Origin of the sequence: Nonomuraea sp. MTCD27, from assembly GCF_041950495.1 — a bacterium.
GTDB lineage: Bacteria > Actinomycetota > Actinomycetes > Streptosporangiales > Streptosporangiaceae > Nonomuraea.
Genome location: NZ_JBGNUW010000028.1, coordinates 1 through 55,566, shown reverse-complemented (window position 1 = coordinate 55,566; position 55,566 = coordinate 1). Strand labels below are relative to the sequence as shown.

Sequence of the window (55,566 nt, the reverse complement as noted above, 5' to 3'; positions counted from 1 at the left end):
GCACGCGGATCTTCATCGACCGCTCCCGGGGCGGCAATCGCCAGTGGTGCGGCATGGAGGAATGCGGTAACCGCGTCAAGGTGGCGAACTACCGCTCCCGCAGAAGCGGGACCACCCGCGGCTGAAGCGGCGTCAGGGGTTCCCCACGGTCACCGGCTGCCGTGGCGCGGACGTCCGTGGAGGCTTCCAGTAGGTCGGTGGAGTCCCCTGTAGCTCAGCGTCGTGCCGGACGGCGCGCACGCGGCCGGCAGGAGCGGTGCGGGGCCCGGGTCACAGGCCATAGGGGGCCAGGGTGCCGCCGGCGTACGCGGCGATCGGCGCGGTGACGTGCCGGGCGTCGCGGTGGACGCCGCGCAGGGTGTTGGAGGCGAACGAACGCTGGAACTCCACCCCGACGTAACCGAGCCCGAGGTGAGTGGTGGAGACGCCGCCGTCGTGCAGCGGCAGGCCGTCCTCGCCGAGCGCGCCGAGCGGATGGAGGTAGCCCAGGTCGGGGCGGTAGCCGGTGGCGAAGATGACGGTGTCGACATGCTCGCGCTCGCCGTCTGACCACAGGATCCGGTCGCCCTCGAAGGCGGTGAACAGGGGGCGGCGGTCCATCCGGCCGTCGGCCAGGGCGGCGGCGTGGTCGCCGGTGTCCAGGACCAGGGTGCCGCCGCCCGCGCGGGCGGCGATCTGGGCCAGCCAGTACGGCGGCAGGTCGTCGAAGCCGGTGGTGGTGTGCCAGTGGTGGACGTCCTGGCCGGCGATGAACTGGGGCATGAAGGCGATCGGGTGGCGGGTGGCCAGGGTGACCGTGGCCACCTCGGCGAGCTCGTAGCCGACCTGGACGGCGGAGTTGCCGCCGCCGCCGACGACGACGCGCCGGCCCGCGTAGTGCTTGGGGTTGCGGTAGTCGGCCACGTGCAGCAGCTGGCCGGCGAAGGTGTCCTGGCCGGGCAGCTGCGGGAGGTACGGGTTGCCGAACGAGCCGCTGGCCGCCACCACCCCCTTCGTGCGCAGGGTGTCGCCGTCGGCGGTGTGGACGAGGAAGCCGCCCGCGCCGTCGCCCTCGACGGCGCTCACCCGGGTGCGGGTGCGGATGTCGACGTCGAGGCTGTCGGCGTAGCGCCGCAGGTATGCCACGACCTCGTCACGGGTGGGGTAGTGGTCGGGGTCGCCAGGGAACTGCTGGCCGCCGAGGGTGCTGTGGCGGGCGGGGGAGAAGAGGGTGAGGCTGTCGTAGTAGTCGGCCCAGGAGCCGGTGGGGTGCTCGCCGGCTTCGAGGACGACGGGGCGGAGTCCGGCGGTGCGCAGGCAGTGTGCGGCGGCGAGGCCGGACTGGCCGCCGCCGATGACGATGGTGTCCATGCCGCCAGATCATATCGTCACATCCAGAAAACACAATATGATGGTGGTGGGGTGATGCTATGACCATGACGTCCACTTCCATCGAGCTGAGCGACGAGGCGCGCGGCTTCCTCAAGGCGATGGCCAGCGAGACCCGCCAGCGGATCATGGAGCTGTTCGCCGGCGGGATCGAGCTGACCGTCAACGAGGTGGCCGAGCGCATGTCCCTCGCCCAGTCCGCCACCTCGACTCATCTGGCCACGCTGCGCGACGGCGGCGTGCTGAGCTCGCGGCGCGAGTGGAAGACCGTCTACTACCGCGCCGACTCCGCGCGGATCGGCAAGGCGCTGTCCGACCTGCAGGCGACCCTCCAGGCCTGCTGCCCGCCCGACGACTGCGCACCCGGCGCCTCCTGTAGCTGATCCACGCCGGCAGTGCCTGCCACCTGGCCGTCACACGGCTGTACCGTCCTGGGTGGCCGGGCGAGCCAGCCGGCTGACGGTGGCGAGGAGCAGGCGGGCCGCTGTCATGAGCGTGCCTGCTTCGACGCGGTCGGGGGTCTCGGCCGGGGTTTGGTAGCCGGGCATGCCCATGCCGATGCCGATCGCGGCGAGGCCGGCGGCGGCGTAACGGCGGTTGTCCGAGGCCATCGCGCCCGCCCGTAGGGGCACGCCGGTCAGGCGGGCCGCCTGGTCCAGGGATGCGAGAAGGGCATGGGCGGGACCGCCCGCCTCGACCGAGGCGGCCTGGTGCAGTTGCGCCGCCCCGTCCATGTTGATCACCAGCGTGTCCGCCGGCACGGTCGCGGCGTGGTGCGCGGATCCCCATGCGCCGGCCTCCTCGCCGTCCAGCAGGGCGACGCGCACCTCGAGCGCGTCCGGGATGCCGGCCGCCACCAGCACGCGGGCCACCTCCAGGACGACGGCCACGCCCGAGGCGTTGTCGGCGGCCGCCGGCAGGCGGCGCTCCGGATCGTCGCCGACGCCGTCGAAGTGCGCGGTCAGCAACACTCGCGTCAGCGCTGCGCCGGTGTCGGCGCGGGGACGGGCGGCCGGCAGGCGCCCCTCGACGTTGACGCCGTCGGCGGCGACCACCCGCATGGGCATGGACGCCGTCACGTGCGCCGGGCCCCGGCCGAGCGCCTCGGCGAGGTGCTGGTGCAGCTCGGTGCGCAACGCCAGGATCGGCACGGGTCGAACGGGTGGCCCGGCGATCATCTTGGGCATCCAGCCGTCGGCGTCCGTGCCGCGCGCGGTGATGACCCCGGCCGCCTGGCGGGCTGCGGCTCGTTCACATGCCTGCGTCAGGTCCCCGGCCGTGGCCAGCACCCACCGGCCGCGCAGGTCCGCATCTCCGGCCGCAGCCACGGGCGCGGTGCGTGCCACGGACAGCTCGGCCGAAGCGAGGTGCTCGACGAAGTCGCGGCGATGCTCCAGGGGGCGCACCTTCCCCTCGACGTTCCATCGCATGACCGGTGTCCCGTACAGCTCACGCACGCCGGAGACGGGAAAGCCGGTCAGCTCGACTTCGGCGCCCAGCTCGCGCAGCTCGCCGGCGAGCCAGGTGGCGGCGGCTCGGCCGCCGGGCGTGCCCACCCGCCGCCCGCTGTAGCGATCGGCGGCGAGCTCCCGCACGGTGGCCAGCATGCGCCCGGTGGACAGCTGCTCCAGGGCCGCCGCCGGCACCGGCGCGGTGCGCGCCGGTGCCGGGTCGGTGGACGTCATCCGCAGCATCCCCCGGCACCGGCGGTCACCGGCTCCTGGCCGGGGCTCGGCGCCTCGCCGCAGCAGCCGCCCTGGCTCGTCGGCGCGGCGGGTGCCGGGCTGCTGCCGCAGCAGGCCGTGGCCACCGTGGTGGCACCGGCTTCCGCGGGTGTGGCAGCCTGCGTGGCAGGAGCGCCGCAACAGCCTCCGGCGGCGGCCGGGGCGAACGCCTCGTCAGGGCTGCCGATGAATCCGCCGGGCGTCTCGTTCGTCATCGTGATCCTCCACCTCGATGATTAGATGAATATCTAAACAGGGGTCATGTTCCCATGCTGCTTTGAAGTTCGTCAAGATAGAGGCTGATCTAATTAACGTGCGGATCGGCTACGGGGTTGCCGCCAGGATCTCGGTGACGGCGTTCCTGGCGGTACGGCTCGCGCCGATCAGGGTGGCGGAGGCCGGGCCGGTCCAGTCGCCGTAGCCGAGCAGGTGCAGGCGGGGTTCGCCGGCGGCGCGGGTGCCCTCGACCGGGATGAGCCCGCCCGGGCCGCGCAGCCGTAGTGGCGCCAGGTGGCCCAGGGCGGGGCGGAAGCCGGTGCACCAGATGATCGCGTCGCAGTCGAGGCTGGTGCCGTCCGCCCAGGTGACGCCGGTGGTGGTGATGTGGTCGAACATCGGCTGGGCCTTGAGGACGCCGCGGTCGCGGGCCTCGCGCACGGACGGGACGGCCACGATGTCCCCCAGGGAGCCGACGCCGCCGGCGGTCCGGGCCAGGGCGAACAGGGCCCGCCCGTCGATCTCGTCGGGCAGCAGGCGGGGCGGGCGCAGGGTGACCCAGGTGGTGTCGGCGACGGTGGAGGCCTCGGCCAGGATCTGCGCCGCGGAGTTCGCACCGCCGACGACCACGACCCGCCGGCCGTGGAAGGGCTCGGGGCCGCGGTAGTTCACGGTGTGCAGCTGCTGTCCGCGGAAGTCCGCGAGGCCGGGGTAGTGCGGGACGTAGGGGCGCGACCAGGTGCCGGTGGCGCTGATCACGTGGCGGGCCTGCCAGGTGCCGGCGTCGGTGTCGACCAGCAGCCGCTCCTCGCCGCGGCGTACGGCACGCGCGGTCGCCGGCCGGACGATCGGCAGCTGGTAGCGCTGTTCGTAGTCGGCGAGGTAGGCCACCGTGTCGGCGGCGCCGGGGTAGCCGCCGCCGGGCGGCACGGGCATCATCCGGCCGGGCAGGGAGCTGTACTGGGCGGGGGAGAACAGCCGTAGCGACGGCCAGGCGTGCCGCCACGCCCCACCGGGCTCATCCTGGGCGTCGAGGACGGCGAAGTCGGCGCGGGCGCGGCGCAGGTGGTAGCCGGCGGCCAGGCCCGCCTGGCCGCCCCCGATCACCAGGACATCGACAGCACGTGGACCTTCGGTCATACGCCGATGAGCTCGACGTCCACCGGCTGGGCGGGCGCGGGGTCGGTGAGCGGAGCGAACAGGGCGCCCAGCTTGTTCACCGCCTCGGGGATGATGCGGTAGTAGACCCAGGTGCCGCGCCGCTCGCCGTCGATCAGCCCGGCGGTGCGCAGCACCTTGAGGTGGTGGGAGATCGTGGGCGCGGTCAGGTCGAAGGCGTCGGTCAGGTCGCACACGCACGCCTCGCCGCCGGCATGGGAGCCGATCATCGACAGCAGCCGCAACCGGACCGGGTCGGCGACCGCCTTGAGCATGCTGGCGAGCTCGGTGGCGGCGCCTTCGGTCAGCGGCTCACGCGCGATCGGCGCGCAACACTGGATGGTGACGGCGGTCATCCGAAACCCCTTACTTCGACAAGGGTCTAAATTATATGCGGTGGTAGGCCACCAGCGCGCACGCCGCGATCACGCAGGCGGCGGCCACCGCGCCCATCACCCAGCCGTAGCCGGCCGCCTGCGCGAGCGCGACCGCGCCGAGCGGGGCCAGGGCCTTGTCGGCGACGGAGAAGACGGCGACGCGGCCGGCCAGGCTGGCGTAGGCGGCGGTGCCGTAGCGTTCGACCAGCAGGTGCGGCAGGGTGATGGAGGCGATGCCGAAGCCGAGCCCGAACAGCAGCACCGCGCCGATCGCGCCCGCCACGCTGCGACCGGTCAGCGGCAGCAGCAGCACGGCCACCCCTTGCAGGGCGAAGATCGCGGCGGCGATGAGGGCGGCGGGCAACCGGGTCTGCAGGCCGGTGGTGATCAGCCTTCCGGTCACCGACAACACCCCCAGCAGCCCGGCCAGGGTGGCGGCCAGGACGGGCGAGTGGCCGAGGTGAACCAGGTAGGTGATGAGCAGCACCGCCATCACGGCGACCGCGCCGCCGTTGGCGGTGAAGGCGACCACCAGCAGCCAGAACGGCCGCCTGCGGGTGGCCGCCTTGACGATCCCGGCCCGCTCCTCGGCCGCGGCGGACGCCCGCGCCCTGCCCTTGGCCGGGTGGCGCCGTACGGCGAGGGCGTGCAGCGGGATCGCCGCCACCCCGTAGATCAGCGCGAGGACCACCAGCGCCGTGCGCCAGCCGTGGTGGTCGACGAGCAGACCGGTGAGAGGCAGGAAGATCGAGGAGGCGAACCCGGCCACGATGGTGAGCGCCAGCAGCCCGTTCGCCCGGCCGCGCTCGTTGCCGGCGTGGATCGCGACGATGACGGCGAAGGCGGCCTCGTACAGCACCATCGAGCAGGCGATGCCGATGGCGGCGAACACCGCGTACAGCTGCGGCAGGCTCTCCACCCGCGACCAGGCCAGCACCGCCGCGGTGCCCAGCAGCGACCCGGCCGTCATCAGAGCGCGCCCGCCATGGGCGTCCAGCCGGCGGCCGACCAGCGGCGCGCACACCGCGGCGATCAGGACGGACAACGTGAGCGCGGCGGCGATCTGCGCGTCGGTGGCGTGCAGGTCGCGGGCCATGGGGGCGAGGAAGACGGAGAAGGCGTAGTAGAGCACGCCGTAGCCGATGGTCTGGGTGACGGCCAGCGCGGCCACGATCCGCCAGCCACGGACGGAATGCGGCGAACCGCCACCCTCGAGTTCGGGGGCGGCGGTCTCGGTGCTGGAACTCATGCCGGACACGCGATGAGTGCACGGCCCTCAGCCGTGGTCGCCCATCCGCCCGCACGGGTCTCGGCGATGAAGCCCTGGGCCCGCAGCCGCCGGGCGAGCGTTCCCGCCATCCGGGCGATCGCACGCGGGTGGCCGGGGTTGGTGCCGGGCCTGCGGGCCGCGACCAGCTCGTCGGCCGGCCGGAGGGCGGGCATCGGCTCATGGTCGCGGATGAGGCGCGGCGCCTCCTTCTGCGCGGCGGTGGGGTGGCCGTCGGACATCAGGGGCGTTCCTTTCAGCCGCAGCAGCCGCCGGTCCCGGTGGTGGCACCGACGGTGGCGAGGGGGAGCGGGGTGGACAGCAGGCCGCCGCTGATGCCGGTGGCCAGGCCGACGCGCTGCTCCTGGGCCTCGGCGAGGTTGGAGGAGCACACGCCGGTCTCGGGCAGGTCGAGCTGCACGTCCCGGGCCGCATCCCAGTCCCCGGCCAGCGCCGCCACGACCGAGCGGACCTGCTCGTAGCCGGTGGCCATGAGGAACGTGGGGGCGCGGCCGTAGCTCTTGACGCCGACCGCGTAGTAGCCGGGTTCGGGGTGGGCCAGCTCGTCCACGCCGTGCGCGGGGACGGTCCCGCAGGAGTGCTGGTTGGGGTCGATCAGCGGGGCGAGCGCGCGGGTGGAGCCGAGCACGGGGTCCAGATCCAGGCGCAGCTCGGAAGCGATGGAGTGGTCGGGCCGGTAGCCGGTCGCCGACACGATCTGATCCACCGTGACCGCCTGCTCGTGGCCGGACGGGTCACGGCTGACCACCTCGACGCCCTGGCCGGTGGCGTTCACCCGGTGGGTGAAGAAGCCGGTCAGCAGCCGGATCCGGCCGGAATCGACGTGGGCGCGCAGCCGGGTGCCGAGCGCGCCGCGGGCCGGGAGCGCGTCCGCCGCCCCGCCGCCATAGGTGCGGGTGGCGTTGCCGGCGCGGATCGCCCACGTGATCGGGGTGTTCTCCAGCTGGGCCAGGGCGAGCAGGGTGGTGGCGGCCGAGTGGCCCGCGCCGACCACCAGGACGTGCTTGCCCTCGTAGCGGTCGCGGTCGGCGCCGAACACGTCGGGCAGCGCGTGGTCGACGACCACCTCGTTCTCGCCGTGGGCGGGCAGACCGCCGGCACCCAGCACGTTCGGGCTGGTGTAGCTGCCGGAGGCGTCGATGACCGCGCGGGCCCGCAGCTCGGTGCCGTCGTCGAGACGGATCAGGAACGGGGCGTGCTCGCGACCGCCGGTGCGGACCCGGTCGTAGCCGAGCCGGCTGATCGCGCTGACGCGGGCACCGAGGCGCACCTTGTCGGCGAACAGCTTGGCCAGCGGGGCCAGGTAGTCGTCGATGAGCTCGGCACCGGTGGGCAGCCACTCGGGGTCCGGGGCACTCCAGCCGTCGGCCTCCAGCAGGCGGCGGGCGGTGGCGTCGATGTTGTACTTCCACGGGCTGAACACCCGCACGTGGCCCCACTGCGCGACCGACGCGCCGGCCTGCGCTCCGGCCTCCAGGACCAGGAAGTCCAGGCCCCGCTCGGCCAGGTGGGCGGCGGCGGCCAGCCCGGCCGGGCCGGCGCCGATCACGACGACCGGCAGAGCGCCGGCTTCGATCGCGGGCTGCTCCACCTGAAGGGAGGTGGCCTCAAGGGAAGTGGTGGTGCCGCAGCATCCGTCACTCATGATTACCTCGCTCGTATTCGGGTCGTCAGTGGTCGGTCGGTGGTCAGCGGAACATCAGGTACGTGGTGCGGGCGCGGTCGATGCGCACGCTCGCCCGGCAGGCGGAGTCGCAGACCTCGCCGTGGATCTCGTCGAAGGTGACGGTGTCGTCCCGGCGCAACCGGCGCAGTAGAGCGCGCATCGCGACCCCTCTTGTTTAGACGCTTTTCGAAGTAGTTGGAAGCATGCCCGACTGATTAGAGATTTGTCAAATTAGATGTCCGCCTAATCTGGGAGGAGGCGGGTGGGGCGTGATTCGGTGCCTCAGACTCCGCTGGCGCGGCTCCGCCGTTCGATGAGGACCACGTCGCGCCAGGTGCCGTGGTGGCGGCCGATGCGCTCGCGGGTGCCGACCACGCGGAAGCCGAGCGCCTGGTGCAGGGAGAGGCTGGCGGTGTTCTCCGGGAAGACGCCGGACTGGATGGTCCAGACGCCGGCGTCGTCGGCGGCGGCGATGAACGCGGTCAGCAGGGCCCGTCCGATGCCGTGGGCCTGGCAGCCGGGGTGGACGTAGACGCTGTGCTCCACGACCCCGGCGTAGACGGGCCGGGTGGACACGGCCGAGGCGGCGATCCAGCCGACGACCTCGCCGGTCTCGCTGTCGACGGCCACGTAGCGCAGGTGCGGCAGCTTGCCCGCGGCGAAGCCCTCCCAGCTCGGTGCGGTGGTCTCGAAGCTGGCCTGGCCGGTGTCGAGGCCGGCCTGGTAGATGGCCAGGACCTGGGCGGCGTCGGCGTCGCGCATGGGGCGGATCTCCAGGCCCGGGCCGACGGCGGGCTTGGTGGCCCGGACGATGGCGGAGTGCACCCCGTCTCCGTGGTCGGCGGTGAGCGTGATGCGCAGGCCGGTGAACCCGGCCGCCCGCAGCAGCGAGCGGTAGTCGGCCACGGACAGGGCTCCGGCCGCGCACCCCACGCGCTGCTCGACCGCCGCCCGCCGCTCGGGCGCGACCTCGCCGTCCGTGACGACGTCGCTGACGCCGAACCGGCCGCCCGGCCGCAGCACCCGGAACGCCTCCGCCAGCGCTGCGGCCTTGTCGTCCGACAGGTTGATCACGCAGTTGGAGATGACCGCGTCCACCGCGTGCGCGGGCAGGGGGATGCGCTCGATGCTGCCGTGCAGGAACCGGACGTTGGTGACGCCGGCCTCCCGGGCGTTGCGTCGCGCGAGGCGCAGCATGTCGTCACTGGCGTCCAGCCCGTACGCGGTGCCGTACGGACCCACCCGGCGGGCCGACAGCAGCACGTCGATGCCGCCGCCCGAGCCCAGATCGAGCACCGTCTCGCCGGGCCGCAGCTCCGCCACGGCGACCGGGTTCCCGCAGCCCAGGCTGGCCCGGACCGCCCCCTCGGGCAGCGCGGAGGTGTCGTCGTACCCCGCCGCGCCGAAGCCTCCCTGCTCGAAGGCGTCGGCTCCGCAGTCCGTGATGCGTTCGCCGCCGGCGGCGGCCCGTGCCAGGCCGGAGTACAGATCGATGATCTCGTCGTGTGCCATGGCGGGTCTCCTCAGTCGCATTTCGGTGCGGGTACGGGCTTGCCCATGACCACGTCGGCCGCGGTTGGGAACGAGCTCACGCAGTTGTCGTTGATCCGGTACAGGCTGGAGGTGCCCTGCCGTTCCACCAGGACGAACCGCACCTCGGCGAGGATCTTCAAGTGGTGTGACACGGTCGACTGGCCCACGCCCGAGGCGGCGACGATCTCGCCGACGGTCATCGGGGAGCGCTGCCTGGCCAGCAACGACACGATCTGGATGCGGGTGGCGTCGGCGAGCGCCTTGAACCAGCTCGCGTACTCCTCGGCCTCGGCCCGGTCCAGCGGGGTAGCTGAGATATCCATCGACAATCGACGATAATAGATGAATCGGGCGTGGCGCAATGCCCTCCGGCTCGGGGGCTTCGGGCAACCCGTCCTTATTGACCTGGTGCCCGGTCATCGCACAGACTACAGCGCAACCGGACATACCTGTCCGGTTGCGGAAGAGGTCCGGGCCGAAGGGGACTGCGATGACCGATCCATGGGACAGCACCGTCGACGTGCTCGTCGCGGGCTCCGGCGCGGCGGGACTGAGCGCCGCCATCGCCGCCGCCGACGGCGGGCTGGACGTCCTGGTGGTGGAGAGCACCTCGAAATGGGGCGGCACCACCTCCGTCTCCGGAGGCGGGCTCTGGATGCCGGCCAACCCCCTCATGCTGCGGGACGGCGTCCCCGACTCGGCCGAGGAGGCCCTGCGGTACATGGACGAGGTCATAGCCGAAGCCGGGCCCGCCTCCTCGCCCGAGCGCAGGAAGGCCTTCGTGCGTACGGCCCCCGAGGTCGTGGCCTTCCTCGGCCGCCACGGTGTCCGGTGGCGCCGATCCCCCGACTATCCCGACTACTATCCCGACCGGCCGGGCGGCAAGGTGGGCCGCGCGATCGAGGCCGCCCCGTTCGACACCAGGCTCCTCGGCGACTGGTATGACAAGGCCCGCTCCAAGGAGAGCGGCATCCCGCTGCCGCTCATGACCGACGACGTGTGGCTGCTGTCGCGCGCCTGGTCCACCCCGAGCGGCTTCGTCCGCGGCGCACGCTTCGTCTTCCGCTCGCTCGGCCAGCTCGCCGGCGGCAAGCGCCCGGCGGGCATCGGCGGGGCGCTCGCCGCTTCGCTCATGCACATCGTGCGCAACCAGCAGACCCCGGTCTGGCTGTCGGCGCCGATCGTCGACCTGGTCATCGAGGACGGCGCCGTGGTGGGAGCGGTGGTCGAGCGGGACGGCCGGCCGCGCAGGGTCCGCGCCCGGCGCGGGGTCGTCCTGGCCGCCGGCGGGTTCGCCGGCAACGCCGAGTGGCGCAGCAAGCACCACGGCATCCCCGGCTACTCCTCGGCCCCCGAGGGCGACCTGGGCACGGCCATCGAGGTGGGCGTCCGGGCGGGCGGCGCCCTGGCGCTCATGGACGACGCCTGGTGGGGCGCGTCCCTGGTCGGCCCCGACGGCAAGGCCCGCTTCCTCGTCTCGGAGCGGTCCTTCCCCTTCTCGATCATGGTGGACGCGAACGGCGAGCGCTTCACCAACGAGTCGGCGTCCTACATCGACGTCGGGCACGACATGCTGGCCCACCACGTGCCGGGCCCGATGTGGCTGATCAGCGACGTTCGGCACACGCGGCGCTACCTGAACACCGCCCTGCTCGGGCAGGCCAGGAAGTGGAGCAGGGCCGGGCTCCTCGTCCAGGCTCCCACCCTGGAGTCGCTCGCGGCGAAGATCGGCGTCGACGCCGTACGGCTCGGCGCGGCCGTCAAGCGCTTCAACGGCTTCGCCCGCACCGGCGTCGACGAGGACTTCGGGCGGGGCCGGACCGTCTACGACAACTACTACGGCGACCCCCGGGTCAAGCCCAACCCCAACCTCGCCCCGCTGGAGAAGGGCCCCTTCCGCGCGGTCCGCGTCTATCCGGGTGACCTGGGCACCAAGGGCGGCCTGCTCACCGACGAGCACGCCCGCGTGCTGCGGGAGGACGGCACGGCCATCCCCGGCCTGTACGCCGCGGGCAACACCACCGCCTCGGTCATGGGCCGGACCTACCCGGGCCCCGGCTCCACCATCGGCCCCGCCGTCGTCTTCGGCTACCGCGCCGCCCGGCACGTCGCATCGCGATGACCGCCGGAAGGATCCCCGACCTGGGCCGGGCCACTCATGACACCACCACCGCCCTCCGTCGTCTCCTCCAGATCGGCGGGGCGATCGTTCCGACCGAAAGGACGAACTCTTGACCACGACCTTCGACGACTCCGTCGCCCTCATCACGGGTGCGGGCTCCGGGATCGGCAGGGCGATGGCCGTCGCCTTCGCCAAGGCCGGCGCCCGCGTCGTGACCTGCGACGTCAACGAGGCCAGTGCCCGGGAGACCGCCGCGGCCATCGGGGACGCGGCCCTGCCCCTGGCCGCCGACATCAGCGACGAGGCCTCGGTGTCGGCCCTGGTGGAGGCGGCGATCAGCGCGTACGGGCGGATCGACGTGCTGTGCAACAACGCCGGCATCATGGACACCATGGCCCTGCCCGCCGACATCCCGGTCGAGCAGTGGGAGCGGGTCCTGCGGGTCAACCTGACCGGCACCTTCCTGGTCACCCACGCGGTGCTGCCGCACATGCTGGCCCAGGGCCGGGGCGCGATCGTCAACACCGCCTCCGAGGCCGGCATCCGGGGCGGGGCCGCCGGCGCCGCCTACACCGCCTCCAAGCACGGCGTGGTCGGCCTGACCCGCAGCGTGGCCTGGGCGTACGCCAAGGACGGCATCCGCTGCAACGCCATCCTGCCCGGCCCCACCATGACCAACATCGCCACCGGCGCCTCCTTCGACCCGACCGGCGCCGCCCGCCTCGGCCCCGTCCTCGCCCTCGGCGAGCGCCTGGCCCAGCCCGAGCAGATGGCCGACGCCGCACTCTTCCTCGCCTCCGACGCCGCCTCCTTCATCAACGGCGCGCTCGTGCCCGTGGACGGCGGCTGGTCGGCGGCCTGAAGGCGCGGGGCTCAGGTCCAGTGCGTGCGGACCTCCTCCAGCCGCCTCGCCAGGAAAGCGCGTTCCACCTGGTTGTCGGTCATGGCCAGGGCCTCTTCGTAGGCCGCGGCCGCCTCCTGCCGGCGCCGCAGCCGGCGCAGGAAGTCGGCGCGGGTGGCGCTGAGGTAGCCGTAGGTGGCCAGCGCCGGTTCGTCGAGCAGCGGAGCGAGGGCGGCGAGGCCGGCCTGCGGGCCGTCGCGGAAACCGATCGCGACGGCCCGGTTCAGCTCGACCACCGGGGACGGCCACAGGCGCCGCAGCACGTCGTACAGCCCGACGATCTCCGTCCAGTCGGTGTCTTCCCAGGTCGCGGCCTCGGCGTGGACGGCGGCGATGGCGGCCTGCACGCCGTACCCCGTCTGCGCCTGCCCCAGTGATCGCGCCACCAGCGCGGTGCCCTCGGCGATCAGCCGGGTGTCCCACCGCGTCCGGTCCTGGTCGGCGAGCAGGACGAGTTGCCCGGTGCCGGACAGCCGGGTGTTCCGGCGCGCGTCGGTGAGCAGCATCAGGGCGAGCAGACCGGCGACCTGGCCGTCGCCCGGCAACAGCTGGTACAAGGTGCGGGCGAGGTGGATGGCGCCGTCCACCAGGTCCTGGCGTACGAGCTGGGCGCCGGCCGGTGCGGTGTAGCCGGTGGTGAACACCAGATGCACCACGTCCAGCACCGCGCTGACCCGCTCGGGCAGATCGGTCCGCGCGGGCACCCGGTACGGGATCCGGGCGGCGCTGATCTTCTTCTTGGCCCGCGTGATGCGCGCGGCCATGGCGGACTCCTGGACCAGGAACGCCCGGGCCACCTCGGCCGTGGACAGCCCGCAGACCAACCTCAAGGTCAGCGCCACCTGCGCGTCGCGGGACAACGCCGGGTGGCAGCAGGTGAAGATGAGCCGCAGCCGGTCGTCGTCGACCACCGGCGGGTCTGCATGGTCGTCCGGGCCGGCCACGACGTCGTCCACGACGAGCGAGGGCAGCGCCGACCGGAGCACGGACTCCCGGCGCAGGAGGTCCTTCGCGCGGTTGCGCGCGACCGTGGTCAGCCAGGCGCCCGGCCGGTCCGGAACGCCGGTGGTGGACCAGGTGCGCAGCGCCCGCGCGTACGCGTCCTGCGCGCACTCCTCGGCCACGTCGAGATCGCGCACGACGCGCACCGTCGCGGCGAGCACCCTGGCCCACTCGCGACGGTGCGCCTGCGCGACCGCCTCGTTGACGTCAAGGTCAGCGGCGGGACCGCGCTCGTGTCCGGTCACGCGGTCAGCTCGCCTCTCGGACGGGCCGGATCTCGACCCCGCTGTGCGCTGCGGACACCTCCGGCAACCGCTCCGCCAGCGCGATAGCGGCGTCCAGGTCCGGCGCCTCCACCAGGTAGTAGCCGCCCAGCACCTCCTTGGTCTCCAGGAACGTCCCGTCGGTCGGAGTCGGCCGGCCGCTGACGGTCCCGCGCAGGGAGGTCGCGGTGGTGGACGGCTCCAGCTCGTGGCCGCCGAGGACCGCGTCGCCGGCCGCCGCGACGAAGGCGGCGTGACCCGCGTTCAGGTCCTTGATCTCCTCCGGGGTCCGCGCCTGCCAGAGCTGCTCGTCTCCGTAGATGAGGAGCAGGTATTTCGCCATCTCAGACATCCCATCGCTGTGGGCCCGGTCGGCCCGACTACCCATACGACGAACGAGGCGGTCGCGAATCGATGCGCCTCACCGTATCTCCGCCACCTTTTGTGGCCGCTGACCGGGTCGGGAGTCCTCGGCCGCGGCGATCGACTGCGCGCGGCGACGGCGGCCACCGGGTCAGGCGTCGGCGAGCAGGATCGCGGGGTTCTCCACGCAGTCGGCCACGTGGCGCAGGAATCCGCCGGCGGCGGCGCCGTCGCAGACCCGGTGGTCGAAGGTGAAGGAGAGTTGGGTGATCTTGCGGGCGGTGACGGCGCCGCCGCTCACCCAGGGCCGGTCGATGATGCGGCCGATGCCCAGGAGCGCGGCCTCGGGGTGGTTGATGATCGGGGTGGAGCCGTCCACGCCGAAGACGCCGTAGTTGTTGAGCGTGAACGTGCCCCCGGTCAGCGCCTCGGGCGGCAGCTTGCCCGCCCGGGCCAGGCCGGTGAGCCGGGTCAGCTCGGCGGCGAGCCGGGCGGTCGTCATCAGGTGCGCGTCGTGGACCACCGGGACGACGAGCCCGCGGTCGGTCTGGGCGGCGAAGCCGAGGTTGATGTGCCCGTACCGGACGATCTCGGACCGGTCGGTGTCCACCGTGGAGTTCAGCTCCGGGAAGCGGCGCAGGCCGTCCACGCAGATGCGGGCCAGCAGGGCGAGCAGCCCGATGCCGAGCTCGGGGCGGGACCTGCGCAGGGCGTCCTTGGCCGCGAGCAGGTCGGTGGCGTCCACGTCCACCCAGGTCGTGGCGTCGGGGATCTCGGCGCGGCTGCGGCTCAGCTTCTCGGCCACGGCCCGGCGCAGGCCGCGCAGCGGGATGCGCTCCGCCACCAGCCCCTTCTCCCTCTCCTTCACCACAGGGGGAGAGGTGGCTGGGGTCAGGGTGGCGATGGCCTGTTCGACGTCGCGGCGCAGGATCACGGCGTGGGGGCCGGTGGGGGTGATGTCGGCGAGGTCGATCCCGTGTTCGCGGGCGAGCCTGCGGACCAGCGGGGAGATCACCCGCGGTGCCTGCGGCGCGCTCGCAGGCGCGCTCTTCTTGAGCGGCCGCGAGTCCGCCGTGCGGTCGTCGGCGGGACGGGGGCCGCGGCGGCGGCGCCGGGTGCCCGGAGCGTGGCCGGTTCCGTAACCGATGAGGACGTTCCCGGAGCCGGCCTGCTCCTCCTCCCGGTACCGGGCCGCCGCCGGGTCCTCGGCGTCGTTGCCGTCACCGTTCGGGTCCGCTGCGTTCGGGTCCGCTGCGTTCGGGTCCACGGCATTCGGGTCCGGTGGGCCGACCTCGATGAGGGGCTCGCCCACCGACAGGACGGCGCCGGCCGGGGCGTGCAGCGCCAGCACGGTGCCCGCGTACGGGACCGGCACCTCCACCGCCGCCTTGGCGGTCTCGACCTCCACCACGATCTGGTCGATCTCGACCGTGTCGCCGACGGCGACCTTCCAGTCGACGATCTCGGCCTCGGCCAGTCCCTCGCCGAGGTCGGGCAGGCGGAACACCTGCCGCGCGGCCGTGGCCGTCATGACGCCTCCCCGCTCAGGTGCAGCACGTCGGGCCGGTCGTCGAACTGCAGCCGGTCGACCGCGTCGAGGACCCGGTCGGCGTCCGGCAGGTGCGAGTGCTCGAGTTTCGGCGGCGGGTAGGGGATGTCGAACCCCGTCACGCGCAGCACGGGCGCGGCCAGCGAGTGGAAGCAGCGCTCCTGGACGCGGGCCGCGATCTCGGCGCCCACCCCGGCGAACCCCTGGGCCTCCTGGATCACCACGCACCGTCCCGTCCTGCGTACGGAGGACACGACGGTCTCGTCGTCGAACGGCACGATCGTCCGCAGGTCCACCACCTCCAGGGAGACGCCGTCGGCGGCGGCCGTCCCGGCGGCCTGGAGCGCCACCGGCACGCCGGGGCCGTAGGCGACGAGCGTCGCGTCGCGGCCCGCGCGCCGCACCGCCGCCCGCCCGAACCCGGGGGCGCGCCGTTCCCCGGGGGAGAAGCCGTCCTTGGCCCAGTACAGCCGCTTGGGCTCCATGAAGACGACCGGGTCGGGGTCGGCGATGGCGTCGCGCAGCAGCCAGTACGCGTCCTCGACGGTGGCGGGCGTGACGACCTTCAGGCCCGGCGTGTGCGCGTAGTACGCCTCGCTGGAGTCGCAGTGATGCTCGACCCCGCCGATCCCGCCCGCGTACGGGATGCGGATCACCATCGGCAGCGACACCCGGCCCCGGGTACGGTTGCGCGTCTTGGCCACGTGCGAGGCGATCTGCTCGAAGGCCGGATAGGCGAAGGCGTCGAACTGCATCTCCACCACCGGGCGGAAGCCGCCCATCGCCATGCCCACCGCCAGGCCCACGATCCCGGACTCCGCCAGCGGGGTGTCGAAGCACCGCTCCTCGCCGAACTCCTTGGTCAGCCCGTCGGTGATGCGGAACACCCCGCCCAGGGGGCCGACGTCCTCGCCGAAGACGAGCACCTTCTCGTCCTCGCGCAGCGCGTCGCGCAGGGCGGCGTTCAGCGCCTGCGCCATCGACATCGACATCGACATCGACATGGACGCGGAGGCGGGCCCGGACACCGACACCGACACCGACCTCGACTTCGACTTCGACATCGCGCTCATGTCACTCCTCCGTGGCGGTCAGTTCGGCCGCCAGCAGTTCGCGCTGCTCGCGCAACTGCGGCGTGAGGTCGGCGAAGACGTGGTCGAACAGCTCGAACGGGTCCGTCTCCGGGTCGGCGTTCATGCCGTCGCGGACGCGGGCGGCGAACTCCTCGGCGGCCTCGTGCGCCGCGGCGACGCCCGCCGCGTCGAGCAGCCCCCGGCCGCGCAGGTAGGTCTCCAGCCGGGCCAGCGGGTCGGCGCCCTCCCACCGCTCGACCTCCTCGGCGTCGCGGTACCGGGTGGCGTCGTCGGCGTTGGTGTGCGGTTCCATGCGGTAGGTGTGCGCCTCGACCAGGAACGGGCCGCCTCCCTCGCGGGCGTGCCGTACGGCCTCGGTCAGCACGGACAGCACCGCGACGAGGTCGTTGCCGTCCACCTGCTCGGAGCGCACGCCGTACCCGATGCCCTTGTAGGCGAGCGCGGGCGCGGCGGTCTGCCTGGCCAGCGGCACCGAGATCGCGTACTTGTTGTTCTGCACGAAGAACACGACGGGGGAGTGCAGGACGGCCGCGTAGTTGAGCGCCTCGTGGAAGTCGCCCTCGCTGGTGCCGCCGTCGCCGACGAAGGCCATCACGACCGCGTCCTCGCCCTTGCGGCGCAGCGCCTCGGCCATGCCGACCGCGTGAATGGTCTGGGTGGCCAGCGGCGTGCACTGGGGCGCGACGCGGGTGGCCGCGGGGTCGTAGCCGCAGTGCCAGTCGCCGCGCAGCAGGGTGAGCACCTCGACCGGGTCGAGACCGCGGGCGACCAGGGCCACGCAGTCGCGGTAGGTGGGGAACAGCCAGTCGTCCGCGCGCAGTGCGAGCACGCCGGCGATCTGGCAGGCCTCCTGCCCCCGGCTGGAAGGGTAGACGGCGAGCCTGCCCTGCCTGGTCAGCGCGGTCGCCTGGCGGTCGAAGCGGCGGCCCAGGACCATCCGGCGGTAGCCCTCGGTCAGTTGCTCGTCCGCGGGTGCCCGGTAACCGGCGGGCGGGCCGGCGGCGGTGCCGTCCTCGGCGACGAAGCGCACCGGGACGGGGGCGGGGAGAAGACCGTCGACCACCTGACGATGGGACATGGCGACGCTCGCTTTCTCTGGACGTGCGACAAGAGAAGCGTCCGCGTCATGAACCATCTGTTCAAGACATCAGGCTTGATAGGCGACAGATGGCCGCAAACAGCCTCTACGGCGGCCAAACGTTGATACAACGCGGCGCTCGGTCGGGGCATGCCGGACGTTTTGCCCAGCCTGCCGCTGCGGCTCCGGCTCACTCCCGTCCCCTGCCCCAGTTCGCGCCGGGGCCGCGGGCCTCGTCGAACACCAGCCACGTCCGCGTGGCGCGCACACCGGGGATGTCCTGGATGCGCTCCAGGACCACGTGCCGCAGCGCCGCGTTGTCCGGCGTCCTGACCAGGGCCAGCACGTCGTAGTCGCCGCCGACCATGGCGAAGTGCTCGACGTAGGCGACCTCGCGCAGCCGCGCCGACACCTGCCGCCAGGAGTTCTGCTCGATGGTGATGGAGACGTACGCGCTGGTGCCCAGGCCCGCCTTCGCCGGCGCGATCTCGGCGGTGAAACCGGTGATCACGCCGTCGTCCATGAGCCGGGTCAGGCGGGCATAGGCGCTGGCGCGTGAGATGTGCACGTGCTCGGCCAGGGTCCGCACGGACATGCGGCCGTCGCGCCGCAGCTCGGCGATGATCGCGCGGTCCACCTCGTCCAGCGCGGCGGCGGAGGGCCCCGGCCAGTCCTCGCTCGTGCTCCTGTCCGTTGACATCCGGTCTACCTCATGCCGCTACGGGGATCCGTGTGTCGCTCACCGTGAGCCGGGTCGCCAGCGCCCGCGCCACCTCGCCCACGTCATCCGGCGGCACCACGCGCCCCGAGATCCCCCACTCCACCGCCTGCCGCGCGGCGAGCACCCGCAGGTCGCAGGCCAGTGCCAGGGCCAGCCCGGCGCCCACGCAGGTGCCGTTGACCGCCGCCACGACCGGCTTGTCCATCATGGCCAGCAGCCGGACCACCGGCGCGTAGTCCCCCTCGACGGTGTCGAACGCGTGTGCCGGGTCGGCACGCAGCGCCGCCGCGTGCTCGGCCAGATCCTGACCGGCGCAGAACGCGCCACCCGCACCGGTCAGCAGCACCGCCCGGACGGATCCGTCGGCGGCGACGTCCTCCAGCGCGCCGCGCAGCGCCGTCTTGGTCTTGCCGTCCAGCGCGTCGCGGCGCTCGGGACGGTTCAGCGTCACGACGGCCACGGCGCCGTCGCGCTCGACGAGGACCGCGGCCCCGTTCACGGGGCGTCCCAGGTCTTGGCCACCAGGGTCAGGACGTCATAGGTGGCGACCGCCTTGCCCTCCTGGTTGGTGACGACGGCGTCCCAGCGGACCTCGCCGTAGTCGGCCCCGCTGCGCGGCGTGATCTGCTTGACGGTCAGCGTCACGGCGATGGCGTCGCCCGCCTTGACCGGGGTGAGGAAACGCAGGGTGTCCACGCCGAAGTTCGCCAGCACGGGCCCCGGGGCCGGATCCACGAACAGCCCGGCGGCCAGCGAGACGACCAGGTAGCCGTGGGCCACGATGCCGCCGAACAGCGGGTTGCGCGCGGCCGCTTCGGGGTCGGTGTGGGCGTAGAAGGTGTCACCGGTGAACTCGGCGAAGTGCTCGATGTCGGCGAGCGAGACCGTGCGCGGCGCCGAGGCGATCGTGTCGCCGATCCGCAGGTCGGCCAGCGACTTGCGGAAGGGGTGCACGCCGGACTCGGCGCGGGCGGCGCCGGTCGTCCAGCGTCCGGTGACGGCGGTCAGCAGGTCGGGCGAGGCCTGCACGGCGGTGCGCTGCATGTGGTGCAGCACGCCGCGTACCCCGCCCAGCTCCTCGCCGCCGCCGGCCCGCCCGGGGCCGCCGTGCACGAGGACGGGCAGCGGCGAGCCGTGCCCGGTGGACTCCTTGGCGTCGTCCCTGTCCAGGACGAGGACCCGGCCGTGCCACGGCGCGAGCCCGAGCACGACGGACCGGGCGACGTCCGGGTCGTGGGTGGCGACCGAGGCGACCAGGCTGCCCCTGCCGCGCGCGGCCAGGGCGACCGCCTCGTCCAGGCCGTCATAGGCGAGCACGGTGCTGACCGGGCCGAACGGCTCGACGTCGTGCGGCTCGGTGGCGCCGGGCCGCGCCAGGAGCACGAGCGGGGTCATGAACGCGCCGCGCGTGGCGTCCCCGTCCAGCAGGGCGTCGCCCGCGGGGTCGCCGACCACCACGTCTGCGCTCGCGCGCAGCGCCTCGACGGCCTTGCGCACCTCCTCGCGCTGCCCGAGGCCGGCCAGCGCGCCCATCCGCACGTCGGGGTTGCGCGGGTCGCCGACGCTCACGTTCGCCAGGCGCTCGGCCAGCGCCTCCACCACCTGGCCGGCCAGCGCGCCGGGTACGAGCACCCGGCGGATGGCCGTGCACTTCTGCCCGGCCTTGACCGTCATCTCGGTGACGACGCCCTTGACGAACAGGTCGAACTCCGGATCGTCGGCCCGCACGTCGGGGCCGAGGATCGAGCAGTTGAGGGAGTCGGCCTCGACCCCGAGGACGACGCCGCCGTCCAGCACGTTCGGGTGACGGCGCAGGATCCCCGCGGTGTGCGCCGAGCCGGTGAAGGCCACGGAGTCCTGCACGGTCAGCTCGTCGAGCAGCCCGCCCGCGCCGCCCGCGACGAGCTGGAGCGTGCCCTCGGGCAGGATCTGGGACTCCACGATCAGCCGCACGGCCAGCTCGGTGAGGTAGGCGGTCTGGCTGCCGGGCTTGACGATCGAGGGCAGCCCGGCGAGGAAGGCCGGGGCGAGCTTCTCCAGCATGCCCCAGACGGGGAAGTTGAAGGCGTTGATCTGCACCGCCACGCCCGGCCGGGACGTGTAGACGTGCTGGCCGACGAACGTGCCGCCCTTGCCCAGCCGCTCCAGGCCGCCGTCCAGGACGATCGTGTCGTTGGGCAGCTCGCGCACGCCCTTGCTCGCGTAGCTGAACAGGGTGCCGATGCCGCCGTCCACGTCGATGGCGGTGTCGCGGGAGGTGGCGCCGGTGCGTACGGACAGCGCGTACAACTCCTCCTTGCGCTCGGACAGGTGCTTGGCCAGCGCCTTGAGCAGCGCGGCCCGTTCGTGGAACGTCAGGGACCGCAGCGCCGGTCCACCGGTGCCGCGGGCGTGGCGGACCATCGCGGCGACGTCCAGCCCCCGGCTGGAGATGCGCGCGACCTCCTCACCCGTGGCCGCGTCGAGCAGCGGTTCCCCGTCGTCGGACGCGCGGAACCATCGTCCGGCGGCATAGCTCTCCAGCAGCGTGCTCACACTGTCTCCTCTCCGCGGGCGTGACCTGTTGCGCGGGCACCCCTCCCTGTGCGACCTTATTACTGACCGAGCGATAAGTAAATGAGCTCGAGGTGTCGGAGGAAAGATGACGACCACCCCAGCGGCACCGGACCTGGAGGCCCGGCTGCAGGCCGGGTTCGACGCGACGATCGCCCGCCACGACCGCATCGAGCCCCGGGACTGGATGCCGGACGCCTACCGCAGGACGCTCGTCCGCCAGATCGCCCAGCACGCCCACTCCGAGATCATCGGCATGCAGCCCGAGGGCAACTGGATCGGCCGCGCGCCGTCCCTGCGCCGCAAGGCGATCCTGCTGGCCAAGGTGCAGGACGAGGCAGGACACGGGCTCTACCTGTACTCCGCGTGCGAAACCTTGGGCGTCTCCCGAGCCGAGCTGACCGACCTGCTGCTCAGCGGCCGGCAGAAATACTCCTCGATCTTCAACTACCCGACACTGTCCTACGCCGACGTCGGCACCATCGGCTGGCTCGTGGACGGCGCCGCCATCTGCAACCAGGTGCCGCTCTGCCGCACCTCCTACGGCCCCTACGGCCGGGCCATGATCCGCATCTGCAAGGAGGAGTCCTTCCACCAGCGGCAGGGCTACGAGCTGCTGATGACGATGATGCGCGGCACCGACGCCCAGCGCGCCATGGTGCAGGAGTCGGTCGACCGGTTCTGGTGGCCCTCGCTGATGATGTTCGGCCCGCCGGACTCGCAGTCGCCCAACAGCGAGCGGTCCATGGCGTGGGGCATCAAGCGCAACTCCAACGACGAGCTGCGCCAGAAGTTCGTCGACATGACGGTTCCGCAGGCCGAGGCGCTCGGCGTGAGGCTGCCCGACCCCGGCCTGCGCTGGAACGAGGAGCGCGGCCACTACGACTTCGGCGAGCCCGACTGGCGGGAGCTCGCCGCCGTCATCCGGGGCGACGGGCCGTGCAACGCGCAGCGCCTGGCCCACCGCCGGGCCGCGCACGACGACGGCGCCTGGGTACGCGAGGCCGCCACCGCCTTCGCCGACCGCACCGCGCAGGAGGGCTCCCGATGAGCGCCGACCGGCGGGAATGGCCGCTGTACGAGGTGTTCGTCCGGGGCAAGCGCGGCCTCAACCACGTACACGTCGGGTCGCTGCACGCCCCGGACGACGCGATGGCCCTGCGGCACGCCCGCGACGTCTACACCCGGCGCAACGAGGGCGTCAGCATCTGGGTCGTGCGGGCCGACGCCATCACCGCCTCCAGCCCGGACGAGAAGGACCCGCTGTTCGCGCCGAACGGCGACAAGGTCTACCGGCACCCGACGTTCTACGAGATCCCCGACGACGTCCCGCACATGTGAGGAACCGGCACCATCATGAGCGACGAATCCGGCAGCGTCTTCGACGGCCTGCTCGGCGGTGACTCGTCCCAGTGGGCCTTCGGCACCGACTTCGAGGACCCGCTGGCCGGCGTCGACGCCACGACGCCCGACGGCGTGGACCCCGCCGAGCTGGCCGCGTACTGCCTCATGCTCGGCGACGACGCCCTGATCATGTCGCAGCGCCTGTCGGAGTGGTGCAGCCGCGCCCCCGACCTCGAAGAGGACATCGCGCTCGCGAACATGGCCCTCGACCTGCTCGGGCAGGCGCGCCTGCTCCTGGCGCGGGCGGCCGCCGCCGACCCGGGCGTCGTGCCCGCGCTGCCCGAGGGCTCCCCGGTGCCGCCCGAGGACGCGCTCGCCTTCTTCCGCGACGACCGCGACTTCCGCAACGTGCGCCTGGCCGAGGTGGCCAACGGCGACTTCGCGCACGTCGTGGTCCGCCTGCTGCTGTTCTCGGCGGCCCGGCTCGCGCTGCTGGAACGGCTGCGCGCCAGCCGTGACCACGTGCTGGCCGCCGTGGCCGCCAAGGGCGTCAAGGAGGTCGCCTACCACCGTGACTGGGCCGGGCGCTGGTTCCGCACGCTCGCGCTCGGCACCGAGGAGTCCCACCGCAGGCTCCTGGCCGCCCTCGACGCCCTGTGGCCGTTGCAGGCGGAGCTGGTCGCCCCGCACCCCCTCGAACGTTCCCTGGACCGGGCCGGGGTCGGCGTGGACCCCGCGTCCCTGCGCGAGGAGGTGGACGCCGTCCTCGACCAGGTGTTCGCCGTCAGCGGCGTCACCCGCCCCGAGCGGGGGCCGCTGGCGGGCGTCGGCGGCCGGACGGGCCGCGACGGCGTGCACACCGAGGTCTTCAGCCGGCTGCTCGCCGAGATGCAGGTGGTCGCCCGCGCCCACCCGAGCGGGCGCTGGTGAACGCCCGGCGCCACCCGGCCGACGGCCGGGCACGCGAGCGGGGGACGGCGGACGCCGGGCGCCGGGCCGCCGAGGTCGCCGGGCAGGTGCGCGACCCCGAGATGCCGATGCTCACCCTCGCCGACCTCGGCGTGCTGCGCGGCGTCGAGGTGACACGGGACGCCGGCGGCGCCGAGGTCGTCATCGCCTCGATCACCCCCACCTACACCGGCTGCCCGGCCATGGCCACCATGCGCGACGACCTCGTCCACCGGCTCAACGACGCCGGGTTCGACCGCGTGGAGGTGCGGATCGTGCTCGACCCGCCGTGGTCCACCGACTGGATCTCCGAACGCGGCCGGGCCGCCCTGCGCGCCGCCGGGCTGTCGGCCCCCGGCCCGGCCCCCCGGCGCGCCGGACCGGTCCCGCTCACGCTCGGCCCGGCCCGCCCCGCGCCGCCATGCCCGCGCTGCGGCTCGGCCGCCACCCGGCTCACCTCCGAGTTCGGCGCCACCGCCTGCAAGGCCCTCTACCGCTGCACCGGCTGCCTCGAACCGTTCGAGCACGTCAAGGAGATCTGACCATGACCACGCTCGCGCCCGCGCCGTCCAGGGCCGCGGTCTTCCATCCGCTGACCGTGGCGGCGGTGGACCGGCTGTGCGAGGACGCCGCCGCGATCACGTTCGCCGTCCCCGGCGAGCTGCGTGCCGCGTACGCCTTCCGGGCCGGGCAGTCGCTCACCCTGCGCCGCGTCATCGACGGGCGCGAGCACCGCCGCTCCTACTCGATCTGCGCCCCCGTGGGTGCCGCGCCGCGCATCGGCGTCCGCGAGATCCCCGGCGGCCTGTTCTCCTCCTGGCTGGTCCGCGAGGTGACGCCGGGCACCCGGATCGAGGTCCAGCCGCCCACCGGCTCCTGGCAGGCCGACCCGGAGCCGGGGGAGCGGCACCTGTGCGTCGCCGCCGGCTCGGGCATCACCCCAATGCTGTCGGTCGCCTCGACGGTGCTCACCCACCCCGGCGCGCAGGTCTCGCTCCTGTACGGCAACCGCACCAGCCGTACCGTCATGTTCACCGAGGAGCTCGGCGACCTGAAGAACCGCTACGGCCCCCGGTTCCAGGTCGTGCACACGCTCTCGCGCGAGCCGCGCGACGTCGAGCTGCTGTCCGGCCGGCTCGACGGCGACCGGCTGCGCCGCCTGCTCACCAGCCTCGTCCCCGCCGAGGTGTTCGACCACGTCTGGCTGTGCGGGCCGCTGCAGATGATCGAGGAGGCGCGGCCCGTGCTCGCCGAGCTCGGCGTCGCCGCCGGACGCGTACACGTCGAGCTGTTCTACGCCGACGCCCCGCCGCCCCCGCCGAGGCGGACCGAGGGCGGGCTCCCGCCCGGCGCCACCACCGAGCTGACCACCGTCCTCGACGGCCTGCGCACGACCTCGACGGTCTCCCGGGAGTCGACCCTCCTCGACGGCGCCCAGGCCACCCGCGCCGACCTGCCGTTCGCCTGCAAGGGCGGCGTCTGCGGCACCTGCAGGGCCGTCGTGCGCGCGGGCGAGGTCGACATGCGCCGCAACTACGCCCTCGAACCGTCCGAGGTGGCCGCCGGGTTCGTGCTCACCTGCCAGACGTACCCGGCCGGCGAGAACGTCACCGTCGACTACGACGCCTGAACCACCGCACCCTCGAAGACAGGAGCTGCCACGTGCCCGGATCCTTCGTCGTCTCCGCCGTCCGGACGCCGGCGGAGCGCCCATGAGGCTGATGAAGGCCGTCTTCCCCGCCCCACGGGACGCGCATCCGTTCATCGACGACGTGGCGCAGGCGGTCCTGTTCGAGACCGAGGACAAACACGCACGCATGACGGCGTTCCTGGACCGCCGTAACCGGAAAGGACCCACGTCATGAACGCTGACCTGCCCCGCATCGTGGGCGTCTACGGCGGCGGCCGGATGGGCGCCGGGATCGCGCACGCCTTCCTCGTCGCGGGCAGCTCCGTGGTCGTCGTCGAGAACGACGACGAGACGGCCGCCGCCGCGCGCGCCCGCGTGGACGGCAGCCTGGCCAAGGCCGCCGAGAAGGGCACGCTCGGCGAACCGCCCGGCACGGCCCTGTCCCGGCTGCGGACCACGACCGATCCCGCCGGCCTGGCCGGCTGCGAGCTCGTCATCGAGGCCGTGCCGGAGGACGCCGCGCTGAAGGCCGAGGTGCTGGCCGTCGCCGAGAAGCGGGCCCCCGGCGCGGTGCTCGCCACGAACACCAGCAGCCTGTCCCTGGCCGGGCTCGCCGCCGGCCTGGCCGCGCCCGGCCGCTTCCTCGGCCTGCACTTCTTCAACCCCGTCCCCGTGAGCGACCTCGTCGAGATCGTCGCCGCGCCCGCCACTGAGCCCGCCCTCCTGACCCAGGCCCGGAGCTGGGTGACCGCCCTCGGCAAGACGCCCATCACCGTGACCGACTCGCCGGGCTTCGCCAGCAGCCGGCTCGGGGTGTGCCTGGCGCTGGAGGCGATGCGCATGCTCGAAGAGGGGGTGGCGAGCGCGGCCGACATCGACACCGCGATGACCCTCGGCTACCGGCACCCGGCCGGGCCGCTGCGCACCACCGACATCGTGGGCCTCGACGTGCGCCTGGCCATCGCCGAGCACCTGGCCCGCGAACTCGGGCCCCGCTTCGAGCCGCCGCGCATCCTGCGCGACCTGGTCGCGGCCGGGCACCTCGGGCGCAAGACGGGGCAGGGCTTCTACACCTGGTGACCCCGCCCGCTCACCACGGTCGGGGGGCAGGGGCCGCCGGCCGCGGCTCACGCCTCGTGCTTGGCCAGGCCGTCGAAGGCGATGGCGGTGATCGCGTCGGCGACCATCGCCAGATCGTACGCGCCGTCCGGCCGGTACCACTCGACCAGCGAGTTCACCATGCCGAACAGCAGCCGGCTCACCAGCGCCGGCGGCACGCTGTCGCGCAGCGCGCCCTCCGCGACGGCGTCCGCCACGAGCGCGGCCAGCCGGTCGTCGAGCCAGCGCCGCCGCTCCAGCGCCGCCAGCTCGACCTCGCTGTTGCCGCGCACCCGCAGCAGGAGCGTGACGGACGGCTGGTGCGCCACCAGCACCTCCACGCTGCGCCGCAGCACCTCGCGCAGCCGCTCGTAGGCGCTGACGCCGGCCTGGTCGCGCGACGCCTGGGTCACGACGGCGGTCAGCTCGTCGAGCGCGTCGTCCAGCGCCTGGCCGAGCAGTTGCTCCTTGCTGGTGACGTGATGGTAGATGGCCGGCTTGGTCAGCCCCAGCTCCTTGGCCAGGTCACCCATGCTGGTGGCGTCGTAGCCGCGGCGGTTGAACATCTCGATCGCGGCGCGCAGGATCGCGGACTGGTCATAGCCGGGTCGGCCCCGCCGGCGGCGTGGGGCCGGTTCGGCATGCTCAGTCGTGGTCACAAATGCAGCATCTCACGCGCCGCACGGCACCTGTGGTGGGGGCCGCACGAGCAGGGGGGCGCGCCTCCGTTGCCGTTTGCATGATCGGTCTTTGCCTCCATGACCGCGGCGCGCAGGCCGCCGAGGGGAAGTCCCTGAGGGGGAGGCCGTCATGGAGAAGGTACGGCTGGGTCGTACGGAGCTGTGCTTGACCCGGCATCATGGCCGCCGCCGTGCCGTGCAGGGACCCGTACCGGAGGGAATGTGATGACCACTGTCGCAGTGCTCGGCACCGGGCTGATGGGGGCGGCGATGGCCCGGCGCATGGCCGGGCAGGGCCTGGACGTGCGCGCCTGGAACAGGTCCGCGGACAAGGTCCGGGCACTCGCGCCCTGGGACGTGACCGCGGCGGACAGCGTGGAGGAGGCCGTACGCGACGCCGACGCCGTCCTCACCACGCTGCCGACCGGCGACGTGGTCGCCTCGCTGGCGGCCCGGTTCCTGCCCGCCATGGCCGCCGAGGCCGTCTGGCTGCAGATGAGCACGGTGGGTGGCACGTGGGCCGAGCGGCTGCTCCGGCAGGCCACCGAGGCCGGGCGGCGCATGATCGACAGCCCCGTGTCCGGCAGCAGCGAACCGGCCGCGCACGGCACCCTGACACTGATCGTCTCCGGTGACAAGGAGGCGCTCGACCACGCCCGGCCGGTGCTCGATGTGCTCGGCTCGCACACCGTCCACGTGGGCACCGGGGCGCAGGCCTCCCGGGTGAAGCTGATCGTCAACAGCTGGATGACGGCGTCGGTGGTGGCCATGGCCGACACCCTGCTCGCCTGCGAGCAGTTGCGCGTGGATCCCTCCCTGGTGCTGCAGGTGCTGGACGACGGCCCGCTCCGCATGCCGTACGCGATGCAGAAGGCCGAGGAGATCCGCGCCCGCGCCTACCCGGCCGGATTCCCGCTCGAACTCGCGCTCAAGGACCTGGGGCTGCTCGCCGACGAGCGCGACCGGCAACCTCGGCTGCCCGGCGTCCTGCGTGACACGCTGCGGCGGGCGGTCGAATCGGGCCACGGCCGCGAGGACATCGCCGCCGTCGCCGAATCCATGAAGCGGGACACCGCCTGACACGCCCACGCCGCAAGGAGACCCCGGACGGAACTCGCCCGTCCGCCGGCCTCCGGTCGCTCGCGGGGTCCTCCGATGACCGATGCCCGGTGAAATGCCCGCTTGATGCCCTGGCGCGGCGGACCCCGGCTGTGGATAGTGAGTGCGCACCCCACGCACGACCGGAGGGTCCATGGGTACGAGTCGCACGGACGTGGCGGAACTCGAGAGAGGCTTCGCGGGGCAGGTGCTGCTGCCCGGCGACGAGGGTTATGACAGGCACCGGAGCGTGTGGAACGCGATGGTCGACCGGCGTCCGGCGGTCATCGCCCGCTGCACCGGCCGCGGCGACGTCGCCACCGCGGTGCGCTTCGGGCGCGCCCGGGGCCTCGAGATCGGGGTGCTCTGCGGCGGGCACAGCATCCTCGGGCTTCCGGTGACCGACGGCGGCCTGCTGGTCGACCTGTCGCCCATGGACGCCGTACGCGTGGATCCGGTGGGCCGCCGCGCATGGGTGCAGGGTGGGGCGCTGCTCGGCGCCCTGGACCGCGCGACCCAGCCGTACGGCCTGGCCACCACGGCGGGGAACGTGTCCCACACCGGCGTGGGCGGGCTGACACTCGGCGGCGGGATGGGCTGGCTGGCCAGGGCGTACGGCCTGTCGTGCGACAACGTGACGTCCTTCGAGATGGTGACCGCCGACGGCGACGTGGTGCGCGCGGACGCCAAGGAGAACGCCGACCTGTACTGGGGGCTGCGCGGTGGCGGCGGCAACTTCGGCGTGGTGACGGAGTTCGAGTTCCGCCTGCACCAGGTCGGTACCCGGTCGCTCCTGGTGGACCTGTACTTCCTGCCTGAGGACGCGGCGGCGGTGCTGAGCGGATGGCGCGAGCTGATCGGCGACGCGCCGCGCCGCGCCACCCTGACCGCGTGGGTCGGCACCACGGACGACTGGCCGCACTTACCGCCCGCGCTGCACGGCCGGCCGCTGGCCGGCGTGGGGTACGTCTGGGTGGGCGACCCGGACGAGGGACGCCGCCTGCTGCCGGCACTGCGTGACCTGGGATCCCCGGTCGCCGAACGCGTCCGGGAGCTGTCCTATCTCGACCTCCAGACGATGGACGACAGCGCCGAGGGCCACACGCGGCGCCGGTACTGGAAGGGCCACTACTTCCGCGAGTTCCCCGACGACGCCGTCCGCGCCTTCCTGGCCCGCGGCGCCGCCGACGCGCCCTGTCTGCCCTCGGCCGGCCTGCAGTCGTACGGCGGCGCGATCGCGGACGTGGCCGACGACGAGACGGCCTTCAGCCACCGCGGCACGCTCGTCGAGTTCGTCGCGGCGGCGCGCTGGTCCGATCCCGCCGAGGATGCGGAACGCATCGCCGCCGCGCGACGGTACGCGGCGTCACTGGAGCCCTTCGCCGCCGGCGCCTACGTCAACGCCCTGACCGACGAGGGCGAGACGGGCGTGCGGCGCGCGTACCCCGAGGAGAAGCTGGCCCGGCTGACGGCGCTCAAGGACCGGTACGACCCCGGCAACGTCTTCCACCTCAACCACAACATCCCGCCGACGTCACGGGGCCGGGCGTACTGACCGCGGACGTCCGGGCACGGGACGGCTCCAGGTCTTCAGACGCGGCTGGCCACGCGGCTCCCGCCGCTGGTCAGCTCGGACCAGAACTGCCGGTAGCGGCCGGAGTGGAAGACGAGCGGCTCCCCTTCGGCCCGCTGGTAGCGCTCCACCGCCCCGACGACGATGTGGTGGTCGCCGCCGTCGTGGACGCGCTCCGTACGGCAGACGAAACTGGCCAGCGTCCCGGCGAGTATCGGCAGGGGCGTGCCGAGCAGCTCCACCCCGGCGAACTTGTCGGCCGCGGGCGTGGCGAAGCGCCGGGACAGGTGGTCCTGGTCGGCGGCGAGGACGTTGACGGCGAACCGCCCGGCCCGCAGGAAGAGCGGCGCGCTGGGCGCCCGGTTCGACAGGCAGAACAGCACCAGCGGCGGATCGAGCGAGACCGAGGTGAAGGAGTTGACGGTCACGCCGGCCCGCTCCCCGTCGGCGGTCACCGTCGTGATCACCGCCACCCCGGTCGCGAACTGCCCGAAGGCCTCACGGAGCGATCTCATGCCGCGACCCTGCTCAGGTAGGTCTCGGCCCGGCCGGCGTCCATGAACCAGTCGGCGTAGTCGGCCGGGTCGTCGAAGCCGTTGACGAATCGGGAGGCGATCTCCGGATGCTGTCCGGCGGCGCCCAGGAGCGCCAGGTGGTGGGGTTCGGCCGGGGCCAGCAGGGCGTTGGTCCAGTTCGTGACGTGCTGGGCCTGGGCCCAGAAGAGGTCGAAGGTGCGCCGCATCCAGTCCGCGTCGAACGGCTGCCCGCCCCGTTCCACGATGGCCCGCAGGTAGGTGGCGGCGCACTTGGCGGCGTTGTTGCTGCCCTGCCCGGTGATCGGGTCGTTGAGCACCACGACGTCGGCGACGCCGAGCACCGGCGCGCCGGAGGGCAGAACGGCGACGGGGCGGCGGACCGTGGGGGCGAAGCGGCCGGTCAGGACCGCGTTGGCGTCGGTGAGCTCGATCCCGGCGCAGCGCTCGGCCTCCCACGGGAAGAAGGTCTCCAGGATCCGGCGGCTGCGCGCGAGATGCTCGGCGGGGCCGCGCACGTCGGCCCAGCAGTCCATGGGACCGCCCGGCACGCCCTCGAACACCATGATCTCGCAGGGGCCGGTGTGCGTGAGCGCGGGGAAGACGAAGTACTCGCCCACGCCGGGGAGCAGGTTGAAGCAGACCGCCGAGTGATCGGGGCGGGGGGCCAGGCCGTTGACGTAGGTGACCGCGAGCGCGCGCTGCGGGGCGGTGTACGGGGAGCGTGCGGGGTCCCGCTCGAAGAGGGAGGCGATCTGTCCCTTCCCGGCGGCGACCAGCACCAGGTCGTACCGGGCGGCGTAGCTCTCCAGGTCCTCGGGGGTGGCGTCGTGCAGGACGAGCTTGCCGCCGAGCCGCTCGAACTCGCCCAGCCAGGCCGGCATCTTCAGCCGCTGGTCGACCGAGCGGGCCGGGACGTCCAGCCGCGCCGCCCAGTCGAGGGCCTTGCCGCCCTCCGGGCTCGGCACCGTGAGCGCGATGCCCTCGATGGGCGGGCAGACGCCGGCCCACCAGTCCAGGCCGAGCTCGCGCTCGTGGGCCTGGGCGGTGCCGAACATGGCCTGGCCGGACATCACCCGGCCGTCGCGGATGGACTCGGGGGTGCGATTGGAGATCACGGTGACGTCGTAGCCGTGCTGGAGCAGGCCGATGGCCAGGTGCAGGCCGGCCTGGCCGGCACCGACGATGAGGATGTCGCGCATGGTGGTGTGTCCCTTGTGTGTCAGGAGTGGAGGTTCTGATCGGCGCCTGACAAGAAAGGTACGGTCGGCGCGCCCGCCCGAGCCATCCGCTGAGCGCGGATCTCATCCACCTGACGCGGAACCCCTGCGCAACGTCTTCGACGGCGGCTGCCCGTACCTCTCGCGGTACTGGGCGGCGAAACGTCCCTGGTGCAGGAAGCCCCATCGGGCGGCCACCGTGGTCACCGTGGCCCTGGCGGGGTCGGCCGTCCTGAGCTCGTCGTGCACCCGCGCCAGCCGTACCTGCCTGAGGTGGGCCATCGGGGTCAGCCCGAGATGCGCGCGGAAACCCTCCTGGAGGGAGCGGCTGCTGACCGCGACGGCGCCGGCGATGTCGGTGGTGGTGAGCGGCAGGTGGGCGTGCCCCTCGATGAACTCCATCGCCCGCCGCACGACCTTCGGCAGCGCGGGCGGCCTGGGCGCCGTCAGCCGCTCCTGGTAGTTGGACGGCTGCATGGTCAGCAGCAGGGTGATCAGCGCGTTCTCCAGGTGCGTGATGGCCAGCGGGTGGCCGGCCAGCCCGTCGTCGCGCTCGGCCTCCCTGACGAGCAGGTCGGCCATGTCCCGCCAGGACCGGGTCCAGCCCGTCGTCAGGTCCATGCCGAGGTCGAAGACGATCGGCTCGTCGAGCTGTTCGCCGAGCATCTGCTCCAGCGAGCGCTCGATCGAGGCGCGCTCGAACTTGACCAGCAGCTGGGGGCAGCCGGCGGCCCAGCGCATGTCGAGGTGGCGGGTCGGCGAGGGCAGCGAGGCCAGCGACGGGGTGGAGACGATCTCCTTGTCACCGGCGCGGATCAGGCTGCGCCCGGCGAGCGGGAACATGGCCAGGAAGAACGTGTCGAGGTCGCCTGGTTCGATGCGCACGTCGGCCCCGTAGTCGAGGTAACTGATGCGGACCGAGCCGAGCTGGACGGAGTTGAACCGGGCCGACAGCAGGTCCGCGTCCCCGGCCAGGTCGAGCCGGTGCGGGCAGAACACCTTGGCGACCTCGCCGCGGACCTCGTCGAGATCGGAGCTGGCGAAGACAGCACGGTTGCTGAGGAGCACACCAGATGATCGTCGTTCCCGATCTCGGCGTTCCACGTAAAAGGACGCACAGCGGAGCGCCCCGCCTCTTCCGGCAGGGTTCATCGCGTGCTCGTGGTGCCGTCATCCGCGCGTCTCGGACGATCTCTTCAATCGTGTGCTGCCCTTGATCGAACTGGGGGGCAGGCGGGGGCGTTGCCTCCGCATCATCCTTTGACCCGAGGTTCCCATGAAATTGATGGTCTTGAACCATCGTCATATGACGCCACTGATCGTGGCGCTCGCCGCGGCGACCACGCTGGCGGCATTACCTGCCGCCGCGTACGCGGACGACAGCCGGCCCGCGCCGGTCACCGGCGGAATTCCGTTGATCGACACGGCCGAGCGGATCGGTCCGGGGATCGACCTGCAGCACGTGAAGGCGCTCGACCAGAAGGGCTGGTACGACGCGCACTTCCTGACCGTGGACCTGTCCAACAACGCGGTCGGCACGGACCTGCTGACCGCCGGACCGGTCGCGTTCGGCGGGCCGCTCAGCGTGGCCGCCAACAAGGCCGGCGCCGTCGCGGGCGTCAACGGCGAGTTCTTCGACATCGGCAACTCCAACGCGGCGCTCGGCGGCGAGGTCCAGAACGGGCAGCTCCGCAAGACCGCCGACATCGGCGGCCGCCAGCACGTCGGCGTCGGCGGCGACGGCATCGCCCGGCTCGTGGACCTCACGGTCGACGCGACCGCGAACTTCGCGGGCGCGGACCACCGGGTCCTGTCGATCAACGCGGCGAACGGCGGCGGGGTCCCCGCGGACGGCCTGATCGCGTTCACCTCCGCGTGGGGCGACTACAGCCGCAACCGCGGCCTGGGGGGCGTGGGCACCGACCGGATCGCCGAGGTGCTGGTCGAGAACGGCTCCGTCGTGTCGGTCACGCCGAACGGTCCCGCGGGCTCGGGCACGATCCCGGACGGCGGCTTCGTGCTCGTCGGGCGCGACGCCGCGGCGGTCGCGATCCGCGCGCTGCGGCCCGGCGACCCGGTGGCGCTCGACTACGAGCTCGCCGACGACGTCGCCAAGCAGATGAAGTTCGCGCTCGGCCACGGCGGCACCATCGTCTCCGGCGGCCAGGCCGTCGCCGGCCTCGACCCCTCGATCGCCCCGCGCACCGCGCTCGGCTTCAAGGACGGCGGCCGCACGCTCGTGCTCGCCACCTGGGACGGCCCGGGCGGCACCGGCAAGGGCGGCGTCGGGATCGACAAGGAAGCGCGTGACCTCGTCGCGATGGGCGTGGAGACCGCGGTCAACCTCGACGGCGGCGGCTCGACCACGATGGTCGCCCGCGCGCTCGGCGAGGACGGCGCGACCGTCCGCAACGTCCCGTCCGACGGCCGCGAGCGCAACGACCCGAACGGCGTGGGGGTGTTCGTCGCGAAGGGCGACGGCAGGCTGCACGAGCTCCTCGTCAAGCCCGCGCCGGGTGCGGCGTCGGCCGACGGTGGCGTGAAGGTCTTCCCTGGGCTGCACCGTACGCTCGTCGCGGAGGGCGTCGACGACCACCAGACGCCGGTGGAGGTCGACCCGAAGTCCGTGCGGTGGTCCGCTCGGGGAGCGTCCGTCAGCGGCGGCACGCTCGCGGCCCCGGCCAAGCCGCAGGGCTCCATCAAGGTCGAGGCGCGGGTGGGCCATCAGAAGGCGCGCGCGGAGGTCACCGTCCTCAACCCGGTCGACAGCGTCGAGCTGTCGTCCCAGCGCCTGTCGATCGCCGACGCGACCCCGGCCAACGCGGTCACCGTCTCCGTGACCGGCCGCGACGACCAGGGCTACACGGCCCCGATCGACCCGCGGGACCTCTCGCTCGACTACGACCGCGGCGTCGTCGACATCCAGCCGGTGGACGGCAAGCTGAAGATCACCCCGCTCGCCGCCGCGGGCACGATCCTCACGGTCTCCGCCGGCGGCAGGTCGGTCCAGCTGCCGATCTCGGTCGGCGTCCAGACCACGACGGTCTACGACTTCGACGACGACGTGCTCGCCCGCTGGCGCAACAACAGCACCGCGGCCACGACGTTCTCGGCGGACCCCGACGGGCTGCGGGTCGACTTCACCGCGATGCGCAACGTGGGCATCGCGGCGGTGTCGGCGGCCCGGCGCGTCCCGGTGCCCGGCCAGCCGCTGCGCCTGCGGACGCGGATCAGGTCGAGCATCAGCGTGCCGAACGGCCTGACGTACCTGGCCTACTACGACGCGAACGGCAAGAGCGCCGGTGTCTACGGCACCGCCCTGACCGCGAGCGACGACTGGCAGTACGCGACGTTCACGCTGCCGGCGAGCGCGGCGTTCCCGATCTCGATCTCGGGCTTCCAGGGCATCAACACGAGCGTCGCCCAGCAGAAGGCGGGCACGTTCGTCCTGGACCGCATCGAGGCCGACGTCCCGACGCCGATCGACTTGCCCGCCCAGCCCGACCTGCGGCCCGACCCGCTCGTCTCCGACGACGGCACGCTGCTCCAGGGCCACGGCACCTGGCAGTTCGCCACGCTGTCGGACGTGCAGTTCACCGCCGACAACCCGGCGCTGTCCCAGGTCGCCACGGCCGCCATCAAGCGGATCCGCCAGACCAGGCCGGACCTGATCGTCCTCAACGGTGACATCACCGACCGTGGCCTGCCGCAGGACCTCGCGCTTGCCCGCCAGGTGCTCACCGACGCCGGGTGCGGCCTCGTCCCGGTCGGCCAGGAGCCGCCGGAGGACAGCACGCCGGACCCGAAGGCGGGCTCGATCCCGTGCTACTACGTGCCGGGCAACCACGAGTCCTACGGTCTCAACAACACCCAGTCCGACCTGACGAACTTCAGCAACGAGTTCGGTCAGCCGTACCGGACGTTCGACCACAAGGGCACCCGGTTCATCCTGCTCGCCAGCTCCCTCGGGTCGCTGCGCGGGACGGCGTGGGACCAGCTCCCGATGGTCCAGCAAGCGCTTGCCGACGCCAAGAAGGACCGGTCGGTACGCAACGTCCTGGTGTTCGCCCATCACCCGGTGGACGACCCCGCCGAGGCGAAGTCCAGCCAGCTCGGCGACCGCGACGAGGTCGCGCTCATCGAGAACCTGCTCACGGACTTCCGTGGCTCCTCGGGCAAGGGCGCCGCGATGGTCGGCTCCCACGCCCAGATCGCCGACGTCCACCGCCTGGAGGGCGTCCCGTACATGGTGCTGCCGTCGTCCGGCAAGAACCCGTACGGCACGCCGGACCGCGGCGGTTTCACCGGGTGGGTCGACTGGTCTGTGGACCCGCGGCGGAACGCGGACCAGCAGTGGCTCGAGGCGGAGGTGCGCGCCTTCGCGCAGTCCATCACGCTCAACGCCCCGGACTCGGTCGAGGTGAGCGGGACGGCGCAGCTCTCGGGCAGCATCGTGCAGCCGGAGGGCGTGTCGGCGGGCACGCGTGTGGTGCCGCTGCGGTATCCGATGTCGGTCGACTGGAGCGGCTCGTCCAACCTGGCGATCGGCAGCGGGAAGGCGGCCGTCGACGCGGCCCGCCGCAAGGGCAAGGTCGCGATCCTCGACCCCCGGACCCGCACGCTCACCGCACTGAACCGTGGCACGGTGACCGTTTCGGTGACGAACGAGTCGATGCGCGCCTACACCGACGACAGCTCGCTCGCGCCGGTCACGACCTCGAAGACCATCCAGGTCGTACGCGGCGGGAAGTGACCGTCACCGGCACCGGCGCCTCGCCGGGACACGCCGACGGGGGCGGAACCGAGCGGTTTTGATAACCCTCGGCCATCCCGTCGCGCAGGAGGTACAGGTCTTCGGCTACGACGATTCGCATGGCACCGCCATCCGCACCAGGGTCGGACCGCCCGCGGGGGCTGGTGATCTCCACGGTGCGGTCGAAGGCCGCGAGCCGGCGCGCAGCTCCTCAAGCCCGCCGCCGGCTCGCACGCCGGCGCCCCGCTCGCCCGTCACTACCCCTTGACGCCGGCGTCGGGGCGGAGACATCGAGGGGTCGAAGGCCGTGACGGGCGGTCGGCGTTTGCCTTGACGCCGATGTCAGGGATGTAGCGTGACGCGAACTCTGATCTCCGAGGATGACGATGAAATTTGCCATCAGCTACTCGACAGCCGACGGGCTCGACCCCGACCGGTTCGTGGCCTATGCCCGGCATGCTGAGGACTGCGGCTTCGACGGGCTGTACCTGCCCGAGCACGTCGTGCTGTATCCCGGCGCCACGCTCGGCCCCTTCGAGTTTCCGCCGTCCCTGCCCTATCCCGATCCGCTCGACTGCCTGGCCTTCGCCGCGGCCGCCACCCGGCGCATCCTGCTCGGCACGGCCGTGCTGCTGCTGCCGTACCACCACCCCGTGGTCCTGGCCAAGCGCCTGGCGACCATCGACGTGCTGTCCAAGGGGCGGATGCGGCTGCTCACCGTGGGGCTGGGCACGCTGCCCGGCGAGGCCAGGGCGATGGGGGTCGACTTCAGCAGCCGCGGACGCCGCACCGACGAGGCCATCGACGTGCTCCGGCTGCTGTGGGAAGGCGATGAGAAGGGCGTCGGCTTCGACGGCGAGTTCTTCGGCTTCGACGACGTGACCAGCTACCCGAAGCCGTACGCGGCCACGCGCCTGCCGATCCACATCGGCGGGTCGAGCCGGGCGGCCGCACGACGCGCCGGGCGGCGCGGCGACGGCTATTTCCCGGGTGGCGCGCTCACCCCGGAGGAACGCGCGAGCCAATGGGAGCTGGCCCGAGCCGCCGCCGCGGAGGCGGGCCGTGACCCCGGCCGGCTGGAGTACACCCGGTGGGGGTCGATCGACATGTCCGCCGAACGGGCCGAGCGGTTCGCCGCGCAGGGCGTGACCCGCATCGTGGTCAGCCCCACGTCGGCGGAACCGGAACACCAGCGTGACGAGATGTCGGCGTTCGCCGAACGGTTCGCTCTGCCCGGCGCCGGCTGACCCGGGTGGATCAGGGGGCGGTGGCGGGGACGGCGTCGAGGGTCAGGTCGGTGACGCGGCCGGGGTGAGCGAGCATCACCAGCGCGAGGACCGCACGTCGACGCTCACCCAGCGAGGGTGGTCTCGGCCAGCTCGCGCCAATCCCGCTGCTGACCGGCACGGGTCGCCTCGGTGAACCCGGTTTCGCCGAGGCGGCTCCGCGCGTCCGCGGCGATCCTGGAAGCGTCCGGATGCGAACGATCCGGCATGCCGCGCACGCCGTCGCTCGCCGCGAGCAAACGTACGGCCTGCTCGTACTGTCCTTGGCGCACCGCGAGATCCGCGATCCCGATCAACACCTCGGCGATCAGCGGCGGGTACGTCGTCGCCGTGGCCGCGCTCAACGCCTCGCTCCGATGAACGCCGGCCTTCTCGAGGTCCTCGCTGAGGTAGCCGTTCAGGTCGTGGAACTTGGCGCGGAAGAACTGCCACTGTTCCTCGTCGCCCATCAGCGCCTCCACCGTGGCCAGCTGCCGGTGTGCCTCGTCCGGCTCGCCGCGCCAGTGCGCCAGCTGCGCCTTCGAGAACGCCAGGTCGGTGAGCACCTCCGGCCAGGCGATCCAGCCCGCGCACCGCTGCGCTTCGGCCATGGCGGCGGTGCTGGAGCGCTCATCGCCGAGCAGCCAGTACAGCTGGGCCTGCCGCGACCGCACGCTGACCACGTCCTCGGTCGCGCCCACCTCGGTCAGCGCCGTAGCCGCCTCCTCGTAGTGCTCGCACGCGCGTGCGAACTCGCCGCGCATGGCGACCCGATCGGCCAGGAAGGTCAGCGCCGTCGAGATCCCCCACCGGTCACCCAGCGTGCGGAACTCGGTGAGTGCGGTCTCGATGTCGACGTCCACGTCGGTCTCGTCGGCGCCGAGCGTGAGCCGCAACCGGCCACGGGTGAGCCTGGCCTGCGCCCGCACCCAGGGATCGTCGTCGTCGATGAGCGGCTCGAACGCGGGCAGGAACTCCGCCGGCCCCTGCAGCATCCGCTCCAGCGGCCGGACGAACACGAGCATCTGGTGGCGATAACCGCTGCGCTCGATGAGCCGGTGCGCCTCGTGGATCCACTCTCGCGCCTGGTACTGATCGCGGCCGGGTCCGGAGGTCACGAACACGGCCGCGACGCCGTACGCCATCGCCCGCACCTCATCGGCCACCTCACCGGGCAGCGAGGTCGCCGCGATGCTCAGCTCGGTGCCCTCGGCCCGGTGCCCGCTGAGGAAGTAGTACCAGCCCACGGCCCCGACCAGCCGCATCGCCTCCTGGGCCCATCCCTCGGCGATCGCCCCGCGCAGGGCCGCGTTGATGTTGTCGTGCTCGGCCTCGAGCGTGGCCAGCCAGGTCAGCTGCTCGGCCGTACGCAGGTGCGGATCGGCCGTCTCGGCCAGCTCGGTGAAGTACGCGAGATGCGCCCGGCGCACCGGCTCGGTCTCGCCGGCTTCGTCGAGCCGGTGGGCCGCGTACTCCCTGATGGTGTTGAGCATCCGGTAGCGCGGCATGCCCTCCTCGTCGGCGAGCAGCAGCGACTTCTCGATCAACGCGGTCAGCACGTCGAGCACCTGCTCCCCGCCGAACGCCGCGTCCCCGCACACCCGTTCGGCCGCTTCGAGGCTCGCACCGCCGGAGAACACCGAGAACCGCCGCAGCACGCCACGTTCGGCCTCGGTCAGCAGATCCCAGCTCCAGTCCACGACGGCGCGCAGCGTCTTGTGCCGGGGTAGCGCCGTACGGCTGCCGCCGGTCAGCAGGCGGAACCGGTCGTCGAGCCGATGGGCCAGCTGATCGACGGACATCGTACGCAGCCGTGCCGCGGCCAGCTCGATCGCCAGCGGCATCCCGTCGAGCGCCCGGCAGATCCGCGCCATGGTCGCCAAGGTGTCGGCGTCGGAGCCGATGTCCTTGCGCACCAGATCCGCGCGGTCCCGCAGCAGCCGCACCGCGGGCGAGGACCCGGCCTCGGCGGGGTCCGCTCCCGTCGCGGGCAGCGCGAGCGGCTCGACCTGCCACAGCACCTCCCCGGTGATCCCGAGGGGTTCCCTGCTCGTGGCCAGGATCCGCAGCCGCTGGCATTCCCCCAGAAGCCGATCCACGAACGCCGCGGCCTCGTCGATCACGTGCTCGCAGTTGTCCAGGATCAGCAGGATGGTGCGCTCCCGGAGCGCGGCGATGAGCCGGTCGATCGGTTCCCCGCCCCGCGCGCCACCGAGCACCGCCTGGTCACGCAGGCCGATCGTGGTAAGGGCGGCCTGCGCCAGCTCGCCGCCGGCCCGTACCGAGGCCAGCTCGACCAGCCACGCCCCGTCCGGCAGCTCGGCGAGCATCGTCCGCGCGGTCTCCGTGGCCAGCCTCGTCTTGCCGGAGCCGCCCGCTCCCGTCAAGGTGACCAGCCGGTGCTTGATGGCCAGGCCGGCGACCGTGGAGACGTCGTCGTCCTTGCCGACGAAGCTCGTCAGCCCGGCGCGCAGGTTCGTCCGGCGGTTCTCCGCCCGCTCGCCCAGCTCGCCGCGCAGCAACGCGGTGTGCAGCGCGGACAGCTCGGCCGATGGATCGGCGCCCAGCTCCTCGGCGAGCCGCTCGCGCGTCCGCTGGTACACGGTCAGCGCCTCGTTGCCGCGCCCCGCCTCGGCGAGCGCGCGCATCAAGGCCGCCACGAAGCCCTCTCGCAGCGGATATGTGGCAACCAGCTCGGTCAGCTCGGAGATCAGCTCCGAGCCACGGCCGAGGCGGATGTCGGCGTCCACCCGATCCCCGAGCGCGGCGACGTAGAGGTCGTTCAGGCGCGCGACCACGGCGTCGAACGCCTCGCTGTCCTGCAGGGCGATGTCCGCCATGGCCGCGCCGCGCCACAAGGCCAGGGCCGAGTGCAGCAGCTCCGCCCGCTCCGCGGGGTCGGCGGCACGGGCCTGACCGACCAGGCGTTCGAACCGGCTCACGTCCACGGCGTCAGGAGCCACGGCCAGCCGGTACCCGCCGGAATCCGCCTCGATCACACCGTCGGGCAGCACCCTGCGCAGCCTGGACACCAGGGCCTGGAGGGCGTTCACCTCGTCCGCGGGCGGGCGTTCCCCCCAGATCCAGTCCACCAGCCGGGCACGTGTGACGATCCGGCCGGGGTCGAGGGCGAGGGCGGCCAGCAGCGCGCGCAGCCGAATCCCAGGCACCTCCAGCATGGCTCCGTCGCGGTTCCGGACTTCGAACGGACCAAGCAAATCGACTCGCACGCGAGCAATTGTGCCGAACTGTGGCGTCAACGACTAATCGGCACGGTCTCCGTCTCCGCTGCCTCGGCCGGCTGGTGCTCCCGGGCGGTCTGCCGCGCCGTGGACTCGACGCGTCCGGCGCGGCACTCAGCTCGCGGGGCGACCTCGGCGGCTCGCAGCGGCTCACAGCGGCCCGATCTCACCAGGGGCGCGATCGGTTGCGGGCCGGATATGGTGCTGCGGTGAATGGGGACGCTTCGATCGGGCCGCGCCGTCCCGGTATGCGCCAGGTCGCGCGAGAGGCCGGGGTCTCGCCGACGACAGTCAGCAACGTCCTCAACAGTCCCGAGCTGGTCGCCGAGGAGACGCGCCGGCGCGTGCACGCGGCGATGGAGCGTTTGGGGTATCTGCCGGACAACGCCGCCCGGCGGTTACGCGGGATGCCCAGCCCGCTGGTCGGCGCGGTGACGCTGGACATCGCCGGCCCGTTCTTCACCGAGGTGTGCCGGGGGGTGGAGGACCGGCTGCTCCAGGACGGTTGCATGCTCATGACCTGCAGCACCGATCTGCAGCCGGGGCGGGAGCGGCACTATCTCCAGGAGCTGGAGAAGCAGCGCGTACGCGGCGTGCTCGTCACCCCGGTCGAGGCCGCCCTGGACCCGCTGGTCGCCCTGGCCGGGCGCGGCGTCCCGGTGGTGCTGCTGGACCACCGGTCCGACGGCCGGCTGTGCTCGGTGTCGATGGACAACCAGTGGGGTGGTGAGCAGGTCGCGGCGCATCTGCTCGGGCTGGGGCATCGGCGGATCGCCCTGCTCGGCGCCGCCATCGAGGTGCAGCAGACCGCCGAGCGCCACGCCGGGGTGCGCAAGGCGTTCCTGAAGGCCGGCCTGGACCCCGACGAGGGGGTGCTGGACGTCCGGGTGCCGTCGCCCGACATCACGGTGACCGCCGCGGCGGCCCTGGAGGACGTGCTGGGGGCGGCCGATCCGCCCACCGCGATCCTCTGCCTGAACGACACGGCGGCGCTCGGGGTGATCGGCGGGCTGCGGGAGCGGGGGATCTCGGTGCCTGGGGAGATGTCGGTGGTGGGGTACGACGACGTGGCGTTCGCCGCGCAGCTGGCCCCGCCGCTGACCACCGTGTGGCAGCCGAAACGCGAGCTGGGCCGGGTCGCGGCCGAGCTGCTCCTCGACGAGAGCCGGCCGGGTCACCGCCATCAGAAGCTGGTCTACCGGCCGCGGCTGGTCGTCCGCGAGTCCACCGCGGCACCCTGCCGCTGACCGGGCTCGGCTCCGAAAGTTTCAGAGCCGTGGTGCCCGCTTCCCGCCGCTGACCTGAAAGGTAACAATCCACGGCCAGATCGTCATTGGTGTGTCGTTGACACTCTGAGCAGCACATTTCTACCGTGTGGGCGCTCGGCATCTCGTCGATACCCGTACGTCGATTGGACGATCAATGAAACGTTTATCCCGTCCAACGCTGCTCCTCACGGCGCTCGGCAGCACCGTGTGCCTGGTGCTCGCGGGCGCCGTCGGCCTGCAGTCGCCCGCCGCGGCGGCGGTGGCCTGCGAGGTCGACTACACCGTCGCCACCGAGTGGCCCGGCGGCTTCACCGGCAACGTGACCATCAGGAACGTGGGGGAGGCGGTCAACGGCTGGCACCTGGACTGGTCGTTCACCGCCGGGCAGCAGATCACCCAGGCGTGGAACGCCACGGCCACGCAGAGCGGCCCCGCCGTCAGGGCGGAGGACGCGGGCCACAACGCCGCGATCCCGCAGGGCGGCACCGCGACGTTCGGCTTCAACGCCTCCTGGAACGGCTCCGCCAACCCGGCGCCCGCCTCCTTCGCGCTCAACGGCGTCACCTGCTCCGGCGACTCCGGCGAGCCGACCCCCACGGTCACGCCGACGGTCACCCCGACCTCCGTCCCCGACAACGCCAAGCAGGCCGAAGACCTGAACCGCGGCCTGATCAGCGTCCGCTCCGGCAGCGGCAACCTGGTCTCCTGGCGCCTGCTCGGCACCGAGCCACGGGAGACGTCCTTCACCCTCTACCGGGGCGGCACGCGCATCGCGACCGTCACCGACTCCACCAACTACCTGGACTCCGGAGCGGCGCCGGACGCCTCCTACACGGTCCGCCCGGTCAGCGGCGGCACCGAGGGCCCCGCCTCGGAGACCTCGCTGCGCTTCGGCGGCGGCTACCTCGACGTGCCCATCTCCCCGCCCAGCGGAGGCCACCACGCCAACGACGCGAGCGCCGGCGACCTGGACGGCGACGGCGCCCTGGACCTGGTGCTGAAGTGGGAGGCCGACAACTCCAAGGACAACTCCCAGTCCGGCACCACCGACGTGGTGTACATCGACGGCATCAAGCTGGACGGCACCCGCCTGTGGCGGGTCAACCTGGGCCGCAACATCCGCGCCGGCGCCCACTACACCCAGTTCCAGGTCTACGACTACGACGGCGACGGCAAGGCCGAGGTCGCGATGAAGACCGCCGACGGCACCATCGACGGCCGCGGCACCGCGATCGGGAACGCGAGCGCCGACCACCGCAACTCCGGCGGCTACATCCTGACCGGCCCGGAATACCTGACCATGTTCAACGGCCAGACCGGCGCCGCGATGTCCACGGTGAGCTACGACCCGCCCCGCGGCAACGTCTCCTCCTGGGGCGACAGCTACGGCAACAGGGTGGACCGCTTCCTGGCCGGCACCGCCTACCTGGACGGGCAGCGGCCCAGCCTGATCATGGCCCGCGGCTACTACACCCGCGCCGTGATCGCCGCCTGGGACTTCCGCGACGGCCGGCTGGTCAAGCGCTGGACGTTCGACAGCAACGCATCGGGCAACGGCTCCTACGCCGGCCAGGGCAACCACAGCCTCACCGTCGGCGACGTGGACGCCGACGGCCGCGACGAGATCCTGTACGGCGCCGCCGCCGTCGACGACGACGGCGGCCGCCTGTGGAACGTCGGCTGGGGCCACGGCGACGCCGCCCACCTGGGCGACCTCAACCCGGGCCGCGCGGGCCAGGAGTACGTGAAGATCTCCGAGTCGGCCAACCGGCCCGGCCTGTACATGGTCGACGCCCGCACCGGCCAGGTGCTGTGGCAGACCGGCACCGGCTCGGGCTCCGACGGCGAGGGCCCGGCCCGCGGCGTGTCCGCCGACATCCACGCCGGCAGCCCCGGCGCCGAGTCCTGGGCCGCCGGCGCGGGTCAGAACGGCCTGCGCAACACCTCCGGCACGGTCGTCGGCCGCCAGCCCTCCTCGGCCAACTTCCTGTCCTGGTGGGACGGCGACCCCGTACGGGAGCTGCTGGACCAGACCCGGATCGACAAGTACGGCACGAGCGGCGAGACCCGCCTGCTCACCGCCTCCGGCGTGCACAGCAACAACGGCACCAAGGCCACCCCGTCCCTGTCGGGCGACCTCCTGGGCGACTGGCGCGAGGAGGTCGTCTGGCCCACCACCGACAACCGCGCCCTGCGCATCTACGCCACCCCCCACGCGACCACCACCAAGATCCACACCCTGCTGCACGACCCGCAGTACCGCGTGGCCCTGGCCTGGCAGAACACCGCCTACAACCAGCCGCCGCACCCGAGCTTCTTCATCGGCAACGGCATGGGCACGCCACCCCGGCCCAACGTCTACGTGCGCTGACGCGCATCGAGCCGCCCGCGTCGCGGCGGCCGGGCGCCGTGGCCCGCCCGGCCGCCCCGCCCGGCCGCCCCGCCCGGCCTCCGCCGCGTGCCCGCCTGCGCCTACGCACGCTGACCGGCGGCCTGGACGCGGCTCCGGGTGTCGACGGCGGAGGCCAGGAAGGCGGCGGAGGCGACGAAGGTGAGCACGACGAGCATGGCCGGGCGCAGGCCCCAGTGGTCGCCGAGGAAGCCGAGGCCGGGCGGGCCGACGAGGAAGGCGACGTAGCCGATCGTGGCCACCAGGCTGACCCGGGCGGTCTCGTCCGGTCCGGTCTCTCCCGCGGCCGACAGCGCGACGGGGAAGCCCAGCGACGCGCCGAGCCCCCAGAACAGCACGGCCGCCCCGGCCAGCACGGCGTTGTCCGAGAAGATCACCAGGAGCAGGCCGAGCGCCCCCGACACGGCGCTGGCGCGTACGACGAGGGTGCGGCCGAAGCGGTCGAGGAAGAACGTCCCGCCGAAGCGGCCCAGGGTCATGGCGGCGGCGAAGCCGGTGTAGACGAGGGAACCGGACGCGGTGGTCAGGCCGTGACCGTCCACCATGAGCAGCGGCAGCCAGTCGTTGGCGGCCCCCTCGGCCAGGGCCATCGCCAGGACGATCGCGCCGATCAGGAGGAGCCTGGTGTCCTTCCAGACCTTCGGCCTCGAGTGGCCGGTGCCCGGCCCGGCCGGGCCGGGAGCGAGGGCGCCGGTGCCCGCAGGGACGAAGCGGACGGCGTACAGGAAGATCCCGGCGGAGATCAGGGTGATCGCGGCCAGATGCCAGTGCACCGGCAGGCCGGCGGTGGTGGCCGCGATGCCGGTGCCGGCGCCCACCACGGTGCCCAGGCTGAAGCAGCCGTGCAAGGTGGGCAGCGTCGTCCTGCCGGTGATCCGCTCGACGTCGGTGGCATCGACGTTGACGGCGACGTCACCGGCTCCCATGCCCGCGCCGAACGCGCACAGACCCGCCATGACCAGCGGCACGGACGACACGAGAGCGCCGGCGCTGATGACGGCCAGGCTCGCCACGACCAGCGCGGTGCCGCCGCCGATGACGGGTCTGGTCCCGTACCGCGAGGTGAGACGTCCGGAGCAGAGAATGCCGATCATGGAGCCGAGCGACAGGCCGAACAGGATCCACCCCATCTGGCCGGTGGAGGCCTCCAGGCGGTCGCGGATGTCGGGGGTGCGGGTCACCCACGACGACATCGCGATGCCCGGAAGGAAGAAGAACAGGAACAGTGCCTGCCGGCGACGGCGCGTGGCGAGGTCCATGCGGAGGGTCTCCGTAAAGGTGCAAATGGTCGGCAGATCTGGGCATCGACCCTCACGGAGCGATACAGGCGTACAGATGAATGTTAATAGGGATATAGGTGACGCCAGGAGGCGAGAGATCACCCGGTTTGAAGTGGGTGGCGCGAGGGCAACCGCTTGATCATGCCGGAATGGTTGCAGGCGGGTGGGTGGGGGCTGCTGGCCGGGTTCGCGCTGGTACTCGGCGCGCTGGCCGGGTACGCGGTGCGGATGCCGCAGCGGCTGATCGCGTCGGTGATGGCGTTCGGTGCCGGCGTGCTGCTGTCCGCCGTGTCCTTCGAGCTGATCGACGAGGCGCACCAACGGGCGGGACTGGTGCCTACGGTGGCCGGGGCCGTGTCCGGCGCGGTCCTCTACACCGTCTGCAACCTCCTGCTGGCCCGCCATGGAGCCAGGCATCGCAAGCGCTCCGGTGTTCGGCAGCCGTCGGAGCGGGAGCAGGAGGGGTCCGGCTCGGCGATCGCGCTGGGCGCGGTGCTGGACGGCGTGCCGGAGTCGCTGGTGATCGGGGCGAGCCTGCTCGGCGGTGGCGTGGTGAGCACGGTGACGGTGGCGGCGGTGTTCATCAGCAACGTGCCCGAGGGCCTTTCCAGCGCGGCCGGCATGCGCGGAGCCGGGCGGTCCAAGGCGTACGTGTTCGGGCTGTGGAGCGGGATCGCCGTGATCAGCGGTCTGTCGTCGCTGGCGGGGTACGCACTCCTCGGGCAGGCGCCGGCGGCCGTGCTGGCGGGCATCATCGCGCTGGCCGGCGGCGCGATCCTCGCCATGATCGCCGACACCATGATTCCCGAGGCGTTCGAGGACGCGCACCAGATGACCGGCCTCATCACGCTGGCCGGGTTCCTGCTCGCGTTCGCGGTGTCGAAGGCCGGTGGTTGAAACCACCTGCGACGCGATCGGCGTCACGGTGGACGTGGTAGCGCAGATGGGTGACGCGGTCGCCCTGGACGATCTCCGGGTTGCCGAGGAGCGCGGGCGGGCCGTCGTACCCGCCGAAGAACCGGATGCCCTTGCCGAACACCACCGGGACCAGGTCGACCTGCAGTTCGTCCACCAGGCCGGCGGTCAGGGCCTGACCCAGCAGGTCACCGCCGGTCAGAGACACGTCCTTGTCCCCGGCGGCGGCCTCGGCCCGGGCGATCGCGCCGGCCAGGCCGTCGGTGACGAACGTGAACGGCGCGTCGGGGTAGGGCCAGTTCGTCGGCGGTTCGTGCGTCACCACGAAGACGGCGTCGCCGGCGGCGGGGCGGCCGTTCCAGCCGTTGGTGAGGTCGAACAGGCGACGGCCGATCACCGCCGCCCCGATCCGCGACCAGGTGGCCTCCAGGTAGGCGGCGCTGGCGGCCGAGACGTGGAAGACCCGCTCCGGGTCGCCGCCGTTGAAGGGGACGTCCCCGTTGCCGTACCAGTCGAAGAGCGGACCTACCCGGTCCGACTCGTCGGCGATGAATCCGTCCAACGAGACCGTCGCGCTCGCGATGACCTTGCCCATGGCCGGTGGCTCCCTTCCGGATACCCGACTTTCCCGGGACGTCGGAGCCGTCGCCCAGGATCGGACAGCGACCGGCACAGCGGCACCTCTTTCTGCCACAGGGACCGGTCCGGACGCCGCGAGGCGGCGGACGCCAGGACCGGCCCGCACGATGATGTGGGTGCCCGTGAACCCGAGTGGCCTCTCGCCCGACTGTGCAGGGTGACGGAAGGGATGAGATGACCGATGAGCTGCTGGTGGTCCGTGCCCAGCTGGGTGAGCGGGCCGCCTGGGCGGAGCTGGTCGCCCGATGGCGGGTGCCGGTGTGGACTTATGTGCGGCGGATGCTGGATGCCGAGCGGGCCGACGACGTGACCCAGGAGATCTGGTTGTCCGTGGTCCGCGGCCTGCCCCGGCTGCGGGAGCCCGGCCGGTTCGCGCCCTGGCTGTTCACGATCGCCCGCCGCTCGGTGACCGACCGCCTGCGCGGCGAGTACGCCCGGGCCGACGAGCACGTGGCGGCCGGCGAGCTGCCGACCGAGGACCCTGTCGAGGCCATGGTGGATCGCGCCGAGCTCATCGCCGCCCTGGCCGGGCTCCCGGTTCTGGAGCGGGAGATTCTCGTCCTGTTCTACCTGGAGGACCTGTCGGTGGGGGAGTGCGCGCAGATCTGCCTCGTCCCGGTCGGCACGGTCAAGTCCAGGCTCAATCGGGCTCGCCGGATGCTGCGGGAGCACCTGGAGGAAAGGGGATACCGGGCATGATCGAGGAGGAGCCGCGCCTGTCGGCGCAGGAGATGATCGAACGGCTCGAGCCGTCGCTGTCACCGTGGCGGCGGGTGCGCGCCGTGGCGGCGCTGCTGGCCGGGCTGGCCGGTGTGGTGTTCGTGGCCGCGCTGTGGTGGAGCGAGCCGGGTCCGCTGCCGGGCCGTACCCATCTGGCGTTCGCGCTGTTCACCGTGTTCTGCCTGGCCTGGGCCGGCTACGGCGGCTGGCTGCTGACGCGCAGGGTGGTGCTGTTCGCCACCGACCGGGTGATCGCCGCCTGGATCGCGCTGATCGCGTCGCTGGTCACGACCGTGGGTGTGGCGGGCATCGCCGTGCAGCGCGGCACCGGCCTGGGTGTCGCGCTGGCGGTGGGGGGCGGGTTCGTCGCGGCGTCGCTGGTGCTGGTCGTGCGGGCGCACGCGCGCCGGGCCGAGCTGCTGCGCCGCAGGCGCGAGCTGGGCGGCGGGGAGCAGGCGTGAACGCGCTGGAGGCCGACGGGCTGGGCAAACGGTACGGCAAGCGCTGGGCGCTCCGGGAGGCGACCTTCGAGCTGCCCGCCGGGGCCCGGTGCGCGCTGGTGGGGCCGAACGGGGCGGGCAAGACCACGCTGCTGAACCTGGTGACCGGGCTGCTGGCGCCCACCACCGGGCGGGTGCGCGTCTTCGGCAGGCCGCTGGAGGTGTCCAGGGTGGCCTTCGTGGCGCAGGACAAGCCGCTCTACCGGCGGTGGAGCGTGGCGGATCTGCTGCGTTTCGGCGCCGCGACCAACCCCCGCTGGGACCGGCACGCCGCCACCTCGTTCCTGCTCGCCCACGACATCCCCGTCCAGCAGCGGGCAGACCGCCTGTCCGGTGGGCAACGCACCCTGGTGGCCCTCGCCCTGGCGGTCGGCAAGCGGGCCGACCTGCTGGTGCTGGACGAGCCGCTGGCCGAGCTGGATCCGCTGGCCCGCGTCCGGGCGATGGACGCGGTGCGGGAGCTGGAGATCACCGTCCTGCTGTCGTCGCACATCCTGGCCGACCTGGCCGGGGTGTGCGATCACCTGATCCTGCTCGGTGCCGGCCAGGTCCGGCTGTGCGGCGGCTTCACCGATCTGCTGGCCGCCCACCCGGCCACCACCATGGAGGACCTCGTCCTGGATCACCTGCGCAACCCCGAGCCGGCCCGATGACCGGGCCTGTCGCGGGGCCGCTGTGGGCGGCCTGGCGCGGGCAGCGCGCCCAGGCCGCCGCCGTCGCCGGCGTGGTGCTGATGTACGGCGCGACCGTTGCCGTGGAGCGCTTGGAGCCCGACCTGTCCGGGCTCACCCAGCAGCTGGCCGGCTTCCTGCCCGGGGCGATCTGCCTGGTGTGGGGCGCACCGCTGATCGCCCGCGAGATCGAGACGGGCACGCACAGGCTCGCCTGGACCCAGAGCCTGACGCGCGGTCGCTGGCTGGCCGCGATCCTGGCCACCGCGGCCACCGGCGCTCTGGCCGCGGCGGCGGTGCTCGCCGCGCTGCTGGCCTGGGCACTGCCCTCCGCCGGGGGCGATCCGATGGCCTGGCCGTACTACGAGAGCCACGGCCCGGTGCCGTTCGCCCGTGTGCTGTTCGCCCTGACGCTCGGCGTGGCGCTCGGCGCCGTGACCAGGCACACCCGTGTCGCCATGCCGCTGTCCGTCCTGCTGGCCGGCATCAGCCAGCTCGCCGGCCGGGGGTTGCGTGGCCACCTTGAGCTGCCCTATTGGCCCGCACAGTGGATCGAAACGGCCTCCTACCTCGTCCTCACACTGATCCTGACCGGGGTCGCCTACCTGGCGATCCGACGCCGCGCCTGAAGCGAAGGGACCTGAGCTCGGCGTGGTCATGTTGTCGTGACCAGGTCAGCCGGGCACGTTCATGCGCTGGGTGCCGATCACCGAGAGCAGCCGCAGCGCCTCCTCGGCCGGGGAGCCCGGGTCGGCCGTGTAGATCACCACGTGCTGGTCCCGGTCGGAGACGTCCAACCCGTTGCAGTTGAGGGTGATCGGGCCCACCAGCGGGTGGTGCAGGGTCTTGCGCAGGCTCGGCCCGGGGGAGACGTCGTGCGAGGCCCACAGCCGGGCGAACTCCGCGCTGCCGGCCCGGAGCTCGGCCACCAGCTCGGCCACCTCGGCGGCGTCGGGGTAGCGGGCGGCGGCGGCGCGCAGCCGCCGGGCCGCGTCGTGGGCGAACGCGACCCGGTCGGCCTCCGCCAGGACGGGCAGGCGGGAGCTGTCCGGGGGCGGCCCGAGGAAGGCGTGCCGGATCAGGTTGCGGTCGCGCCGGGGCAGCGCGGAGAAGTCCGTCATCAGGGCGGCCGCCAGGTCGTTCCAGGCGATCACCTCGAACGTCGCGGACAGCACGAACGCGGCGGCCTGCGGCAGCCGGTCCAGCAGGTCCAGGATGCCGCGGTGCACCTCGCGGCACGGGCCGGGCGGCGGGGCCGGCGGAGCGCCGGCCAGGTGGTGCAGGTGGTCGCGCTCGGCGTCCGACAGGCGCAGCGCCCGGGTCAGCCCGGCCAGCACCTCGCGGGACGGGCGCGCGGCACGGGCCTGTTCGAGGCGCGTGTAGTACTCCGTCGAGATGTACGCGAGCTGGGCCACCTCCTCGCGGCGCAGCCCGGGGGTACGGCGCCGCCGCCCGGCCGGGAGACCCACGTCGGCGGCGTCGATCCGCTCCCGCCTGCTGCGCAGGAAGGCAGCCAGTTCCTGTCTGTCCACGCTTCCACTATGCGTGGCCCGCGCCGCGCCCAGCCAGGTACAGCCGGGGCCTGGCTGGGCTCCGTACCCCGGGACCAGGCTCGACGCCATGACTCACGACACGAACACGGGCCTGCTGGCCGGCAAGGTCGCCTTCGTCACCGGTGCCGGGCGCGGCATCGGCGCCGCCGCGGCGCGGCTGTTCGCCCGGGAGGGCGCCACGGTCCTGCTCACCGCCCGGAGCGAGGACCAGCTCAAGGCGGTGACCGAGGAGATCCGGGCGGCGGGCGGCACCGCCGGCCACGTCGTGTGCGACCTGGCCGACGCGGGTGGCGTGCGCGCCGCGGTGAGCCGGGCCGTGGACCTGTACGGCCGGCTCGACGTCGCCTTCAACAACGGCGCGACGGCGGTGCCGCCGGCACCGATGGACCGCATGCCGGAGGCCGACTTCGACCTGATGTACACCGTGAACCTCAAGGGACAGTGGGTCGCCATGTCCGCCGAGGTGAGCGCCATCCGCGCCACCGCCGGGACCGGGGCGATCGTCAACACCTCCACCGTCGGCAGCTGGGGGCCGAACCCCTTGCTGCCCGCCTACGGCGCCATGAAGCGGGCGCTCAACAGCCTCACCGAGTCGGCCGCCGCCACCTACGGCCCGGAGGGCATCCGGGTCAACGGGATCGCCCCCGGCACCACGCTGACCGACATGGTCCACGCCTGGGAGGCCGCCTCGCCCGGGATCGTCGAGCAGCTCAACGCGCGGACCGCGCTGCGGCGCGCGGCCGAGCCCGAGGAGGTCGCCGAGGCTGCCGCCTGGCTGCTCAGCGATCGCTCCTCCTACGTGACCGGGGCAGTGCTGCGGGTGGACGGCGGCCTGGGTTGAGCAGGGCGAACGGCCGGTTCGGGACTGCTCGGGAGGCATCGTCATGTTCTCGTGGCTAGGGCATTTCACCTACGTGCGCAGGCGCGCGTCACTGATCGCGGCCACCCTGTTCGTAGTGCTCGCCGGCGTCTGGGGCAGCGGGGTCTTCAGCGCCCTGGACACCGGCGGGCTGGAGTCTCCTCAGGCGGAGTCGTACCGGGCCGACGAGCTCCTGGAGCGCCACTTCGGGCACCGGCCGGCCCGGGCGGACGCGGTGGCGATCTACAGCGACCCCACCGGCAGGCAGTCGGTGGACGACCCGGCCTTCGAGGAGGCGGTGACGGCGGCGCTCAGCGGCCTGCCGGAGTCCGAGGTCGTCTCCTGGACCAGCTACTGGAGCCCGGGGCTCACCGAGGAACAGCGCGCCGGGTACGTCTCGAAGGACGGCCGCGCCACGCTGGCGACGATCATCCTGCGCGGCGCCGACGACCAGGAGCGCCTTGAGTCGTACGGCGAGATCGAGCAGCAGGTACGCGCCGCGGGCCTGGAGACCCACATCGCCGGCGGCTCCACCAGCGTGTTCCACCTCCAGCGGCTCGCCACCGAGAACCTGGCCACCGCCAACATGATCTCGCTGCCGATCCTGCTGATCGTGCTACTGGTCGTCTTCCGGGGCGTGGTGGCCGCCGCCATCCCTCTCGCCCTGGGGATCGTGGCCATCCTCGGCTCGCTGGTGGTGCTGCGCGGCCTGACGTACGTCACGGACATCTCGATCTTCGCGATGGAGATCTCCACACTGCTCGGTCTCGGCCTGGCCATCGACTACGGGCTCTTCATGGTCAGCCGGTTCCGCGAGGAACTCGCGGGCCGGGGCGGCGACGTACGGCAGTCGCTGGTGGTGACGATGAACACGGCCGGGCACACGGTCGCGTTCTCCGGCCTGACCGTCGTCATCGGGCTGTGCGGGCTGATGTTCTTCCCGCAGCCGATCTCCCGTTCGTTCGGCTTCGGCGGCATCGCGGTCGTCCTGTTCGACCTCCTCGCCGCGCTCGTGGTGCTGCCCGCCGTGCTGGCGGTGCTCGGCCCCCGGATCAACGCCCTGCGCCTGCCGTGGTCACGCCGCCGGCCCGGTGCCGTCACCCGGGAGGACCGGGCGTGGAACCGGCTGGCCACGTCGGTCACCCGCAGGCCGCTGCCCTGGCTGGCCGGGGGTCTGCTGGCGCTGCTGGTCGCCGCCGCCCCGCTGCTCTCGCTGCAGCAGGGCCTCACCAACCACCGCTACCTGCCCGCCGACAACGAGGGCCAGATCGTCCCCGCGATGCTGCAGGAGGGCTTCCCCCAGAACGGCCCGGCCGGCACGAGGATGGACATCGCCGTCGCCGGCCCCGTCGAGCGGGCCGCCCTCGACCGCTACCTGCGGTCCGTCGAGGGCCTCGAGGGCGCGGGCGCGGCCGGCGTCCATCTCGCGGACGCCGAGCTGACCTGGGCGACCGTCACCTACCAGGGCGAGGTCGACGACGCGGAGAACCTGGAGCTGGTACGGGACATCAGGGCACTCGAACCCCCGGCCGGCGCCACCGAGGTCCTCGTCGGCGGCCCCGGCGGACCGGCGGTCAGCCTCGACAACAGCGACGCGACGATGGGGGCGCTGCCGTGGGCGCTGGCCTTCATCGGCCTGTCGACCCTGGTGCTGCTCTTCCTCGCGTTCCGGTCCGTGCTCGTACCGATCAAGGCCGTCGCCGTCGCCTTCCTGTCGCTGGCGGCCTCCTGCGGCATCATCGTCTGGGGATTCCAGGAGGGCGGCCTGGCCGGCCTGATGGACTTCCCCGTGGTGGGCACCACCGACGTGTGGGCACTGGGGCTCATCGTCACGATCGCCTTCGGCCTGGTGACCGACTACGAGATGTTCCTGGTGAGCCGGGTCCACGAGGAGTACCTCGCGACCGGCGACAACCGGCGTGCGATCGTCGTGGGCCTGCGCGGCACCGGCTCCCTCATCACCCGGGCCGGGCTGCTCATGGTCATCGTCCTGGCCACGATGGGCTTCACCGCGACCTCGCTGTTCCTGATCACCATCGGGGTCGGGCTCACGCTCTCCGTGGTGATCGACGCCACCCTGGTCCGCTCGATCGTCGTGCCCGCCGCGATGCAGCTGCTCGGCGGGGCGAACTGGTGGCCGTCCCGGCCCCGGCGGCCGGGCGACCGCGCGGAGGTCCCCGACGAGCTGCGGCCTGCCCCGCGGACCGAGGCCACGAGCGGTCGGGCCTGACCACGGGGCGGTGGCCCTGCCACCCATCCAGCGATCAACCAATCGAAGGGCAGCTACATGCGTAAACACACGTTCCTCGCCACCATCACGGGCGCCCTGGCGCTGACGATCGTGACGACGACCGGCCTCACCCCCTCGGCTTCCGCCGCTGCGGGACCGGAGCGGCGGACCGTGGAGCAGACCCACGCGCTCCTCGCCGCGTTCGAACGCCAGGACCTGAACGCGATCAGCGCGAGGATCGATGAGGACGCCACGTTCACGATCCCGCTGTCGCTCTCCGGCGCACCGGAACCTGCGGGCCATTTCACCGGCAAGGACCAGATTCTCGGTTACGTCGACAACGTGCTCAGGAACTTTCGGCGGATCCGGTTCACCGATATGCGGATCAGCGTGACCGCGCACGGAAAGACGTCTTTCGTGCAGGCCAACGGCGACTTCACCACGGCCGACGACCGTTCGTACCGCAACGTGTACGTATACCGCTTCGACTGGAGGAACGGCCGGATGGTGCACGCCGAGGAATACGCCAACCCCGTCACCCTCTGCAAAACCTTCGCAGACCTGGACTGCTGAGAGAGCCCGGGCCGCGAAGCTGTACCGCTCGGTTGAGCCGCCGGTTTCGCAAGTCCGACACCACCCTGCCCCTTCACCTCACGGGCCGTACTGGTTAGAGGCAGCGGTTTCCTTCTGTCGCGGGTGTTGCCCGCGCCGCTCGCGAACGGGACACGGCCGGTCATCACCGCGAAGTGAGCAGCATGAGGCCGACCGCGTTCTTGCCCAGTCGCACCCGCATTTCGCAGGTGAAGGCGGTGGTGCCGTTGTGGTGGTAGTTGTTGTGCGTCGGTTCATCTTGCCGATGATGTAGTACCTGCTGACCGCGGCGATCCCCGAGGCCTGGACGAGCTGGTCGTGCTTGGCACGTTCCTTTGACGTGGCAAGCAGCATGGGTGGCACGCCTTCGCCGCCGTTCCGCCGTCCCGACGGAACGGCGGAACGGCGGCGTTCTGAGCGGGGTGGAGCCTGGCCTACAGGGCCCGTGAACGGGGTGTCGGCGCTACCGCCGGATCACAAGAGGTTCAGCCGCAGTGCACGTTGTTGAGCTTGACGCTCGTCCACGAAGGTGAGATTCCCTCGACGTCAATACACTGGCCAGGCGCCGAGACGTACACCGGGCCGGCGTAGTACTGGTAATTGTCGGCGTCGGTGTCTTTCCCGCTGCCGTCGCCTCTCGAGATCGTGACGCCCTTCCAGCTCGTGGTGTTGGCGTAAGGGCCGTCACCGTAGGTCAGGGCGCAGTTCTTGCCGGTGCTGGAGCTGTAGTACACCTCCAGAATGCCCGTACGGTACCCGTACTTCTCGATGCCGATGCTGTAGACGCCGACCCGGGTGTAGCTGCTGCCGCAGGGTCCGGCCGCGCCGGCCGGGGTGGCGCCTGCTACCAGCGTGGTGGTGGAGGCCAGGGTCGCGCCGGCCAGGAGGGCCGCCAGCTTGCGTATGCGCACGAAGATCCTTTCGCTTGCCAGTGCTGTGATCATGAGTACCACTGGCTCACAGCCGCCACACACGACTGGTGATCAATGTGATGGTTCACACAGATTCGGCAGGCGGAGGGTGCCTCGGGCGGACCGTCGCCCGCGTCCTCACCGACGTCCGCCGTACGGGACTCGGTCGGCGACGGCTTCTTCGACGCGGGCCTGTGTCGCGGGACCCGAAGGTTCGGCCAGGTACATCGTGACGGGAACAGCGTCCAGTGCGCCGGTGCCGAACGGCGCCGCGTCCGGCCAGGTCCGCGCCGGCCGGGACGGCGAAGGCCCGATCGCCCTCCACGGTCAGCTCACGCGACGTGTCGGGCTCGATCCCCGCCCCGCCCGCCGTGGCGGCGACGGTGAGTCCCGCGACCTGCAGGGGCCCGATGCCCAAGCGAGTGGGTAGCCGCACCGTCGGCGCGTCCCCGCCGGGCCCACTCCCCGGCGGATCAGCGCTCCGGCCCAGGCGACTCTGCTGCCGGTCATCGAGATCAACCGGAGGCCGACCTAACCTCAGCTATTCAGCCGGGGCGGTAGCTGTGCTCTAGAACATGAGAAAAGGTGCCCCTGAACTGCAAGGATTCGGGTGTCGAAGCCATATCCGCTGCAGAAGCAGGTGCACCTTTCTGGTGAGT

General features: G+C 72.6%; 53 protein-coding genes (1 of these 53 only partly in view). 25 read left to right on the top strand and 28 right to left on the bottom strand.

Annotated elements, in window-relative coordinates:
• Positions 1–125: the 3' portion of a CGNR zinc finger domain-containing protein gene (locus ACBJ59_RS52830; protein WP_375117560.1), read on the top strand. It extends 436 nt beyond the left edge of the window; 125 of the gene's 561 nt are visible here — the last part of the coding sequence; the start codon falls outside the window, past its left edge; its stop codon occupies positions 123–125.
• 145 nt (positions 126–270) lie between these two features.
• Here ACBJ59_RS52830 and ACBJ59_RS52825 read toward each other — a convergent pair whose 3' ends face one another.
• Positions 271–1,350, bottom strand: coding sequence for a flavin-containing monooxygenase (locus ACBJ59_RS52825; RefSeq protein ID WP_375117559.1), 1,080 nt, complete (start codon positions 1,348–1,350; stop codon positions 271–273).
• A gap of 65 nt (positions 1,351–1,415) precedes the next feature.
• Between ACBJ59_RS52825 and ACBJ59_RS52820 the strand changes: the two genes are divergently transcribed.
• A complete protein-coding gene (locus ACBJ59_RS52820; protein WP_375117558.1) occupies positions 1,416–1,751 on the top strand; it encodes an ArsR/SmtB family transcription factor in 336 nt (111 codons plus the stop codon).
• Positions 1,752–1,781: 30 nt separating this feature from the next.
• Here the strand turns inward: ACBJ59_RS52820 and ACBJ59_RS52815 are convergent, their stop codons facing one another.
• From ACBJ59_RS52815 to ACBJ59_RS52770, 10 genes are all read right to left on the bottom strand, one after another.
• Complete coding sequence (locus tag ACBJ59_RS52815; RefSeq protein WP_375117557.1) at positions 1,782–3,053, bottom strand: M28 family peptidase; 1,272 nt, start codon at positions 3,051–3,053, stop codon at positions 1,782–1,784.
• Positions 3,050–3,307 (bottom strand): hypothetical protein, encoded by a 258-nt coding sequence (locus ACBJ59_RS52810; protein ID WP_375117556.1) that lies wholly within the window; start codon positions 3,305–3,307, stop codon positions 3,050–3,052. Before ACBJ59_RS52810 ends, ACBJ59_RS52815 begins: the two co-directional genes overlap by 4 nt.
• Positions 3,308–3,416: 109 nt before the next feature.
• Positions 3,417–4,448, bottom strand: a complete 1,032-nt coding sequence (locus ACBJ59_RS52805) for an ArsO family NAD(P)H-dependent flavin-containing monooxygenase (protein ID WP_375117555.1) — start codon at positions 4,446–4,448, stop codon at positions 3,417–3,419.
• Positions 4,445–4,822: a metalloregulator ArsR/SmtB family transcription factor gene (locus tag ACBJ59_RS52800; RefSeq protein ID WP_375117554.1), complete on the bottom strand. Its 378-nt coding sequence runs from the start codon at positions 4,820–4,822 to the stop codon at positions 4,445–4,447. Before ACBJ59_RS52800 ends, ACBJ59_RS52805 begins: the two co-directional genes overlap by 4 nt.
• Before the next feature lie 31 nt (positions 4,823–4,853).
• Positions 4,854–6,092: an MFS transporter gene (locus ACBJ59_RS52795; RefSeq protein WP_375117553.1), complete on the bottom strand. Its 1,239-nt coding sequence runs from the start codon at positions 6,090–6,092 to the stop codon at positions 4,854–4,856.
• The gene (locus ACBJ59_RS52790; RefSeq protein WP_375117552.1) at positions 6,089–6,352 is read right to left on the bottom strand and encodes a hypothetical protein; all 264 of its coding nucleotides are present in this window, start codon (positions 6,350–6,352) and stop codon (positions 6,089–6,091) included. The genes ACBJ59_RS52795 and ACBJ59_RS52790 overlap by 4 nt, the downstream gene beginning before the upstream one ends.
• A gap of 14 nt (positions 6,353–6,366) precedes the next feature.
• Positions 6,367–7,776, bottom strand: a complete 1,410-nt coding sequence (locus tag ACBJ59_RS52785) for an FAD-dependent oxidoreductase (protein ID WP_375117551.1) — start codon at positions 7,774–7,776, stop codon at positions 6,367–6,369.
• 43 nt (positions 7,777–7,819) lie between these two features.
• A complete protein-coding gene (locus ACBJ59_RS52780; RefSeq protein WP_375117550.1) occupies positions 7,820–7,957 on the bottom strand; it encodes a hypothetical protein in 138 nt (45 codons plus the stop codon).
• A 122-nt stretch (positions 7,958–8,079) separates the two neighbouring features.
• Positions 8,080–9,309, bottom strand: coding sequence for a GNAT family N-acetyltransferase (locus tag ACBJ59_RS52775; RefSeq protein WP_375117549.1), 1,230 nt, complete (start codon positions 9,307–9,309; stop codon positions 8,080–8,082).
• Between the two features lie 11 nt (positions 9,310–9,320).
• Complete coding sequence (locus tag ACBJ59_RS52770; protein ID WP_375117548.1) at positions 9,321–9,653, bottom strand: ArsR/SmtB family transcription factor; 333 nt, start codon at positions 9,651–9,653, stop codon at positions 9,321–9,323.
• Between the two features lie 167 nt (positions 9,654–9,820).
• Here ACBJ59_RS52770 and ACBJ59_RS52765 point away from each other — a divergent pair, with 167 nt between their 5' ends.
• Together ACBJ59_RS52765 and ACBJ59_RS52760 are read left to right on the top strand one after the other, a co-directional pair.
• Complete coding sequence (locus ACBJ59_RS52765) at positions 9,821–11,452, top strand: FAD-dependent oxidoreductase (protein ID WP_375117547.1); 1,632 nt, start codon at positions 9,821–9,823, stop codon at positions 11,450–11,452.
• A gap of 109 nt (positions 11,453–11,561) precedes the next feature.
• Positions 11,562–12,314, top strand: coding sequence for an SDR family NAD(P)-dependent oxidoreductase (locus ACBJ59_RS52760; protein WP_375117546.1), 753 nt, complete (start codon positions 11,562–11,564; stop codon positions 12,312–12,314).
• A gap of 11 nt (positions 12,315–12,325) precedes the next feature.
• On the opposite strand, the gene ACBJ59_RS52755 is transcribed toward ACBJ59_RS52760, so the two are convergent.
• From ACBJ59_RS52755 to paaZ, 8 genes are all read right to left on the bottom strand, one after another.
• Positions 12,326–13,600 carry an RNA polymerase sigma factor gene (locus ACBJ59_RS52755; protein WP_375117545.1) on the bottom strand — a complete coding sequence of 425 codons (1,275 nt, stop codon included), beginning with the start codon at positions 13,598–13,600 and terminating at the stop codon, positions 12,326–12,328.
• 4 nt (positions 13,601–13,604) lie between these two features.
• Complete coding sequence (locus ACBJ59_RS52750; RefSeq protein ID WP_364133165.1) at positions 13,605–13,970, bottom strand: YciI family protein; 366 nt, start codon at positions 13,968–13,970, stop codon at positions 13,605–13,607.
• A 162-nt stretch (positions 13,971–14,132) separates the two neighbouring features.
• Entirely contained in the window at positions 14,133–15,512 is a 1,380-nt protein-coding gene (locus tag ACBJ59_RS52745; RefSeq protein ID WP_375117544.1) for a dihydrolipoamide acetyltransferase family protein, read from the bottom strand.
• Positions 15,509–16,528 (bottom strand): alpha-ketoacid dehydrogenase subunit beta, encoded by a 1,020-nt coding sequence (locus ACBJ59_RS52740; RefSeq protein ID WP_375117643.1) that lies wholly within the window; start codon positions 16,526–16,528, stop codon positions 15,509–15,511. The genes ACBJ59_RS52745 and ACBJ59_RS52740 overlap by 4 nt, the downstream gene beginning before the upstream one ends.
• 76 nt (positions 16,529–16,604) lie before the next feature.
• On the bottom strand, positions 16,605–17,702 hold the full coding sequence (pdhA, locus tag ACBJ59_RS52735) for a pyruvate dehydrogenase (acetyl-transferring) E1 component subunit alpha (protein WP_375117543.1): 1,098 nt from the start codon (positions 17,700–17,702) through the stop codon (positions 16,605–16,607).
• A 190-nt stretch (positions 17,703–17,892) separates the two neighbouring features.
• Positions 17,893–18,402 (bottom strand): Lrp/AsnC family transcriptional regulator, encoded by a 510-nt coding sequence (locus tag ACBJ59_RS52730; RefSeq protein WP_375117542.1) that lies wholly within the window; start codon positions 18,400–18,402, stop codon positions 17,893–17,895.
• Between the two features lie 10 nt (positions 18,403–18,412).
• Entirely contained in the window at positions 18,413–18,922 is a 510-nt protein-coding gene (locus ACBJ59_RS52725; protein WP_375117541.1) for an enoyl-CoA hydratase/isomerase family protein, read from the bottom strand.
• Entirely contained in the window at positions 18,919–20,958 is a 2,040-nt protein-coding gene (gene paaZ, locus ACBJ59_RS52720; RefSeq protein ID WP_375117540.1) for a phenylacetic acid degradation bifunctional protein PaaZ, read from the bottom strand. The genes ACBJ59_RS52725 and paaZ overlap by 4 nt, the downstream gene beginning before the upstream one ends.
• 106 nt (positions 20,959–21,064) lie before the next feature.
• Here paaZ and paaA point away from each other — a divergent pair, with 106 nt between their 5' ends.
• The 7 genes from paaA to ACBJ59_RS52685 all read left to right on the top strand — a co-directional run bounded on the left by paaA (position 21,065) and on the right by ACBJ59_RS52685 (position 25,978).
• Positions 21,065–22,027, top strand: coding sequence for a 1,2-phenylacetyl-CoA epoxidase subunit PaaA (paaA, locus tag ACBJ59_RS52715; RefSeq protein WP_375117539.1), 963 nt, complete (start codon positions 21,065–21,067; stop codon positions 22,025–22,027).
• Positions 22,024–22,317, top strand: coding sequence for a 1,2-phenylacetyl-CoA epoxidase subunit PaaB (gene paaB, locus ACBJ59_RS52710; protein ID WP_364133144.1), 294 nt, complete (start codon positions 22,024–22,026; stop codon positions 22,315–22,317). Before paaA ends, paaB begins: the two co-directional genes overlap by 4 nt.
• 15 nt (positions 22,318–22,332) lie before the next feature.
• Positions 22,333–23,250, top strand: coding sequence for a 1,2-phenylacetyl-CoA epoxidase subunit PaaC (gene paaC, locus ACBJ59_RS52705; protein ID WP_375117538.1), 918 nt, complete (start codon positions 22,333–22,335; stop codon positions 23,248–23,250).
• Positions 23,247–23,810 carry a 1,2-phenylacetyl-CoA epoxidase subunit PaaD gene (paaD, locus tag ACBJ59_RS52700; protein ID WP_375117537.1) on the top strand — a complete coding sequence of 188 codons (564 nt, stop codon included), beginning with the start codon at positions 23,247–23,249 and terminating at the stop codon, positions 23,808–23,810. Before paaC ends, paaD begins: the two co-directional genes overlap by 4 nt.
• Before the next feature lie 2 nt (positions 23,811–23,812).
• Entirely contained in the window at positions 23,813–24,898 is a 1,086-nt protein-coding gene (paaE, locus tag ACBJ59_RS52695) for a 1,2-phenylacetyl-CoA epoxidase subunit PaaE (protein WP_375117536.1), read from the top strand.
• 82 nt (positions 24,899–24,980) lie between these two features.
• Positions 24,981–25,133, top strand: coding sequence for a hypothetical protein (locus ACBJ59_RS52690; protein WP_375117535.1), 153 nt, complete (start codon positions 24,981–24,983; stop codon positions 25,131–25,133).
• Positions 25,130–25,978 (top strand): 3-hydroxyacyl-CoA dehydrogenase family protein, encoded by an 849-nt coding sequence (locus tag ACBJ59_RS52685; RefSeq protein WP_375117534.1) that lies wholly within the window; start codon positions 25,130–25,132, stop codon positions 25,976–25,978. The genes ACBJ59_RS52690 and ACBJ59_RS52685 overlap by 4 nt, the downstream gene beginning before the upstream one ends.
• A 47-nt stretch (positions 25,979–26,025) precedes the next feature.
• On the opposite strand, the gene ACBJ59_RS52680 is transcribed toward ACBJ59_RS52685, so the two are convergent.
• Positions 26,026–26,655 (bottom strand): TetR/AcrR family transcriptional regulator, encoded by a 630-nt coding sequence (locus ACBJ59_RS52680; protein WP_364133131.1) that lies wholly within the window; start codon positions 26,653–26,655, stop codon positions 26,026–26,028.
• A gap of 246 nt (positions 26,656–26,901) precedes the next feature.
• Between ACBJ59_RS52680 and ACBJ59_RS52675 the strand changes: the two genes are divergently transcribed.
• Both ACBJ59_RS52675 and ACBJ59_RS52670 read left to right on the top strand, forming a co-directional pair.
• Entirely contained in the window at positions 26,902–27,756 is an 855-nt protein-coding gene (locus tag ACBJ59_RS52675) for an NAD(P)-dependent oxidoreductase (protein WP_375117533.1), read from the top strand.
• A gap of 193 nt (positions 27,757–27,949) precedes the next feature.
• Positions 27,950–29,329, top strand: coding sequence for an FAD-binding oxidoreductase (locus ACBJ59_RS52670; RefSeq protein WP_375117532.1), 1,380 nt, complete (start codon positions 27,950–27,952; stop codon positions 29,327–29,329).
• 35 nt (positions 29,330–29,364) lie between these two features.
• On the opposite strand, the gene ACBJ59_RS52665 is transcribed toward ACBJ59_RS52670, so the two are convergent.
• The 3 genes from ACBJ59_RS52665 to ACBJ59_RS52655 all read right to left on the bottom strand — a co-directional run bounded on the left by ACBJ59_RS52665 (position 29,365) and on the right by ACBJ59_RS52655 (position 32,168).
• Positions 29,365–29,862 (bottom strand): flavin reductase family protein, encoded by a 498-nt coding sequence (locus tag ACBJ59_RS52665; protein ID WP_375117531.1) that lies wholly within the window; start codon positions 29,860–29,862, stop codon positions 29,365–29,367.
• Complete coding sequence (locus ACBJ59_RS52660) at positions 29,859–31,082, bottom strand: styrene monooxygenase/indole monooxygenase family protein (RefSeq protein ID WP_375117530.1); 1,224 nt, start codon at positions 31,080–31,082, stop codon at positions 29,859–29,861. Before ACBJ59_RS52660 ends, ACBJ59_RS52665 begins: the two co-directional genes overlap by 4 nt.
• A 102-nt stretch (positions 31,083–31,184) precedes the next feature.
• On the bottom strand, positions 31,185–32,168 hold the full coding sequence (locus tag ACBJ59_RS52655; protein WP_375117529.1) for an AraC family transcriptional regulator: 984 nt from the start codon (positions 32,166–32,168) through the stop codon (positions 31,185–31,187).
• 238 nt (positions 32,169–32,406) lie between these two features.
• Between ACBJ59_RS52655 and ACBJ59_RS52650 the strand changes: the two genes are divergently transcribed.
• Both ACBJ59_RS52650 and ACBJ59_RS52645 read left to right on the top strand, forming a co-directional pair.
• A complete protein-coding gene (locus ACBJ59_RS52650) occupies positions 32,407–35,853 on the top strand; it encodes a phosphodiester glycosidase family protein (RefSeq protein ID WP_375117528.1) in 3,447 nt (1,148 codons plus the stop codon).
• Positions 35,854–36,239: 386 nt separating this feature from the next.
• Entirely contained in the window at positions 36,240–37,100 is an 861-nt protein-coding gene (locus ACBJ59_RS52645) for a TIGR03619 family F420-dependent LLM class oxidoreductase (RefSeq protein ID WP_375117527.1), read from the top strand.
• 104 nt (positions 37,101–37,204) lie between these two features.
• Here ACBJ59_RS52645 and ACBJ59_RS52640 read toward each other — a convergent pair whose 3' ends face one another.
• Complete coding sequence (locus ACBJ59_RS52640) at positions 37,205–40,297, bottom strand: BTAD domain-containing putative transcriptional regulator (RefSeq protein ID WP_375117526.1); 3,093 nt, start codon at positions 40,295–40,297, stop codon at positions 37,205–37,207.
• A 272-nt stretch (positions 40,298–40,569) separates the two neighbouring features.
• Between ACBJ59_RS52640 and ACBJ59_RS52635 the strand changes: the two genes are divergently transcribed.
• The gene (locus ACBJ59_RS52635) at positions 40,570–41,607 is read left to right on the top strand and encodes a LacI family DNA-binding transcriptional regulator (RefSeq protein WP_375117525.1); all 1,038 of its coding nucleotides are present in this window, start codon (positions 40,570–40,572) and stop codon (positions 41,605–41,607) included.
• Between the two features lie 175 nt (positions 41,608–41,782).
• Entirely contained in the window at positions 41,783–43,999 is a 2,217-nt protein-coding gene (locus tag ACBJ59_RS52630; RefSeq protein WP_375117524.1) for a cellulose binding domain-containing protein, read from the top strand.
• Between the two features lie 101 nt (positions 44,000–44,100).
• Here ACBJ59_RS52630 and ACBJ59_RS52625 read toward each other — a convergent pair whose 3' ends face one another.
• Positions 44,101–45,297 carry an MFS transporter gene (locus tag ACBJ59_RS52625; RefSeq protein ID WP_375117523.1) on the bottom strand — a complete coding sequence of 399 codons (1,197 nt, stop codon included), beginning with the start codon at positions 45,295–45,297 and terminating at the stop codon, positions 44,101–44,103.
• A gap of 162 nt (positions 45,298–45,459) precedes the next feature.
• Here ACBJ59_RS52625 and ACBJ59_RS52620 point away from each other — a divergent pair, with 162 nt between their 5' ends.
• Positions 45,460–46,215, top strand: a complete 756-nt coding sequence (locus ACBJ59_RS52620; protein ID WP_375117522.1) for a ZIP family metal transporter — start codon at positions 45,460–45,462, stop codon at positions 46,213–46,215.
• Here the strand turns inward: ACBJ59_RS52620 and ACBJ59_RS52615 are convergent.
• Positions 46,163–46,828 carry a dihydrofolate reductase family protein gene (locus ACBJ59_RS52615; protein ID WP_375117521.1) on the bottom strand — a complete coding sequence of 222 codons (666 nt, stop codon included), beginning with the start codon at positions 46,826–46,828 and terminating at the stop codon, positions 46,163–46,165. The two genes, ACBJ59_RS52620 and ACBJ59_RS52615, sit on opposite strands and share 53 nt — an antisense overlap.
• 218 nt (positions 46,829–47,046) lie before the next feature.
• Here ACBJ59_RS52615 and ACBJ59_RS52610 point away from each other — a divergent pair, with 218 nt between their 5' ends.
• Genes ACBJ59_RS52610 through ACBJ59_RS52595 form a run of 4 tightly spaced genes read left to right on the top strand, consistent with a single transcriptional unit; the run spans position 47,047 to position 49,392 of the window.
• The gene (locus ACBJ59_RS52610) at positions 47,047–47,571 is read left to right on the top strand and encodes an RNA polymerase sigma factor (RefSeq protein WP_375117520.1); all 525 of its coding nucleotides are present in this window, start codon (positions 47,047–47,049) and stop codon (positions 47,569–47,571) included.
• Complete coding sequence (locus ACBJ59_RS52605; protein WP_375117519.1) at positions 47,568–48,053, top strand: hypothetical protein; 486 nt, start codon at positions 47,568–47,570, stop codon at positions 48,051–48,053. The genes ACBJ59_RS52610 and ACBJ59_RS52605 overlap by 4 nt, the downstream gene beginning before the upstream one ends.
• On the top strand, positions 48,050–48,745 hold the full coding sequence (locus ACBJ59_RS52600; protein ID WP_375117518.1) for an ABC transporter ATP-binding protein: 696 nt from the start codon (positions 48,050–48,052) through the stop codon (positions 48,743–48,745). The genes ACBJ59_RS52605 and ACBJ59_RS52600 overlap by 4 nt, the downstream gene beginning before the upstream one ends.
• The gene (locus tag ACBJ59_RS52595; RefSeq protein ID WP_375117517.1) at positions 48,742–49,392 is read left to right on the top strand and encodes an ABC transporter permease subunit; all 651 of its coding nucleotides are present in this window, start codon (positions 48,742–48,744) and stop codon (positions 49,390–49,392) included. Before ACBJ59_RS52600 ends, ACBJ59_RS52595 begins: the two co-directional genes overlap by 4 nt.
• Before the next feature lie 45 nt (positions 49,393–49,437).
• Here ACBJ59_RS52595 and ACBJ59_RS52590 read toward each other — a convergent pair whose 3' ends face one another.
• On the bottom strand, positions 49,438–50,295 hold the full coding sequence (locus ACBJ59_RS52590) for a helix-turn-helix transcriptional regulator (protein ID WP_375117516.1): 858 nt from the start codon (positions 50,293–50,295) through the stop codon (positions 49,438–49,440).
• Positions 50,296–50,383: 88 nt separating this feature from the next.
• Between ACBJ59_RS52590 and ACBJ59_RS52585 the strand changes: the two genes are divergently transcribed.
• Genes ACBJ59_RS52585 through ACBJ59_RS52575 form a run of 3 tightly spaced genes read left to right on the top strand, consistent with a single transcriptional unit; the run spans position 50,384 to position 53,978 of the window.
• The gene (locus ACBJ59_RS52585) at positions 50,384–51,157 is read left to right on the top strand and encodes an SDR family NAD(P)-dependent oxidoreductase (protein WP_375117515.1); all 774 of its coding nucleotides are present in this window, start codon (positions 50,384–50,386) and stop codon (positions 51,155–51,157) included.
• 43 nt (positions 51,158–51,200) lie between these two features.
• On the top strand, positions 51,201–53,405 hold the full coding sequence (locus tag ACBJ59_RS52580) for an MMPL family transporter (protein WP_375117514.1): 2,205 nt from the start codon (positions 51,201–51,203) through the stop codon (positions 53,403–53,405).
• Between the two features lie 57 nt (positions 53,406–53,462).
• Entirely contained in the window at positions 53,463–53,978 is a 516-nt protein-coding gene (locus ACBJ59_RS52575) for a nuclear transport factor 2 family protein (protein ID WP_375117513.1), read from the top strand.
• Positions 53,979–54,481: 503 nt separating this feature from the next.
• Here ACBJ59_RS52575 and ACBJ59_RS52570 read toward each other — a convergent pair.
• Positions 54,482–54,907, bottom strand: a complete 426-nt coding sequence (locus ACBJ59_RS52570; protein WP_364118357.1) for a hypothetical protein — start codon at positions 54,905–54,907, stop codon at positions 54,482–54,484.
• Between the last annotated feature and the right edge of the window lie 659 nt (positions 54,908–55,566).

Bases quoted from the DNA above. Each gene is read 5' to 3' on its own strand.
- ACBJ59_RS52825 (WP_375117559.1), bottom strand. From the start codon at position 1,350: ATGGACACCATCGTCATCGGCGGCGGCCAGTCCGGCCTCGCCGCCGCA.
- ACBJ59_RS52820 (WP_375117558.1), top strand. From the start codon at position 1,416: ATGACGTCCACTTCCATCGAGCTGAGCGACGAGGCGCGCGGCTTCCTC.
- ACBJ59_RS52815 (WP_375117557.1), bottom strand. From the start codon at position 3,053: ATGACGTCCACCGACCCGGCACCGGCGCGCACCGCGCCGGTGCCGGCG.
- ACBJ59_RS52810 (WP_375117556.1), bottom strand. From the start codon at position 3,307: ATGACGAACGAGACGCCCGGCGGATTCATCGGCAGCCCTGACGAGGCG.
- ACBJ59_RS52805 (WP_375117555.1), bottom strand. From the start codon at position 4,448: ATGACCGAAGGTCCACGTGCTGTCGATGTCCTGGTGATCGGGGGCGGC.
- ACBJ59_RS52800 (WP_375117554.1), bottom strand. From the start codon at position 4,822: ATGACCGCCGTCACCATCCAGTGTTGCGCGCCGATCGCGCGTGAGCCG.
- ACBJ59_RS52795 (WP_375117553.1), bottom strand. From the start codon at position 6,092: ATGAGTTCCAGCACCGAGACCGCCGCCCCCGAACTCGAGGGTGGCGGT.
- ACBJ59_RS52790 (WP_375117552.1), bottom strand. From the start codon at position 6,352: ATGTCCGACGGCCACCCCACCGCCGCGCAGAAGGAGGCGCCGCGCCTC.
- ACBJ59_RS52785 (WP_375117551.1), bottom strand. From the start codon at position 7,776: ATGAGTGACGGATGCTGCGGCACCACCACTTCCCTTGAGGCCACCTCC.
- ACBJ59_RS52780 (WP_375117550.1), bottom strand. From the start codon at position 7,957: ATGCGCGCTCTACTGCGCCGGTTGCGCCGGGACGACACCGTCACCTTC.
- ACBJ59_RS52775 (WP_375117549.1), bottom strand. From the start codon at position 9,309: ATGGCACACGACGAGATCATCGATCTGTACTCCGGCCTGGCACGGGCC.
- ACBJ59_RS52770 (WP_375117548.1), bottom strand. From the start codon at position 9,653: ATGGATATCTCAGCTACCCCGCTGGACCGGGCCGAGGCCGAGGAGTAC.
- ACBJ59_RS52765 (WP_375117547.1), top strand. From the start codon at position 9,821: ATGACCGATCCATGGGACAGCACCGTCGACGTGCTCGTCGCGGGCTCC.
- ACBJ59_RS52750 (WP_364133165.1), bottom strand. From the start codon at position 13,970: ATGTCTGAGATGGCGAAATACCTGCTCCTCATCTACGGAGACGAGCAG.
- ACBJ59_RS52745 (WP_375117544.1), bottom strand. From the start codon at position 15,512: ATGACGGCCACGGCCGCGCGGCAGGTGTTCCGCCTGCCCGACCTCGGC.
- ACBJ59_RS52740 (WP_375117643.1), bottom strand. From the start codon at position 16,528: ATGTCGATGTCGATGTCGATGGCGCAGGCGCTGAACGCCGCCCTGCGC.
- pdhA (WP_375117543.1), bottom strand. From the start codon at position 17,702: ATGTCCCATCGTCAGGTGGTCGACGGTCTTCTCCCCGCCCCCGTCCCG.
- ACBJ59_RS52730 (WP_375117542.1), bottom strand. From the start codon at position 18,402: ATGTCAACGGACAGGAGCACGAGCGAGGACTGGCCGGGGCCCTCCGCC.
- paaA (WP_375117539.1), top strand. From the start codon at position 21,065: ATGACGACCACCCCAGCGGCACCGGACCTGGAGGCCCGGCTGCAGGCC.
- paaB (WP_364133144.1), top strand. From the start codon at position 22,024: ATGAGCGCCGACCGGCGGGAATGGCCGCTGTACGAGGTGTTCGTCCGG.
- paaC (WP_375117538.1), top strand. From the start codon at position 22,333: ATGAGCGACGAATCCGGCAGCGTCTTCGACGGCCTGCTCGGCGGTGAC.
- paaE (WP_375117536.1), top strand. From the start codon at position 23,813: ATGACCACGCTCGCGCCCGCGCCGTCCAGGGCCGCGGTCTTCCATCCG.
- ACBJ59_RS52690 (WP_375117535.1), top strand. From the start codon at position 24,981: ATGAGGCTGATGAAGGCCGTCTTCCCCGCCCCACGGGACGCGCATCCG.
- ACBJ59_RS52685 (WP_375117534.1), top strand. From the start codon at position 25,130: ATGAACGCTGACCTGCCCCGCATCGTGGGCGTCTACGGCGGCGGCCGG.
- ACBJ59_RS52675 (WP_375117533.1), top strand. From the start codon at position 26,902: ATGACCACTGTCGCAGTGCTCGGCACCGGGCTGATGGGGGCGGCGATG.
- ACBJ59_RS52665 (WP_375117531.1), bottom strand. From the start codon at position 29,862: ATGAGATCGCTCCGTGAGGCCTTCGGGCAGTTCGCGACCGGGGTGGCG.
- ACBJ59_RS52660 (WP_375117530.1), bottom strand. From the start codon at position 31,082: ATGCGCGACATCCTCATCGTCGGTGCCGGCCAGGCCGGCCTGCACCTG.
- ACBJ59_RS52650 (WP_375117528.1), top strand. From the start codon at position 32,407: ATGACGCCACTGATCGTGGCGCTCGCCGCGGCGACCACGCTGGCGGCA.
- ACBJ59_RS52645 (WP_375117527.1), top strand. From the start codon at position 36,240: ATGAAATTTGCCATCAGCTACTCGACAGCCGACGGGCTCGACCCCGAC.
- ACBJ59_RS52640 (WP_375117526.1), bottom strand. From the start codon at position 40,297: ATGCTGGAGGTGCCTGGGATTCGGCTGCGCGCGCTGCTGGCCGCCCTC.
- ACBJ59_RS52630 (WP_375117524.1), top strand. From the start codon at position 41,783: ATGAAACGTTTATCCCGTCCAACGCTGCTCCTCACGGCGCTCGGCAGC.
- ACBJ59_RS52625 (WP_375117523.1), bottom strand. From the start codon at position 45,297: ATGGACCTCGCCACGCGCCGTCGCCGGCAGGCACTGTTCCTGTTCTTC.
- ACBJ59_RS52620 (WP_375117522.1), top strand. From the start codon at position 45,460: ATGCCGGAATGGTTGCAGGCGGGTGGGTGGGGGCTGCTGGCCGGGTTC.
- ACBJ59_RS52615 (WP_375117521.1), bottom strand. From the start codon at position 46,828: ATGGGCAAGGTCATCGCGAGCGCGACGGTCTCGTTGGACGGATTCATC.
- ACBJ59_RS52610 (WP_375117520.1), top strand. From the start codon at position 47,047: ATGACCGATGAGCTGCTGGTGGTCCGTGCCCAGCTGGGTGAGCGGGCC.
- ACBJ59_RS52605 (WP_375117519.1), top strand. From the start codon at position 47,568: ATGATCGAGGAGGAGCCGCGCCTGTCGGCGCAGGAGATGATCGAACGG.
- ACBJ59_RS52595 (WP_375117517.1), top strand. From the start codon at position 48,742: ATGACCGGGCCTGTCGCGGGGCCGCTGTGGGCGGCCTGGCGCGGGCAG.
- ACBJ59_RS52585 (WP_375117515.1), top strand. From the start codon at position 50,384: ATGACTCACGACACGAACACGGGCCTGCTGGCCGGCAAGGTCGCCTTC.
- ACBJ59_RS52580 (WP_375117514.1), top strand. From the start codon at position 51,201: ATGTTCTCGTGGCTAGGGCATTTCACCTACGTGCGCAGGCGCGCGTCA.
- ACBJ59_RS52575 (WP_375117513.1), top strand. From the start codon at position 53,463: ATGCGTAAACACACGTTCCTCGCCACCATCACGGGCGCCCTGGCGCTG.